Source organism: Cellulomonas sp. ACRRI (assembly GCF_022346185.1).
Lineage (GTDB): Bacteria > Actinomycetota > Actinomycetes > Actinomycetales > Cellulomonadaceae > Cellulomonas.
This window is the reverse complement of sequence record NZ_JAKRMS010000016.1, coordinates 1-47,375: the sequence shown is the minus strand read 5'-3', so window position 1 is coordinate 47,375 and position 47,375 is coordinate 1. Positions and strand designations below refer to the sequence as shown.

34 protein-coding genes are annotated in these 47,375 nt (G+C 75.5%); 17 read left to right on the top strand and 17 right to left on the bottom strand.

Annotation, left to right across the window (positions count from 1 at the left end; translation table 11 throughout):
* Positions 1 to 153: 153 nt before the first annotated feature.
* The 3 genes from MHY85_RS05565 to rfbB form a co-directional block, all read right to left on the bottom strand.
* Positions 154 to 1,515 (bottom strand): LCP family protein, encoded by a 1,362-nt coding sequence (locus MHY85_RS05565; RefSeq protein WP_239193974.1) that lies wholly within the window; start codon positions 1,513 to 1,515, stop codon positions 154 to 156.
* A 94-nt stretch (positions 1,516 to 1,609) separates the two neighbouring features.
* The gene (locus MHY85_RS05560) at positions 1,610 to 3,685 is read right to left on the bottom strand and encodes a hypothetical protein (protein WP_239193972.1); all 2,076 of its coding nucleotides are present in this window, start codon (positions 3,683 to 3,685) and stop codon (positions 1,610 to 1,612) included.
* Between the two features lie 7 nt (positions 3,686 to 3,692).
* Positions 3,693 to 4,688 carry a dTDP-glucose 4,6-dehydratase gene (gene rfbB / locus MHY85_RS05555; protein ID WP_239193970.1) on the bottom strand — a complete coding sequence of 332 codons (996 nt, stop codon included), beginning with the start codon at positions 4,686 to 4,688 and terminating at the stop codon, positions 3,693 to 3,695.
* A gap of 203 nt (positions 4,689 to 4,891) precedes the next feature.
* Here rfbB and MHY85_RS05550 point away from each other — a divergent pair, with 203 nt between their 5' ends.
* The 5 genes from MHY85_RS05550 (at position 4,892) to MHY85_RS05530 (ending at position 10,802) form a co-directional block, all read left to right on the top strand.
* On the top strand, positions 4,892 to 6,928 hold the full coding sequence (locus MHY85_RS05550) for a DUF4214 domain-containing protein (protein ID WP_239193968.1): 2,037 nt from the start codon (positions 4,892 to 4,894) through the stop codon (positions 6,926 to 6,928).
* Positions 6,929 to 7,010: 82 nt separating this feature from the next.
* Positions 7,011 to 7,517: a phosphatase PAP2 family protein gene (locus tag MHY85_RS05545; protein ID WP_239193966.1), complete on the top strand. Its 507-nt coding sequence runs from the start codon at positions 7,011 to 7,013 to the stop codon at positions 7,515 to 7,517.
* Positions 7,514 to 8,383 (top strand): decaprenyl-phosphate phosphoribosyltransferase, encoded by an 870-nt coding sequence (locus MHY85_RS05540; protein WP_239193955.1) that lies wholly within the window; start codon positions 7,514 to 7,516, stop codon positions 8,381 to 8,383. The genes MHY85_RS05545 and MHY85_RS05540 overlap by 4 nt, the downstream gene beginning before the upstream one ends.
* Positions 8,380 to 9,678, top strand: a complete 1,299-nt coding sequence (locus MHY85_RS05535) for a lipopolysaccharide biosynthesis protein (RefSeq protein WP_239193953.1) — start codon at positions 8,380 to 8,382, stop codon at positions 9,676 to 9,678. The genes MHY85_RS05540 and MHY85_RS05535 overlap by 4 nt, the downstream gene beginning before the upstream one ends.
* Complete coding sequence (locus MHY85_RS05530; RefSeq protein ID WP_239193951.1) at positions 9,675 to 10,802, top strand: glycosyltransferase family 4 protein; 1,128 nt, start codon at positions 9,675 to 9,677, stop codon at positions 10,800 to 10,802. The genes MHY85_RS05535 and MHY85_RS05530 overlap by 4 nt, the downstream gene beginning before the upstream one ends.
* Positions 10,803 to 10,820: 18 nt before the next feature.
* Here the strand turns inward: MHY85_RS05530 and MHY85_RS05525 are convergent, their stop codons facing one another.
* Positions 10,821 to 12,560 (bottom strand): hypothetical protein, encoded by a 1,740-nt coding sequence (locus tag MHY85_RS05525; protein ID WP_239193949.1) that lies wholly within the window; start codon positions 12,558 to 12,560, stop codon positions 10,821 to 10,823.
* 118 nt (positions 12,561 to 12,678) lie between these two features.
* Positions 12,679 to 13,377 carry a bifunctional 2-polyprenyl-6-hydroxyphenol methylase/3-demethylubiquinol 3-O-methyltransferase UbiG gene (locus tag MHY85_RS05520; RefSeq protein ID WP_239193947.1) on the bottom strand — a complete coding sequence of 233 codons (699 nt, stop codon included), beginning with the start codon at positions 13,375 to 13,377 and terminating at the stop codon, positions 12,679 to 12,681.
* A 122-nt stretch (positions 13,378 to 13,499) separates the two neighbouring features.
* Here MHY85_RS05520 and MHY85_RS05515 point away from each other — a divergent pair, with 122 nt between their 5' ends.
* The gene (locus MHY85_RS05515) at positions 13,500 to 15,368 is read left to right on the top strand and encodes a DUF4214 domain-containing protein (protein ID WP_239193945.1); all 1,869 of its coding nucleotides are present in this window, start codon (positions 13,500 to 13,502) and stop codon (positions 15,366 to 15,368) included.
* Between the two features lie 62 nt (positions 15,369 to 15,430).
* Here MHY85_RS05515 and MHY85_RS05510 read toward each other — a convergent pair whose 3' ends face one another.
* The 5 genes from MHY85_RS05510 to MHY85_RS05490 are packed head-to-tail and all read right to left on the bottom strand — an operon-like array spanning position 15,431 to position 21,643.
* Positions 15,431 to 16,636, bottom strand: a complete 1,206-nt coding sequence (locus tag MHY85_RS05510; RefSeq protein WP_239193943.1) for an ABC transporter ATP-binding protein — start codon at positions 16,634 to 16,636, stop codon at positions 15,431 to 15,433.
* Complete coding sequence (locus MHY85_RS05505; protein ID WP_239193941.1) at positions 16,636 to 17,541, bottom strand: ABC transporter permease; 906 nt, start codon at positions 17,539 to 17,541, stop codon at positions 16,636 to 16,638. The genes MHY85_RS05510 and MHY85_RS05505 overlap by 1 nt, the downstream gene beginning before the upstream one ends.
* Positions 17,542 to 17,592: 51 nt before the next feature.
* The gene (locus MHY85_RS05500) at positions 17,593 to 19,149 is read right to left on the bottom strand and encodes a glycosyltransferase (RefSeq protein WP_239193939.1); all 1,557 of its coding nucleotides are present in this window, start codon (positions 19,147 to 19,149) and stop codon (positions 17,593 to 17,595) included.
* The gene (locus MHY85_RS05495) at positions 19,146 to 20,672 is read right to left on the bottom strand and encodes a glycosyltransferase (RefSeq protein WP_239193937.1); all 1,527 of its coding nucleotides are present in this window, start codon (positions 20,670 to 20,672) and stop codon (positions 19,146 to 19,148) included. The genes MHY85_RS05500 and MHY85_RS05495 overlap by 4 nt, the downstream gene beginning before the upstream one ends.
* The gene (locus MHY85_RS05490; protein WP_239193935.1) at positions 20,669 to 21,643 is read right to left on the bottom strand and encodes an FkbM family methyltransferase; all 975 of its coding nucleotides are present in this window, start codon (positions 21,641 to 21,643) and stop codon (positions 20,669 to 20,671) included. Before MHY85_RS05490 ends, MHY85_RS05495 begins: the two co-directional genes overlap by 4 nt.
* 115 nt (positions 21,644 to 21,758) lie before the next feature.
* Between MHY85_RS05490 and MHY85_RS05485 the strand changes: the two genes are divergently transcribed.
* The 3 genes from MHY85_RS05485 to MHY85_RS05475 are packed head-to-tail and all read left to right on the top strand — an operon-like array spanning position 21,759 to position 26,252.
* Positions 21,759 to 22,745 carry a GDP-mannose 4,6-dehydratase gene (locus MHY85_RS05485; protein ID WP_239193933.1) on the top strand — a complete coding sequence of 329 codons (987 nt, stop codon included), beginning with the start codon at positions 21,759 to 21,761 and terminating at the stop codon, positions 22,743 to 22,745.
* 4 nt (positions 22,746 to 22,749) lie between these two features.
* Entirely contained in the window at positions 22,750 to 23,721 is a 972-nt protein-coding gene (locus MHY85_RS05480; protein ID WP_239193931.1) for a GDP-mannose 4,6-dehydratase, read from the top strand.
* A gap of 8 nt (positions 23,722 to 23,729) precedes the next feature.
* Complete coding sequence (locus MHY85_RS05475) at positions 23,730 to 26,252, top strand: glycosyltransferase (RefSeq protein ID WP_239193929.1); 2,523 nt, start codon at positions 23,730 to 23,732, stop codon at positions 26,250 to 26,252.
* A 90-nt stretch (positions 26,253 to 26,342) separates the two neighbouring features.
* On the opposite strand, the gene MHY85_RS05470 is transcribed toward MHY85_RS05475, so the two are convergent.
* Positions 26,343 to 28,709, bottom strand: coding sequence for a glycosyltransferase (locus MHY85_RS05470; RefSeq protein WP_239193976.1), 2,367 nt, complete (start codon positions 28,707 to 28,709; stop codon positions 26,343 to 26,345).
* 85 nt (positions 28,710 to 28,794) lie between these two features.
* Positions 28,795 to 29,766 (bottom strand): glycosyltransferase, encoded by a 972-nt coding sequence (locus tag MHY85_RS05465; protein WP_239193927.1) that lies wholly within the window; start codon positions 29,764 to 29,766, stop codon positions 28,795 to 28,797.
* A 23-nt stretch (positions 29,767 to 29,789) separates the two neighbouring features.
* On the opposite strand from MHY85_RS05465, the gene MHY85_RS05460 reads away from it, so the two are divergent.
* A complete protein-coding gene (locus tag MHY85_RS05460; protein WP_239193916.1) occupies positions 29,790 to 30,878 on the top strand; it encodes a glycosyltransferase family 1 protein in 1,089 nt (362 codons plus the stop codon).
* Here the strand turns inward: MHY85_RS05460 and MHY85_RS05455 are convergent.
* The 3 genes from MHY85_RS05455 to MHY85_RS05445 all read right to left on the bottom strand — a co-directional run bounded on the left by MHY85_RS05455 (position 30,875) and on the right by MHY85_RS05445 (position 33,822).
* Positions 30,875 to 31,711: an RES domain-containing protein gene (locus MHY85_RS05455; protein ID WP_239193914.1), complete on the bottom strand. Its 837-nt coding sequence runs from the start codon at positions 31,709 to 31,711 to the stop codon at positions 30,875 to 30,877. The genes MHY85_RS05460 and MHY85_RS05455 overlap by 4 nt on opposite strands.
* Positions 31,708 to 32,079 carry a hypothetical protein gene (locus MHY85_RS05450; RefSeq protein WP_239193912.1) on the bottom strand — a complete coding sequence of 124 codons (372 nt, stop codon included), beginning with the start codon at positions 32,077 to 32,079 and terminating at the stop codon, positions 31,708 to 31,710. The genes MHY85_RS05455 and MHY85_RS05450 overlap by 4 nt, the downstream gene beginning before the upstream one ends.
* Before the next feature lie 81 nt (positions 32,080 to 32,160).
* A complete protein-coding gene (locus MHY85_RS05445; protein ID WP_239193910.1) occupies positions 32,161 to 33,822 on the bottom strand; it encodes a DUF2142 domain-containing protein in 1,662 nt (553 codons plus the stop codon).
* A gap of 91 nt (positions 33,823 to 33,913) precedes the next feature.
* On the opposite strand from MHY85_RS05445, the gene MHY85_RS05440 reads away from it, so the two are divergent.
* The 6 genes from MHY85_RS05440 (at position 33,914) to MHY85_RS05415 (ending at position 41,099) form a co-directional block, all read left to right on the top strand.
* A complete protein-coding gene (locus MHY85_RS05440; protein ID WP_239193908.1) occupies positions 33,914 to 35,065 on the top strand; it encodes a glycosyltransferase family 4 protein in 1,152 nt (383 codons plus the stop codon).
* Positions 35,066 to 35,148: 83 nt separating this feature from the next.
* Positions 35,149 to 36,444 (top strand): glycosyltransferase family 2 protein, encoded by a 1,296-nt coding sequence (locus tag MHY85_RS05435; RefSeq protein ID WP_239193906.1) that lies wholly within the window; start codon positions 35,149 to 35,151, stop codon positions 36,442 to 36,444.
* Positions 36,441 to 37,580, top strand: a complete 1,140-nt coding sequence (locus MHY85_RS05430; RefSeq protein WP_239193904.1) for a glycosyltransferase family 1 protein — start codon at positions 36,441 to 36,443, stop codon at positions 37,578 to 37,580. Before MHY85_RS05435 ends, MHY85_RS05430 begins: the two co-directional genes overlap by 4 nt.
* Positions 37,577 to 38,827, top strand: coding sequence for a lipopolysaccharide biosynthesis protein (locus MHY85_RS05425; protein WP_239193902.1), 1,251 nt, complete (start codon positions 37,577 to 37,579; stop codon positions 38,825 to 38,827). The genes MHY85_RS05430 and MHY85_RS05425 overlap by 4 nt, the downstream gene beginning before the upstream one ends.
* Complete coding sequence (locus tag MHY85_RS05420) at positions 38,824 to 39,969, top strand: glycosyltransferase family 1 protein (protein ID WP_239193900.1); 1,146 nt, start codon at positions 38,824 to 38,826, stop codon at positions 39,967 to 39,969. Before MHY85_RS05425 ends, MHY85_RS05420 begins: the two co-directional genes overlap by 4 nt.
* Positions 39,966 to 41,099, top strand: a complete 1,134-nt coding sequence (locus MHY85_RS05415; protein WP_239193898.1) for a glycosyltransferase family 1 protein — start codon at positions 39,966 to 39,968, stop codon at positions 41,097 to 41,099. Before MHY85_RS05420 ends, MHY85_RS05415 begins: the two co-directional genes overlap by 4 nt.
* A 21-nt stretch (positions 41,100 to 41,120) precedes the next feature.
* On the opposite strand, the gene MHY85_RS05410 is transcribed toward MHY85_RS05415, so the two are convergent.
* On the bottom strand, positions 41,121 to 41,732 hold the full coding sequence (locus tag MHY85_RS05410; RefSeq protein WP_239193896.1) for a dTDP-4-dehydrorhamnose 3,5-epimerase family protein: 612 nt from the start codon (positions 41,730 to 41,732) through the stop codon (positions 41,121 to 41,123).
* An 82-nt stretch (positions 41,733 to 41,814) separates the two neighbouring features.
* Between MHY85_RS05410 and rfbD the strand changes: the two genes are divergently transcribed.
* The gene (gene rfbD / locus MHY85_RS05405; protein ID WP_239193894.1) at positions 41,815 to 42,660 is read left to right on the top strand and encodes a dTDP-4-dehydrorhamnose reductase; all 846 of its coding nucleotides are present in this window, start codon (positions 41,815 to 41,817) and stop codon (positions 42,658 to 42,660) included.
* 51 nt (positions 42,661 to 42,711) lie between these two features.
* Here the strand turns inward: rfbD and MHY85_RS05400 are convergent, their stop codons facing one another.
* Complete coding sequence (locus MHY85_RS05400; RefSeq protein WP_239193892.1) at positions 42,712 to 47,334, bottom strand: rhamnan synthesis F family protein; 4,623 nt, start codon at positions 47,332 to 47,334, stop codon at positions 42,712 to 42,714.
* Positions 47,335 to 47,375 lie beyond the last annotated feature (41 nt).

Genomic DNA, 47,375 nt, shown 5'->3' with positions numbered 1-47,375 from the left:
GGGCCGGCCCCCGCGCCGGGCGCGCCTCGCGCGCGGGGGCCGGCCCGACGGGCTGGGCGCCGTCGGCGGACGGACGGCGGGCGCCGGTGCCGGGCGCGAAGCTGGGCGGCGTCCTGCGGGCGTCGCGGTCGCGGTCGTCGGGGCGGGCCACGGTCAGCCGCAGACCGCGGTGACGTCGCCGGCGGAGAACGCCTCCTTGCCCGCCTCGCGGGTCTGGGCGGTCTCGGGGGTGGCGGGGGCGGCCGGCGTGCCGGCGCCCGCGCCGGCGTCGGTCCCTGCGCCGGTGTCGGTGCCGGGGTCCGTGCCGGTCCCGGCCTCGGTCCCGGTGCCGGCGTCCGTGCCCGTCCCGGCCTCGGTCCCGGTGCCGGCGTCCGTGCCCGTCCCGGTCCCGCCCGCCGTGGTGTCCTGGCTCGTGCCGGACAGCATCGGCCGGTCGCCGGCGACGTTGGCCCAGATGGCGTCGGCCTCGGAGGTCCACACCACCCGGTTCGGGTCGCTCGGCGCCGCGGCGAACGGGATCGTCATGAAGGAGATGTTGTCAGCCGAGGCGCCCCGCAGGCTGTAGGCGAGCCCGGCCATGTCGGAGATCGAGCTGAAGCCCGAGTCGATCGACAGGGACTCGGTGGCCGAGTCGAGGAACCGGATCAGCTGGGTGATGTCGGTGAGCATGTTCTTGTTCAGCAGCTCCCGCACCACCGCGGCCAGCAGCTCCTGCTGCCGGCCGAGCCGGTTCGTGTCGGAGCCGTCGCCGACGCCCTGGCCGGTGCGCGCGCGGGCGAACGCGAGCGCCTGCGTGCCGTTCAGCGTCTGCTGCCCGGCGGTGAGGTAGAGCCCGGCCTTGGGGGCGTTCATGTCGTTCGGCACGCAGATCGGCACGCCGCCGATCGCGTCGACCATCTTGGTGAACCCGGCGAAGTCGACCACGACGAAGTGGTCGATCCGCACGCCGGTGTTCTGCTGCACGGTGTTGACGGCGCACGCCGCCGCGGAGGCGATGTCCCCGCCGTTGTCGGCGCCGATCGCGAACGCGGAGTTGAACATCGCGTTGCGCTGGGCCGAGGTGGTCGCGCCGTTCGACATGGTGCAGGACGGGATGTCGACCAGGGAGTCGCGCGGGATCGAGATGAGCTCGACCCGGGTCCGGTCGGCGGAGATGTGCGCGACGATCGTCGTGTCGGACCGCATGCCGTCCACGTGGCCGCCGATGGCCTCGTTCTCGCCGTCCCGCTCGTCCGACCCCATCAGCAGGATGTTGACGTCGCGGCCGGCGTTCGGGTCGTCCGGGTCGGCCGGGCCGGTGGCGGTCGGCTCCGGCATCGCCTGGATCAGGTCGCTCGCGTCGATGGTGTTGATGTTGCCGTTGAGCTGGACGTACAGCGCCGCCGCTCCGGACGTCCCGAAGCACAGCACGGCGACGACGGCGAGGGCGGCGCCCCGCAGCACGCCGTGGCTGCGCCGGGTCCGGCCGTGGCGGACGGCGCGGGGGCGTGCAGGAGCGGCGTGGCGGGAGGTCACGAGAGAGGAGCATAGGAGCCGGGGCCCACCCCCGGGCGGACCGTCGGGGGGTGCGCCGTAAAGGATTCGTGCAGATCACCCGCCCGGCGGCGCGTCACCCGGGCGCCGGGACGACGCTCCCGTCGGGGCGCACCGACCCCACCCAGACCGTCGACCCGCCGACGGCGTAGCCGTCCGGGACGCGCGTGAGCGTGCTCTCCCAGGACGTGGTGGTGGTCACCAGCAGCGGGGCGGGCGTCGTGCCGCCGGCCCACGGCACCGCCCAGTCCGCGAACGTCACCACGTCGAAGTCGCCGCCCCAGTCGTCGCGCAGGTCCGCGAGGCGGTCCGCGTCGGGGACCGAGCTGATCTCGAGGCCCTCCACGTCGCACACGCTGCGCAGGGTGGCGAGGTACGGCGGCCCGCCGGCGCGGACGTAGAGCACGCGGTCGGTGCCGAGCGCGGCGCACACCGCCTGCGCCTCGGCCAGGCGGCCGTCCTGCTCGACGACGCGGAACAGACCGTGCCACGTGGTCAGGGGCACGACGGCGACGGCCACCGCCGCGAGCACCGCGGCCGCGCGGGTCCACCAGCGGCGGGCGGACCACAGGGCGGACACGGCGACCGCCGCCATGACCGCGAAGCCGGGCAGCGTCACCGGGAGCAGGCGGCGCATCGCCCACACCTGGTCCGGGGTGATGCTGACCTGCCAGAGGTAGAGCACCGACGGCGCGGCGACCACGGCGAGCGCCGTCCACCACCGCGGGTCCCGGTGCCGCACGGCCCGCCACGCGGACACGGCGAGCCCGAGCACGGCGAGCACGACGAACGGCCAGCCGTGGTACCAGGACACCCAGGTCAGCGACATCTCGTCGTAGGTGCGGGTGCCGTCCAGTGGCAGCCCTTCGCCGTCCTGCAGCCACTCGACGGCCTGCGCGTACGCCGACTCGGGGTGGAACCCGTGGCCCTCGTACCACCACGGGCGGGAGGCCAGCACCGCGCCCGCGGCCACGACGAGGGCGGCGGCGGTCCAGGACGCCGCGCGGCGGTGCGCGAGCAGCCCCGCGCGCAGGCCCTGCCAGGGCAGCCGCGGCGAGAGCGCGAGGACCAGCAGCAGCGCGGCCAGCAGCGCCGCGGTGAGCTGCGTGAACTGGCCGCCCAGGTTCTCGAGGTACTGCGGGCTGTTCACCCGCAGGTCCAGCCAGCCCAGCCCCACCATCGCCAGCGCACCGGCGGCCTGCAGGCCCAGCGCGGCGCGGAGCCGGGCGCGCCGCCGGGGGGCGAGGGCCGCCGCCGTGGCGAGGCCGACGCCGAGCACCAGCCCGACCACCACCGCCGCGCCGTCGATGCGCGCCAGCGCGGCCGCGCCGACGAGCGCGCCGGCCAGGAGGTGGGGGAGCAGCCGCCGGCCCGCGAGTGCGGCCCAGGCCACGCTCAGCCCGCCGAACACGAACGCCATCGCCACCGGCTCGGTGTAGGCGGCGCGGGAGAACACCGTCATCGGCACCGACGCGCCGAGCGCCACCACGGGCAGCAGGGCCCACCACGGGCCGACGAGGCGGCGGGCGAGGGAGTACACCGCGAGGAGGGCGACGGCGCCGATCAGCAGGTTCCCGGCGAGCACGCCCGGCGTGCCGGCGACCCAGCCGACCGACCCGATGAGCGCGGGGAGCAGCGTCGCCCCCTGGACGTGCAGCAGGCCCTCGGCCTCCGCGTACGCCGCGGGCACGGCCGTGATGTCGGGGTTGAGCGCGCCGACGTACCGCGTCGCCTCGGACAGCGGCAGGTTCGGGTCGGCGTGCTCCGAGAGCCAGATGCCCCGGAGGGTCAGGAACCCGGGGTCCCGCAGCACGACGAGGTAGCGCGAGGCGAAGGGCGCGTTGACCGCCGCCCAGGTCGCCGCGAGGGCCACCGCCACGACGGCGCCGCCGGCCGCCGGGCCCGCCCGCCCGGGCGCCGCGGGGACGAGGCGCCAGGTGAGGGCCGCGAGGACGGCGGTGGCCGGCAGGACGACCGCCGGGCGGAACTGGTCGGTCAGCGTGCCGGCGGTCGAGGCGAGCGCCAGGCAGAGCAGCAGGACGACGAGCCGGTCCGGCACCGAGGCGAGCAGCCGCAGCGGCCACGGGCCGGGCGGTGCGGCGCCGGGCGGCGGCGCACCGGCCCGCGCACCACCGCGCTGGCGCGTCCGCATGGTCGGCTCAGCGCCCGAGCTGCGCGTACTTCGCCTCGGTCGCGTCCTTCTGGGGCCGCCACCACGCCTCGTTCGCCCGGTACCAGTCGATCGTCGCGGCCAGGCCGTCCCGGAACGTGGTGTACCGCGGCTCCCAGCCGAGCTCGGTGCGGAGCTTCGTGGCGTCGATCGCGTACCGCAGGTCGTGGCCGGGGCGGTCGCTCACCAGGTCGTACGCGTCGGGCGCCTGCCCGGTGAGCTCGAGGATCAGCTCGACGACGGTCTTGTTGTCCACCTCGCCGTCCGCGCCGATCAGGTAGGTCTCGCCGAGGCGGCCCCTGGTGATGATGTCCCACACCGCCGAGTTGTGGTCCTCGACGTGGATCCAGTCGCGCACGTTCTCGCCCGTGCCGTACAGCTTCGGCCGCACGCCGTCGATCACGTTCGTGACCTGGCGCGGGATGAACTTCTCGACGTGCTGGTACGGGCCGTAGTTGTTCGAGCAGTTCGAGATCGTGGCGCGCACGCCGAACGACCGCGCCCAGGCGCGCACCAGCAGGTCCGAGGACGCCTTGGTGGACGAGTACGGGCTCGACGGGTTGTACGGGGTGTCCGGCGTGAACTTGGCCGGGTCGTCCAGCTCCAGGTCGCCGTAGACCTCGTCGGTGGAGATGTGGTGGTACCGCACGTCGTACCGGCGCACCGCCTCCAGCAGCGTGTACGTGCCGATGACGTTGGTGTGCACGAACGGCCACGGGTCGTGCAGCGAGTTGTCGTTGTGCGACTCGGCCGCGAAGTGCACGACCACGTCGCTGTTCTTCACGAGGTCGTCCACGATGTCGTGGTCCGTGATGCTGCCCTTGGCGAAGGTCACCCGGTCCCACACCGGTGCGAGGCTCTTCTCGTCGCCCGCGTAGGTCAGCGCGTCGAGGACGGTGACCTGGACCTCGGGGTGCTCGCGCACGACCTGGTGCACGAAGTTGGAGCCGATGAAACCGGCTCCGCCGGTGACGAGCATGCGCACGGGTGGATCCTCCGGGGCGTGGGGGCGTGAGGGCTCAGCGTAGCCAGTCCGCCACCGGGCGACGCAGCCCGGCGGGCGGGCCGCGATCTCGGGGCAAATGCGACATCCAGCGCGGCGGTCCTTGACTGGCTGTCACGGTCGGCTGACCCTGGGCCCGTCCGCTCGATCGAGAGGGCGACCCCGATCTTCCGTCAGGACCCGTCATGCGCACACTCCTCGCCCTGTCGATCGCGCTCGGCGTCGGCGTGGCACCGTCCGCGCTCGCCGGCGCCGCGCCCGCGGGCGTCGCGCCCGCCACCGGCGCGACGGCCGTCGCGGCGGTGCCCGCGTCGGCCGACGTCGACGTCACCGTCGAGCAGACCCCGCTCGTCGTCGTCCCGGAGGCCGAGGCGGCGCCGGAGCCGTCCGCCGCCTCCTCCGCGAGCCCTTCGGCCGCCCCCTCCGCGAGCCCGTCGGCCGCTCCCTCCGCCGGCCCGTCGGCCGGTGCCGAGCCGTCGGCGGACGCGGCCGAGGAGCCCGCCGCGGAGCCGAGCCCGGCGCCGGCCGAGAGCGTCGACCCCGCCGCCGGCACCGTCGTCGCCGACGTCCTGGAGGCCGGCCGGGTCCTGACCCCGGCGGTCGAGACCACCGAGGCGCAGACCGTCGGCGTGACCTGGCCGGAGGGCGCGGACGCCACGGGGCTCGAGCCGCAGGTGCGGTCGCTGACCGACGGCGAGTGGTCCGACTGGGTCGTGCTCGGCATGAGCGACGCCGAGCCCGACGCCGGCACCGCGGACGCGGCGAACGCGGCGCGCGGCGGCACCGACTCGTACTGGGTCGGCGAGGCCGAGGCGGTGCAGCTGTCGTTCGCGGCCACGGCCAACGGCGGGCCCGCCGACCTGTCGCTCGCGCTCGTGGCGTCCGACGAGGACCTCGGGGCGACCGGGACCACCGGGACCGGCGCGGCGGCCGCCGAGGGCGCGGCGAGCGCCGGCGAGGCGGTGGTCCGCACGGCGGCGTACCGCACGTCCGCCGCTGCGGCGGTCGTCCCGGCGGCGGCGTCGCAGCCGGCCGTCGTCACGCGCGCCCAGTGGGGCGCGCGCAACCAGGTCTGCGCGCCCGACGTCGCGAGCCGGCTCGAGGGGGCCGTCGTGCACCACACGGCGGGCAGCAACTCCTACACGACGCAGGCCCAGGCCATCCAGCAGATCCGGAACGACCAGGCGTACCACATCGACGCCCGCCGCTGGTGCGACATCGGCTACAACTTCATCGTCGACAAGTGGGGCACGATCTACGAGGGCCGGGCCAACAGCCTGACCCAGGCGGTCATCGGCGTCCACGCGACCAACGCGAACACCGGCACCGTCGGCGTCTCGATGCTGGGCAACTACGACACGGTGCCCACCACGCCGGCGATGATCGACTCCGTGGGCCGGATCATCGGCTGGCGCCTCGCGGCCTACGGGGTGAACCCGCTCGGTGCCGGCACCTACCCGTCCGGCCTGTACCTCCCGCGGGTGATCGGGCACCGCGACGTGGCGCAGACGGCGTGCCCCGGCCGGTACGGCTACGCCCAGCTCGGCACGATCCGGAACATCGCCTCGGTCTCGGGGCCGGCGATGCCGCTGTCGGACGCGCGGGCGATCACGAGCAAGCTCTACCAGGACATGCTCGGGCGGCCGGTCGACCAGGGCGGGCTGACCTCGTGGAGCGCGGCGATGGTCGGCGGCATGGCCCCGGCCCAGGTCGCCACCGGCCTCGCGACGAGCGCCGAGTACGCGTACGCGGCCGTCGACCGCGCCTACCGGGACGTGCTCGGCCGCGCGCCGGACCCGACCGGCATCGCGACCTGGACCGCCGCGATCATGGACGGGCGGATGCGGTCGGAGGACCTGCGCATCTGGCTGTTCGGCAGCGTCGAGTACTTCAACATCTCCGGCCAGACCAACGACCGCTACGTCGCCGCGCTCTACAGCAAGATGCTCGGGCGCACCGCGTCGGCGTCCGACATCGCCTTCTGGTCGCCGCTGGTCGCGAGCAAGGGCAAGGACGCGGTGGTCCGCGGGTTCTGGCAGTCCATGGAGAGCGCGAACATCCGCGTCCAGGCGTTCTACCAGCAGTACCTGGGCCGGGGGGCCGACGCCGCGGGCATGGCCACGTGGCCGCCGGTGCTGCTCGCGCGGGGCGAGGGCGAGCTGCGCAGCCAGATCGTCGGCAGCCTGGAGTACCGTAACCAGGCGGTCGCGAAGTACGTGTGAGCGGGTCCTGGGTGGCCCGGCCGGGCGGGCAGCAGCCCCCGGCCCGACCGGCAGCCGACGATTCCCGGGGTGAGCGAGACAGGTGACGAGCGCGGAGATCCGCCTGATGGGGCGTGTCCAGCAGGTGGCGTCGCGGGTGCCGGCCGTCCCGGCCGCCGCGCGCGCCTACTCCACCTGGGGGGAGCACGCCGCGGGCTGGCTGGCGCTCGGCCTGGCCGGGGCGGTCGTGGACCGGCGCCGGCGCGCCGAGTGGCTCGGCGTGACCGCGGCGGCCTTCGGCGCGCACGCGGCGGCCGTGGTCCTCAAGCGCGTGGTGCGCCGCCCGCGGCCGGACGACCCGGCGGTGCAGGTGCTGGTGCGCACGCCGTCCGACCTGAGCTTCCCGAGCGCGCACGCGGCCTCCACCACCGCGGCCTGCGTCGCCCTCGGCGGGATCGTCGGCCCCGTGCCGGCCGCCGCCCTGGCCGGCGGGATGGCGGTGTCGCGCGTCGTCGTCGGGGTGCACTACCCCTCGGACGTCGCGGCGGGCGCCGCGATCGGGGCGGTCACCGGCGCGCTGGTGCGGCGGCGCGTGCGGGCCGCCCGGTGAGGACCGTCCGCGCCGCGGTCCGGGCCGCGCGCCCGCGCCAGTGGGTCAAGAACGTCCTGGTCGCCGCCGGACCGATCGCCGCGGGGACGGTGCTCACGCCGCACGGCCTGCGGGGGGTTCTGCTCGCGTTCGTCGCGTTCTCCCTGGTGGCGTCGGGGGTCTACCTGCTGAACGACGTCCTCGACCGCGAGGCCGACCGGCAGCACCCGGTGAAGCGGCTGCGCCCCATCGCCTCCGGCGAGCTGCCCGTCCCGGTGGCGTCCGTGCTCGCCGCCGTGCTCGGGGTCGGGGTGCCGGTCGCGCTCGTGCTGGTCGGGGAGGGCCCGCTCGCGGCGGTGCTCGCCGTCTACGCGGCCGTGCAGACCGCGTACTGCCTGTGGCTGAAGCACCAGGTGGTCATCGACCTGGCGATCGTGTCGTCCGGGTTCCTGCTGCGCGCGGTCGCCGGCGGCGTGGCGGCCGACGTGCCGCTGTCGCCGTGGTTCCTGCTCGTGGCCACCTTCGGCTCCCTGTTCATGGTGGCGGGCAAGCGCTACTCCGAGGTGCACCTGGTCGGCGAGGGCCGGTCGGCGACCCGCCGCACGCTGGAGGCGTACTCCGCGAGCTACCTGCGGTTCGTCTGGGGCATCGCGGCGTCCGCGACGGTCGTCTTCTACTCGCTGTGGGCGTTCTCCCTCCCGGGGCACCAGGCGCTGCTCACCCAGCTGTCGATCGCGCCGTTCGTGGTGGCGATCCTGCGGTACGCGCTGGACATCGACCGGGGTGCCGCCGGGGAGCCCGAGAGCGTCGTCCTGGGCGACCGGACGCTGCAGGTGCTCGGCGTCCTGTGGCTGGGGCTGTTCGGCGCGGCGGTCGTCCTGGGATGAGGGTGCCCGACCCGCGGTCGCCGGTGTGGGTGCTCGGCGGGGCCGTCGTGTCGGGGGCCGCGACCTACGCGCTCCTCGTCGTCGTCGGCCGCGCCGTCGGGCCCGCCGGCTACTCCGCCTTCTCGCTGTTCTGGTCGGCGGCGATCATCGCCTCGCTCGGGGCCTTCCTGCCGGTCGAGCAGGTCCTCGCGACCCGCACGGCCACCGGGGCGTGGCGCGGGGCGACCGCGTTCGCCCGGGGCGCCCGGATCGCGCTGCCGCTCGCCGCCGCGGCGGTCGTCGTGCACCTGCTCGTGTGGCTGCTGCGCGACGGGGGGTCGCCGGACGCCGTCGCGTGGGCGGCCGTGCTGCTGCTCGTCCCCACGGCGGCGGGCTTCGTCTGGCAGTTCCCCGCGCGCGGGGTGCTCGCGGGGGAGGGCCGGCGCCTGGCGTACGCGAGCGTGGTCCTGGTCGACGCGGGCCTGCGCGCCGCCGTGGCCGTCGCGCTGTGGCTGTCGGGCACGACCGCGGTCGAGCCCTACCTGGCGGCCGTCGCCTGCTCCTCGGTCGCCTGCGCACTCGTCGGGCGGGCGCTGGTGCGCCGCGGCGGGCCGGCACCCCACCCCGGGCCCGAGGTCGCCGACGCGGCCGCCGACGGCGGCGACCTGCGGGGCGCCCGCCGCGCGGTGCTGCCGCTGGTGGTCGCCATGCTGGGGATGCAGGGCCTGCTCAACAGCGGCCCGGTCGTCGCCGGGCTGGTGGCCGGCACCCCGGCGCTCGCCGCCACCGCGGGCCACCTGCTCGCGGCCCTCACCCTCGCGCGGCTCCCGGTCTTCGTGACCCAGGCGGCGCAGGCGGTGTACGTCGCGCCGATCGCGGGCATGGTGCACCGCGGCGAGGGCGACCGGGCGCGGCGGCTCGTGACCCGCCTGGCCGTCCTCGTCGTCGCGACCGCCGCGCTGACGGTGGTCGTCGGGACGCTGCTCGGACCGGCGCTGGTCCCGGTGCTGTTCGGGCCCGAGTACCAGGTCGCCCGCGGCGACGTCGTGCTCGTCGTGCTCGGGGTCGCCGCCTACCTCGTCGCCTCCGTCGCCAACGACCTCGCCGTCGCCCTCGGCCGGCACCGCCGCACCGGCCCCGCCTGGGTCGCCGGGGTGGTGGCGGCCGTCGTCGTCGCCCTCCTCGTCCCGGACCTCGCCGCCCGCGTGACGCTCCCGCTGCTCGTGGGGTGCGTCGTCGCCGGGGCGGTGCTGGTCCCCGTCGTCGCGCTCTCGGTGGCGCGGCTGCCGCGCCTGCCGGAAGGATCACGCCCATGACCGCTCGCCCCGCCTACGACGTCGTCGTCGCGCTGAACTACTACGCCCCCTACGTGTCGGGCGTCACCGAGGCCGCCCGGGTCACCGCGGAGGGCCTCGCGGCCCGGGGCTGGCGGGTCCTCGTCGTCGCCGGCCACCACGACCCCTCGGTGCCGGCGCGCGAGACGATCAACGGGGTGCGCGTGCTCCGCACCCCGGTGGTCGCGCGCATCGGGAAGGGGATCGTCAGCCCCGCGTTCGCGCCGACGGTCGCGCGCTGGGCCCGCCGGGCGCGGCTGCTGCACCTGCACCTGCCGATGCTCGAGGCGGGCGCGATCACCACCCTCGCGCGCGGCGTCCCCACCGTCGTGACCTACCAGTGCGACGTGACGCTGCCGCCCGGCGCGCTGAACGCGGTCCAGGTCCGGGCGCTCGACCTGTCGCACGGCATCGCGCTGCGGCACGCCGACGTGGTCGCGGTGACGAGCGAGGACTACGCCGAGCACAGCCGGCTGCACGCGGCCATGGCCGGGCGCACGCGCGCGCTGCCCGCCCCGGCGCTCGACCGGTCCGGCGGCACGCCGCGGTTCCGGGACGGCGACGGCCTGCACGTGGGCTTCCTCGGTCGCATCGTCGAGGAGAAGGGCCTGGAGTACCTCGTCCGGGCGTTCCGGACCCTCGACGACGACGCCCGCCTGCTGATCGGCGGCGACTTCGCCAAGGTCGCCGGCGGCAGCGTCGTGGAGCGGGTGCGCGCCGCCGTCGGTGACGACCCCCGGGTGCGCCTCCTGGGCTTCGTGCCCGACGAGGACCTGCCCGACTTCTACGCGTCGCTCGACGTCTTCACGCTGCCGTCGGTCAACTCCCTCGAGGCGTACGGCATCGTCCAGGTGGAGGCGATGATGCTCGGCGTGCCGGTGGTCGCCAGCGACCTGCCCGGCGTGCGGATGCCGGTGCGGGACACCGGGTTCGGCCGCGTCGTGGCGCCCCGGGACGTCGACGGCCTGGCCCGCGCGCTCCGGGAGCTGGCGGCCGCGGACCTCGACCGGGACCGCGGGGCGGCCGAGGCGCGCTCCCGCTACTCCGCGGACCGGGTGGTCGACCAGCACGCGCGGCTCTTCGAGGAGCTCGCCCCTCGGGGATGAGCCCGCCCGGGGCGCCCGTCAGCCGAGGTCGAACACCCAGACGCCGTCGCGCTCGACGCCCGGCACGGGCAGGGACTCCTCGGCCACCGCCAGCCAGTCCGGGTAGCGCGCGTCGACGAGCACCAGGTCCACGCCGACCCGGTCGAGGTACGCCGGCAGCTCGGCGGCGTAGTCGTAGTCCAGGTCGGTCGCGAACAGCGCGGCGGCCACCGGGTCCTTCAGCCCCTCGGGCGTGGCCGCGCCGCCGCCGTTCCCGCTCGGCATCTCGAACGAGAAGTCCAGGTCGTCCATCCAGCGCATGCCGGGGCCCCACTGGCCGACGGGCATGACCAGCACGTTCTCCCCGGGCTCGACGACGTCGCGGACCACCTCGATGGTGTCGGGCTCGGGGTCGGCGGCGTTCGCCGGGAACAGCATCGTGCTGAAGTTGGGCAGCAGCAGGACCGCGGTCGCGGCCACCGCGCCGCCGACCAGCCAGCCCCACCGGCCGCGGTGCGCCCACGCGACGGCGACGAGGACGCACAGGGCCATGAACGCGAACTGCGAGAACCGGCCGGGCAGGGCGTGGTCCAGCCCCGGGATCCTCTCCAGGACCGCCCAGGGCAGCGGGACCGTGGCGTGCCCCGCGACCAGCAGGCGGGGGCCGAAGCTCGCGAGCAGCGCCAGGCCGGCGATCGCCCAGAGCGCCGCCTGCAGCCGGCTGCGCACGGCGACCGCGCTCGCGACCACCAGGACGACGAGGGTCGCCGGCAGGTAGGCGGTGTTCTCCGCCTCGTTGCCGTTCCAGCCCGCGCGCAGGTCGGCGAAGAACGAGTCGCCCAGCAGGGTCAGGTGGGTCGGCGCGAGCAGGTTGGTGAGGTCGCTGGAGTACAGGCCGGGGTCGTTCGCCACGTCGGCCGGGATGCCGGAGCGGAGCCCGGCGAGGATCACCGGGCTCGCCAGCACCACGCCGGCGAGCACGCCCAGCGCGAGCCAGCCGGCCGCCCGGAGCAGGCGGGCGCGCAGAGGCGCGGGCACGGCGACCCAGGCCACGACCAACCCGGCCGCGGCGAACAGGCTCTGCGTCACCAGCAGCTCGGTGGACGCGCCGATGGTGAACGCGACGACCAGGGCCACGTCCACCACGAACCACGCCGTGCGCAGGCGTCGGCGGTGCCAGCGGATCGTCAGCCAGGCCAGCAGCGGCAGCCCGAACGTCCACTGCAGGTTGAGGTGCCCCAGCGCGTGGCCCGTGACGTAGGGGCTGACCACCATGAGCGCCCCCGCCATCGTCGAGCCGACGACCGAGCCGGTCAGCTCCCGCGCGAGCAGGTACACCGCCACCGCCCCGGCCAGGACCGCGAGCAGGAACGCCGCGTTGTACCCGGCGGTGCCGCCGAACGCGGCCGTGATCGGCGCCACGAGCAGGGACACCGACGGCAGGGACAGGGCGTTGCCCAGGTCCATCCCCTGGGGCGCGTAGAGGTTGTCCAGGAAGAACGGGTTCTTGCCGTGCGTCAGCGCGTGCACGTTCCACGACAGGTACAGGGAGAACGACTCCGAGTCGCCCGGGTTCGACAGGCGCAGGCTCGCGGGGTCCCGCAGGATCGGCCGGCTCCACACGACGAGCGTCCAGAGCACGAGCGCCGGGACCGGCCACCGCGGCGCGAGCCGCGCGCCGAGGGCCCGGACGTCCGGGCGGCGCCGGCGGCGGGCGTCCGCCGGCGGCTCCTGCCGCCCGGGGACGTCGACGTCGTCGCGATCGGTGCGCGTGGTCATGCGGTGCCCAGCCCCTTGAGTCGGTCGGCACCGCCCCCGCGGCGCCCCCAGGAGCCTACTCGGCGGGCCCCGCCACCCTCCGGCCTCCGGGACGTGACGCCACCCACCGGGGGTGCGCTCAGGGTTGCGCGCGCCGGACGACCAGGATCGACGACTCGCCGGAGCCCGGGGGCAGCAGCAGCCGCCCCGCGAGGAACTGCGCCGCCATCGGCAGGCCGTGCCGCAGCGCGTCCAGCGGGACGGGCAGCGACGAGTAGGGGAAGTGCCACAGCCCGTCCGAGGCCGCCCGCTCGACCGGGAAGCCGTGCGCGGCGAGGAAGTCGACCCACGCCGCGTGCGGCTTCAGGTTCACGTGGGTCGGGTCGGTGAACCCCAGCCAGCCGTCGCCGTGCAGGGCGCGTGCCCGGCCGGCCGGGTCGGGCACCACCACGAGCCCGCGCGACCCGGGCCGGGTGGCGCGGTGCAGCGCGCCCAGGAGCGCGGACAGCGGCTCGTCCGGGATGTGCTCCAGCACGTGCACCGCGGTGAACCCGTCGAACCCGCCCGCGGGCAGCTCCTCGGCGTCGGCGTACACCGTGCTGCGCGGCGACCGCTCGCGGGCCAGCCGCGCCGAGTACGCGGAGACCTCCAGGCCGTCCGCCGGCGTCCTGCGCGCGAGACGGGCGAGCAGGTGCCCCGTGCCGCACCCGACGTCGAGCACCCGCGTCGGCCGGACGTACCGCCGCACCAGCCGGTCGTAGAGCCGCAGCGCCGGGCGGTCCCTGTCCTGCCCGTTCGCCTGGTAGTAGGCCTCGTCGTACGCGGTCCCCTCCGGCACGGCGCCCCCTTCGTGCGCTCGACGTGCTGCTGGACCACCAGCGTGGCATTGTTTCGGGGCAAATGGGACCGGTTCGCGCGGCCTGCTGACCGGACGCGACTTCCGGGGCCACAATCGGCGGCATGCCTCGCCCCGCCGCCGCCCTCGTCCGCGACGCCCCCGCGGCCCGCCGCGCGCTCGCCGCCCTCGTGGCGGCCGTGCTCGCGGCGTTCGCCGTCGCCGTGCCCGCCGCGCAGCCCGCCGCCGCCGCCGACCCGTCGTTCACGTTCGTCGGCCACGGCTACGGGCACGGGCGGGGGATGGGGCAGTACGGCGCCTACGGCTACGCGGTCGACCACGGCTGGTCCTACCAGCAGATCCTCGACCACTACTACGGCGGCACCTCGCTCGCGGGCGACGCCGGCAACCCGGTGGTCGGCGTCCAGCTGACCCGGCTGGACCGCGGCGACACGATCGTCACCGGTCCGGCGCTCGCGGTGAACGGCACGGCCGCCGGCACCACCGCGGTGCTGCTGCGCCGCGAGCCCTCGGGCACGTTCGCCGTGCTCCGCGGACCCGGCTGCGCCGGCCCGTGGACGCCCTGGTACGGCGGCGCCCCGTCCGGCACCGCCGTGACCACCTCCGCGAACCCCGCGGACCCGAACAACCTGATCCGCACCTGCGAGGTCGGGAAGACCACCGCGTACCGCGGCTCGCTCACGGCGGTGAACACGGGGTCGTCGCAGATCACCGTGAACCGCGTGACCATCGACGACTACCTGCGCAGCGTCGTGCCGAGCGAGTCCCCGTCGTCGTGGGGAAACGCCGGCGGCGGCCGCGGCATGCACGCCCTGCGCGCCCAGGCCGTGGCGGCCCGCTCGTACGCGCTGTCGGGCGGCACCGCCGCGACGATCTGCGACACGACCACCTGCCAGGTCTACAACGGCGCCTTCCGGCAGACCGACGCGGGCGTGGTCACCACCGTGGAGCAGGCGACCACCTCGCAGGCGGTCGCCGAGACCAGCGGCCAGGTGCGGCGCTCCGGCAACGGGGCGATCGCCCGGACCGAGTTCAGCTCCTCGACCGGCGGCTGGACCGCGGGCGGCGCCTTCCCGGCCGTGCAGGACCTCGGCGACGCGACCGCCGCCAACCCGAACCACACCTGGACGGTGACGCTCAGCCAGTCCGCGGTCGCGGCGGCGCTGGGCACGGGGGCCATCGGGTCGATCGGGGTGACCGCCCGCAACGGCCTGGGCGAGGACGGCGGCCGCGCGACCACCGTGACGGTCCGCGCCACCTCCGGCGCGGTGACCACCTTCACGGGGGCGCAGGTCCGCAGCCGGCTGGGCCTCAAGAGCGACTGGTTCGGCGTGTCCGGCATGTCGAGCGACCAGGCCACGAAGCTCGTCAACGCGCTCTACCAGGACATCCTCGGCCGCGCGCCCGACCCCACCGGCCTCGCCACCTGGACCCAGCACCTGCTGGTCACGGGGGACTCGCGCCCGGTGGCGCAGGGCATCGTGCGGTCCAACGAGCGCATCTACACCTTCGTGCAGCGCCAGTACCGCACGGCGCTCGGCCGCGAGCCCGACGCCACCGGCACGCAGACCTGGGTCAACCTCATGCTGCAGGGCATGACCGTGCCCGAGCTGCAGGTGCAGGTGTACGCCAGCGCCGAGGGCTTCGACGTCATCGGCCGCAAGGACCTGCGGACGTGGGTGGACGGCGTCTACCAGCGCATCCTCGGGCGGTCGGCCTCGGCGGCCGAGCGCGACTCGTGGGCCGCGACCGCGCAGCGCACCGGCCTGCACGCGGTCGTCCGGGCGATCGTGCTGTCCGACGAGGCCGCGCTGATCCGGCTGAACGAGTACTACAACCTCATGCTCGGCCGGAACGCGGACGCCGCGGGCATCGCGACCTACAAGCCGATGATGGCGGGGCAGGGCGACTTCGTGCTGCCGATCGAGATCGGCCGGAGCCAGGAGTACTTCAACCGCGCGCAGACCCGCTGACCCGGCAGACGGACGGCCCGGCCCCCCGAGGGGAGCCGGGCCGTCCGCGCGTCCGGGACCGGTCAGCGGGCGGGCACGATCCGGGTGTCCAGCCGCACGAAGCCCTGCTCGCGGCCGTCGGCCGCCACGGTGAGCCGCGCGCCCTCGCGCAGGCGGTGCAGCTCGGCGCCGGTCGGGCCGGCGATCGCGCCGTGCACCGTGTACGACCCCTCGCCGAGGTGCGTCGCCGGGATCGCGAAGTCGTACGACGCGCGGCCGCGGAGCGGGGGCATCGGGGTCTCCAGCAGCTTGCTGTTGGTGCCGAAGACGCCCTGGCCGATCGAGGAGTCGAAGCCGAAGCCGAGGATCCACGAGTCGAGGTGCTCGGCGGCGTCCACGGTCACGCGGACGGACAGCGGGGCGCCGGTGGTGACCTCCTGGACGGGGCGGCCGTCCTGCAGCAGCTCGACGGACACGATCTCGGCCCGCGGCCGCTCCTCGGGCGCGGCCGAGGCGGACGCCTGCTGCTTCTCGATCTCCGCGGCGCGCATCTGGTCGAACTCCGAGCGCAGCACGCGCAGCGCGTCCCGGGGCTCGCCGTCGGCCTTGACCACGCCGTGCTCGAGCACGACCGCGCGGTCGCACACCTCGGCCACCTGGTCCAGCCCGTGCGTCACGAGGACGATCGTGCGCCCCTCGTGCTGGAACGTCCGGATGCGGTCCATGCACTTGCGCTGGAACGGCTCGTCGCCCACCGCCAGCACCTCGTCCACCAGCAGCACGTCCGGGTCCACGTGCACCGCCACCGCGAAGGCCAGGCGGACGTACATGCCCGAGGAGTAGAACTTCACCTGGGTGTCGATGAACTGCTCGATGCCGGAGAAGTCGACGATCGCGTCGAAGTACTTCTCCGTCTCCTGGGTGGACAGGCCGAGGATCGAGGCGTTGAGGAAGACGTTCTCGCGGCCGGTCAGGTCCGGGTGGAACCCGGCGCCGAGCTCGAGCAGCGCCGCCATGCGGCCGCGGGTCCGCACGGTGCCGGACGTCGGCTGCAGGATGCCGCCGATCGTCTTCAGCAGCGTGCTCTTCCCGGAGCCGTTGGGGCCGATCAGGCCGACGGAGGTGCCGGTCTCGATGTCGAGGTCGATGTTCCGGAGCGCCCAGAAGTCCTCCTTGTGGAGGTTCGAGCGGCCGAAGTTGACGATCCGCTCCTTGAGGGACTTCTCCTTGCGGATCACGAACCGCTTCGAGACGTCGTGCACCTCGACGACGGTGGCCTTGCTGCCCATCAGAGCTCCTGCGCGAAGTTGCCCTGCAGCCGCGCGAACACGCGCTGGCCGATCAGGGTGAAGAGGACGCCGACGCCGAGCCAGATCCACAGCCGGGTGTCGAGGTCGGGCGGGTACGGCTGGTCGCTGCCCGCGACCCAGAACGTCTGCTGGAACCCCATGATCGCGATCGTGATGGGGTTCGTGAGGTAGAGCTCGCGGAGCCAGCCGGCACCGATCTCGCCGCTCACCAGGGCCCACGAGTACGCGATCGGGGACGCCCAGAAGAAGATCATGATGGCGATCTCGACCAGGTACTGGATGTCACGCAGGTACACGTTCACCGCGGACAGCAGCAGGGCCCAGCCCAGCGCGGTGACGACGATGACCGCGAGCGACAGCGGCAGGTAGCCCCAGCGCGTGCCGGTCGGCACCTTGCCCACCGCGATGGTCGCGGCGAACAGGATCACCAGCTGGATCGCGAAGTTGAACAGCGCCGAGCCCAGCGCGGCGAGCGGGAAGATCTCGCGCGGCAGGTAGACCTTCTTGATCAGACCCGAGTTGCCGACGATCGACGCGGTGCCGGTGGACACCGCCTCCGAGAACAGCCCCCACGCGGTCAGGCCGGTGTAGATGTAGATCGCGAAGTCGGGGATCGACCGCGCCGCGCCGAGGAACTTGCCCAGCGCGATGTAGTAGATCAGCAGCATCGCGAGCGGGCGCATCAAGCTCCACACGAAGCCCAGCGCGCTGTCCTTGTACCGGGCCTTCAGCTCGCGCCGGATCAGCATGTCCAGCAGCTCGCGGTGCGCCCAGATGTCCTGGACCTGCCCGACCAGACCGCGGGCGAACCCGCGCTTCGGACCGGTCGTGCGCAGCGGCTCCTGCTCGAGGCGCGCGGCCCTGGCCTCACTGATGGTGGTCATGCGATCCAAGCTCCCGACGGTACGGCCGACCGCTGGATCGGCCCGGACAGACTACTCGCGCTCACCGGCGGACCCGGTCACGGCGGCCGCGGTGGCTCCGGTCAGCACGTCCCAGACCCGCTCCGCGTACTCCTCCCACGACGTCTCCGGCGCGGCCGCGGCGTCCGCCGTCAGCCGCGCGTGCAGCGCGTCGTCGGTGAGCAGCCGCTCGAGGCCGTCGGCCACGGCGTGGTCGTCCCGCGGGTCGACCAGGAGGACCCCGCCGCGGGCGGCGATCTCGCGCATGCTGCCGAAGTCGGACGCCAGCGCGGGGGTGCCGGCGGCGACCGACTCGGCCACCGGGAGGCCGAAGCCCTCGTTCAGCGAGGGGAACACCGTGCAGTGCGCCACCCGGTAGGCCGCCCACAGCAGGCGGTCGTCCAGCCGGCTGACGGACTCGACCGGGCGGCCGGCGCCCTGCAGCTCGCCGAGCCGCCGGGAGAAGGCCTCGCTGTTCCACGAGTTGCCGCCGACGAACGTCAGCGTGAACCGGTGCCCGCGCCGCCAGAGCAGCTCGGCCGCGTGCAGGACCGCCAGGTGGTTCTTGCGCGGCTCGTGGCTGCCGACGCACAGCACGAGCGGCTGCCCGCCGACCGTGAACCGGTCACGGGCCTCGGCCAGGTCGGCCTCGGTCGGCTCCGGGGCGTGCGCGGGCAGCCCGACGGCCTCGACGCGAGGGCCGGGCAGGCCCGCGCCGCCGAGCATCCGCCGCCACCCCTCGTACTCCGTCGCGGCCGCGTCGGAGATCGCCGCCACCGCGTCGAACTCCGCCACCGCCGCCAGGTTGAGCGCGAACACCGCCGCGAAGCCCTCGGCGGACGTCTCGGCGGAGGTGATCGGGACGAGGTCGAAGCCGATGACGCCGCACCGCGTGGGGGAGTGCGCGGCGAGCCCGTGCAGGGCGGCGCAGCGCCGCACCTGGATCGCGAGCTCCGGCAGCAGGTAGCGGCCGCCCCACGGGACGACGACGACCGGCGCCGCGTCGTCGGGCCGGGTCACGTCCACCACCACCGGCGCGTCGTCGCCGGCGAGCGCACGGTCCCGCTCGGCGGCCGTGAGCGCCCGCAGCGCGTCGAGCTCCGGCGTCCAGGCGACCGCCGTGACGTCGTGCCGGTCGCGCCAGACGCGGCCGACGTTCCGGGCGACGCGCTGGATGCCGGTGCCGAGGGGGAACAGGACCAGGTCGCCCATGTCGACGAGCGTGCGGTCGCGCAGGACCCGCACCTCGCGCCGCGCGCTCGCCTCGGTGGTGGCGTCGCGCGCGGCCCGCAGGATCGCGGCCGGGCCGGCGGTGCGGGCGGCGCGCCGCACGGTGACCACCTCGGCGGGGGCGGGCAGCCGGGCGGAGAGCACCGCCAGGGCCAGCCACACCTGGGCCTCGGAGGCGTCGGCGAGCAGGCGCAGCAGCCGGGCCTCCGGGTCGGCGCCCGGGCCCCCGCCGGCGCCGGCGTCCTGCGCGAGCACGTCCACCAGGGTGGCGACGCGCCGGTCCCAGGCCCCGTCGGGGACCTCGGGCTGCGGGTGCAGGGCGGAGCGCACGCGCCCCGTCACGCGTCGGACCAGGCTCACGCGGCACCTCCGAGCAGGGTGGCCCACAGCTCGCGGGCGTAGTGGTCCCAGGTCTGCGCGGGCCGGGCGGCGGCCTCCGCGCGCAGCCGGGCACGCAGGTCGGCGTCCGTGACCATCCGGCGCAGGCCGGCGAGCACGTCGTCGTCGTCCCGCGGGTCGACGGTCAGGCAGCCGCCCGCGGCGGCGATCTGGCCCTGGCTGCCGTAGCGCGTGGTCAGCACCGGCGTGCCGCAGGCGAGCGACTCCGCCACCGGCAGGCCGTAGCCCTCGTGCAGCGACACGAAGGCCGTGCAGGAGGCGGTGCGGATGAGGCGCCACATCTCCTGGTCGCCCACGCCGCGCCGCCACGTGACCGGGCGGCCGGCGCGCTCGAGCCGGCGGATCGTCGCGACCGCGGGGGAGTCGTCCAGGTCCCAGCCGGGGCCCCCGACCAGGCACAGCTCGAAGTCGGCGCCCTCGTCCCAGAGCCGCTCGGCGGCCTGCAGCAGCGCCGCGTGGTTCTTGTGCGGCTCCAGGCGCCCCACGCTGAGCACGAACGGCCGCGCGGGTTCGGTCCGCGGCTCGCCCGCGGGGGCGTCCGGGACGCTGGTCGGCAGCGTGACCTCGACGACGTCCGGCCCGGGCAGGCCCTGCGCCGCGAGGGCGTGCGCGAAGCCGCGGAACTCCTCGGCGGCCGAGGCGCTGATCCCCGCGACCCGGCGCGCGTGCTTGACCGCCGTGAGGTACGTGACGAACCCGTTCGGCTCGCCCAGGGGGCGGATGTCCGCGCTGATCAGCGGGATCGCGTCGTAGCCGATGCCGTCCAGGGTCGACCCCGACAGCTCCGCGAGGGCGGCGAGCCGGGAGCACCGGACGTCGGGGAGCGGGACCTCGAGCAGCACGACCCGCGCGCGCCAGGGCACGACGAGCGGCCGGGCCGCGGCGTCCGCGTCCTCCTCCTCGACCAGGCCGGTGGCGGCGCGGTCGGAGTCCCGCCAGCGCAGCGCACGGTCCGCCTCGCGATCCGTCAGGGTGCGCAGGGCCGCGGCGGTCTCGGTCCACGCCACGAACGTGACCTCGCGGTCCACGGCCCAGCGGCGCGCGACCTCCCGGGCCACGCGCTGAATGCCGTTGTGGAAGTCGAACCGCGCGCACATGTCGACGTCGACGACGACGCCGGAGGTGACGACCGCCTCGCGGTCGTGCCCGCGGCGGGCGGTCGCGAGGTCGTGCGCCCGGTCCAGCAGCCGCAGCGTGACCCCCTGGACGTCCTCCAGGTCGAGCGCGCGCCGCACGTCCCGGACGTCGTCGGCCGACGGGTAGGCGCCCGCGAGCAGCGTCAGCAGGAGCCAGATCAGCTCGGCGCCGGGCTCCCGGACGAGCTCGGCCACCAGCGCCGTGAGGCAGGCGTCGGCGTCGCGCGCGGGATCGGGGTCGGGGGCCGGGGCGTCCGCCAGCACGGCCTCCGCGCCCGCGCGCAGTCGCTGCGCGAGCAGGGCGCGGGTCCGGGCCTCGGCGACCGCCTCGGTCGTCGGGGCGGTCACCGGGCCGCCCGGCCGCCGCGGCGCACGGCGCGCAGCGGTGCCGTGACGCGCCAGGACAGGGTGGCGCGGGTCGCGGCCAGCTCCGACTCGAGGTGCGCCGCGCGCGCCGCCTCGTGCGCCGCGCGGTCCGGGGCCGCCCCGGCGCCCACGGCCCAGCGGGTCAGGGCGGCGGTGCGCCAGCGCACCGTCTCGGCGGTCGCGCGGTGCAGGCGCTCGTCCCGCTCCGCCAGCTCGCGCTGCTGGCGCTCGATCGTCTCGCGCCGCTGCCGGTCCGCGTCCGTGTCGAACTCGTCCAGCGGGCACGCCGGGTACGACAGCAGCTCGACGAGCTCGGGGTGGTCCGGCGAGGCGTAGTAGCGGGACAGACCGTCGAACAGGCACGGCACCCAGCCGGCCTCCAGCACCCCCGGCTCCCACTCGTGGTGCGTCTGCTCGGTGCTGCGCGGCGCGGTGGACTCCACCACCAGGATCCACGGCCGCCACCGGCGCAGGTCGAACGAGCGCAGCACCTCGGGCTCGGCGCCCTCGACGTCGACCGAGACGAAGTGGATGTCGCGGCCCTCCCAGCCTGCCTCCTCGAGGACCCGGTCGAGCGACTTGGCGGGGACCGTGACGTCGCGGCTCTCCCAGCCGTCGCGGGCGTGCCGCTCGCTCACGTCGTCCACCAGCGTCGACAGGCCGGTGTCGCCGATGACGTGCAGCGTGATGCTCTCGATGTCCCGGTCCGTGACCGCCGCCTCGACGAGCGTGTCGCGCGGGCGCTCGCGGCGGTGCGCCTCGGCGAACGCCGGCACGGGCTCGACGGTGATGCCGCTCCAGCCCTGGTCGTAGAACCCGCGGGTCAGCGAGTACAGCCGCGGGTCGTTCGCGCCGACGTCCACGTAGGAGCCCGTCGCCACGTCCCGCAGCGCGCGCCGGAGCACGACGTCCTCGCGGTTCTGGCCGTACGACACGAAGGTCTGCGCAGTCACCCGGGCATCCTAGGTGACGGGCCTGCGCGCATCCGGGGCCCGGCGTCCGCGCGGTCGGGGACGGCCCGATATGCTCGTGCACCGCCACCCGACCGTCGACAGGAATCCGAGAGCCATGCCCCGCGCACTCATCACCGGCATCACCGGCCAGGACGGCCTCTACCTGAGCGAGCTGCTGCTCTCGAAGGGCTACGAGGTCTACGGCCTGATCCGCGGCCAGAACAACCCGAAGCTCGACCTCGTGCGGCGCACCGTGCCCGGCGTCCAGCTCCTCACGGGCGACCTGACCGACATGTCGAGCCTGATCCGCGCGCTCAACACCTCGCAGCCCGACGAGGTCTACAACCTCGGCGCCATCTCGTTCGTCGCGTACTCGTGGGAGAACGCGCAGCTGACGAGCGACGTGACCGGCAAGGGCGTGCTCAACATCCTCGAGGCCGTGCGCCTGTACGCCGGCGACGACGCGAGCAAGGTGCGGTTCTACCAGGCGTCCTCCTCCGAGATGTTCGGCAAGGTGCAGGAGGTCCCGCAGCGCGAGTCGACGCTGCTGTGGCCCCGCTCGCCGTACGGCGTGGCCAAGGTGTTCGGCCACTACATGACGATCAACTACCGCGAGTCCTACGGGATGCACGCGTCCTCCGGCATCCTGTTCAACCACGAGTCGCCCCGCCGCGGCCCGGAGTTCGTCACCCGCAAGGTGTCGCAGGCCGTCGCGCGCATCTCGCTGGGCCTGCAGGACCACGTGACCCTGGGCAACCTGGACGCCAAGCGCGACTGGGGCTTCGCCGGGGACTACGTCGAGGCGATGTGGCGGATGCTGCAGCAGGACCAGGCCGACGACTACGTCGTGGCGACGGGCGAGACCCACTCGATCGGCGAGCTGCTCGACGCCGCGTTCGCGCACGTCGGCATCACCGACTGGGCCCCCTACGTCAAGCAGGACCCGGCGTTCATGCGCCCGGCGGAGGTCGACCTGCTCATCGGCGACCCGGCCAAGGCCAAGGACGTGCTCGGCTGGGAGCCGCAGGTCGGCTTCGCCCAGCTCGTCGGCATGATGGTGGAGAACGACCTGGCGGAGCAGCGCGCCCTCAACGGGCGGTGAGCCGGTGACCACGACGTTCGTCACCGGGATCACCGGGCAGGACGGCACGTACCTGGTCGACCGGCTGCTGGCCGACGGCGCCCAGGTGCACGGGCTCGTCCGGGCCGGTGACGACGGCGTGGCCGCGCTCGCGCAGCGGCACCCCGGCGTGGTGCTGCACACGGGCGACCTCGGCGACCTCGACCACCTCGCGGGGCTGGTCGCCGAGGTCGCGCCGGACGAGGTCGTGAACCTCGCGGGCATCAGCTCGGTCGCGGTCTCCTGGGCCGAGCCGGTGCTGACCGCGCGGCTCAGCGGCCTCGCGGTCACCGCGCTGCTCGAGGCCGCGCACGGCGTGCAGGAGGCCACGGGCCGGCCCGTGCGCTTCCTGCAGGCGTCGAGCGCGGAGATCTTCGGGCAGCCCGAGGTGGAGCCGCAGGACGAGCGCACCGCGATCCGGCCGGTCAACCCGTACGGGGCGGCCAAGGCGTTCGCGCACCACCAGACCGCGGTCTACCGCGGCCGGGGGCTGCACGCCGCCACGGCGATCCTGTTCAACCACGAGTCGCCGCTGCGGCCGACCACCTTCGTCACCCGCAAGATCACGGCCGCCGCGGCCGCGATCGGGCGCACGGGCGAGGGCGTCATCGCGCTCGGCAACCTCGACGCCCGCCGCGACTGGGGCTGGGCGCCGGACTACGTCGACGCGATGCTGCGCGCGCTCCGGCACGACGTGCCGGACGACTTCGTGGTCGCGACCGGGCGCACGCACTCGGTGCGCGACTTCGCGGAGGCCGCGCTGCGCCGCGCCGGCGTCGGCGACGACTGGGAGCGGCACGTGACCGTCGACCCGCGGTTCGTCCGCCCGGCCGACGCGTCCACGCTGGTCGGGGACCCGTCCAAGGCCGAGCGCGAGCTCGGCTGGCGGCGCACGGTGGAGTTCGAGGAGGTCGTGGCGCGCATGGTCGACCACGACCTGGAGCTGGTAGAGGGCTGATCGAGAGCATGAAGCGTTTCGCAGGGGGCGAGCCCGTGGTCCGTCCGGGCGTCGTGTCGGTGATCCTCGTGAACTACCGCGGGGCCGACGACACCATCACGTGCCTGGGGCACCTCGCCGAGATGGACTGGCCGGCCGACCAGCTCGAGCTGATCGTGGTCGACAACGACTCCGGGGACGGCAGCGCGGAGCGGATCCGCGCCGCCGTGCCCGGGGCCACGGTGGTCGAGGCCGGGTCCAACACCGGCTTCGCCGGGGGCTGCAACCTCGGCGTCGACCACGCCACCGGCGAGTACGTCGCGTTCCTCAACAACGACGCCCGGCCGCACCCGCAGTGGGTGTCCGCCGCCGTGGCGGCGCTCGCCGAGGACCCGTGGATCGGGGCGGTCGCGAGCAAGGTGCTCGACTGGGACGGCCAGGCGATCGACTACGTCGACGGCTCGCTGACCTGGTTCGGCATGGGCTACAAGCGCGAGGTGGGCCGGGCGGACTCCCCGGAGTTCGACGTGCCCAAGGACGTGCTGTTCGCGACCGGTGCCGCGACCGTCATGCCGGCCGCCGTGTTCCGCGAGGTCGGCGGGTTCGACGAGCGGTTCTTCATGTTCTACGAGGACGTCGACCTCGGCTGGCGGCTCAACCTGCTGGGGTACCGCGTGCGGTACGTGCCGACCTCGATCGCGTACCACAAGCACCACGTGACCATGAAGAAGTTCGGGAACTACCGCGAGAGCTACCTGCTCGAGCGCAACGCCCTGCTGTCGATGTACAAGAACTTCGACGACGAGTCGCTGGCCAAGGCGCTGCCCGCCGCGATGGCGCTGGCCGTCCGCCGCTCGCTCGCGCGGACCGACACCGACGCCACGGTCCTCGACCTGCAGCGCTCGCCCGGCAACGACGACGTCGGCACGGTCGAGGTGCAGAAGATGGCCCTCACCGGGCCGTACGCGATCGACTACTTCACGGACAACCTGCCGACGCTCATGGAGAGCCGCGCGCAGATCCAGGGCCGGCGCCGCCGCAGCGACCGGGACCTGTTCCCGCTGTTCCGGCACGCGATCGAGCCGGCGTACGGCTTCCCGTCCTACCTGGCGGCGCACCAGTCGCTCGTCGAGGCCTTCGGCATCGCCGAGCACTTCGTCTCCCGGCAGCGGGTCCTCGTCGTCACCGGTGAGCCCCTGCTCGAGCGCATGGCCGGGCCGGCGATCCGGGCCTGGGAGATCGCCCGCGCGCTGGCACCGGAGCACGACGTGCGCCTCGTCTCCACGGGCGGCTGCCAGGTCACCTCCGACACGTTCGAGGTCGGCCACGTCTCCGGGCGCAGCCTGCAGGAGGCCTCGGAGTGGGCCGACGTCATCGTGTTCCAGGGGTTCCTGCTCGAGGCCGCGCCGTGGCTCAAGAAGAGCAGCAAGGTGATCGTCGCGGACGTCTACGACCCGATGCACCTGGAGCAGCTGGAGCAGGCCCGCGACCTCGGCCCCGGGGGCCGTGCCCTCGCCGTCCGGGAGACCACCCGCGCGCTCAACGAGCAGCTGCGCCGCGCCGACTACCTGCTCTGCGCGTCGGACAAGCAGCGCGACTTCTGGCTCGGTCAGCTCGCCGGGCAGGGCCGCATCAACCCGGCGGTCTACGACGAGGACGCCAGCCTCGACGCGCTCATCAGCGTGGTCCCGTTCGGCATCCCGGACGAGCCGCCCGTGCAGCGCCGGTCCGCCATCCGCGGCCAGGTCGACGGGATCGGCCCGGACGACAGGGTCATCATCTGGGGCGGCGGCGTCTACAACTGGTTCGACCCGCTGACCCTGCTGCGGGCGGTCGACCGGCTGCGCGACGCGCACCCGGACATCCGGCTGTACTTCATGGGCCTCAAGCACCCGAACCCCGGCGTGCCGGACATGAAGATGGCCTGGGAGACGCAGCAGCTCGCCGAGCAGCTGGGGCTCACGGGCAAGCACGTGTTCTTCAACCACGGGTGGGTGCCGTACGCCGAGCGCGCGGACTACCTGATGGACGCGGACGTCGGCGTCTCGACCCACTTCCTGCACATCGAGACGGCCTACTCGTTCCGCACCCGCATCCTCGACTACCTGTGGGCGTCGCTGCCGATCGTGGCGACCGGCGGCGACACGTTCGGCGAGCTCATCCGGGACCACGGCCTGGGCCGGGTCGTCCCGGAGCGCGACGTCGAGGCGCTCGCCGCGGCGCTCGAGGAGATGCTGTACGACGCCGACGCGGCCGAGGTGGCGCGGTCGAACGTGCGGCGGTTCGCGACCCGGTACACCTGGAGCACGGCGCTCAAGCCGCTGGTCGACTTCTGCCGCACGCCGCGGCGGGCGACCGACCTGGCGCAGGCGCTCGGCACCCCGAGCACGACGGCCCGGGCGTTCCAGCGCAAGCGGCCGACCGTGCGGGACGACCTCCTGCTGGCGAAGCAGTACCTGTCGGCCGGCGGGCCGCGGGAGGTCGTGCGGCGCGCGACCGGCCGGGTGCGGCGCGTCCTGGGCGGCGGCCCGGCGCCGGCCACCGAGGACTGAGGCACGCACGAGGGCGGCGCCACCCCGGCAGGGGCGGCGTCGCCCTCGCCATGTGCGCGCCCCCTCGGCCGCCGCGCCCGGCGCGGTGGGTCAGCGGCCCAGGGCGCGGGCGGCCAGCGAGCGGGCGCGGCGGACGCGCGAGCGCCACACCAGCCGCGGCAGCTCGGCGCGGATCCGGGTCAGGCGCGCCGCGATCCGCTCGCCCGCGACGGCCGGCGCGTGGTGCTCCCGGATGTCGTACGCGGCGCGCTGGCCGCGCGCGGTGGCGAGCGCCGGGTCGTCGACGATCGTGCGCAGCGCCGCGGCGGCGGCGTCGAGGTCGGGGTCGGCCCACCGGGTGCCCACCGGGTACGGCTCGCAGTGCTCGGGCACGGTCGTCGCGGTCCACGGCACGAGGAACGAGTTCTCGGCCGTCATGAACTGCAGGTTGCCGCTGTACCCCGTGGCGACGACCGGCTTGCCGTAGGCCATGGCCTCGGCGATGGTCAGGCCGAGGCCCTCGGAGCGGTGCAGCGACAGGTACGCGTCGCAGTGCTGGACCAGGGCGTCCCGCGCGGCGGCGCTCAGGTACTCGTCCATCAGGACGACGTCCGGCTCGCCGGCGACACGCAGCCGCAGCCGCTCGGCGTCGCCCACGCGCTTGTCGGAGTTGATCGACTTGATGACGAGCACGGGCCCCTCGTCCGGGGCGAACGCGCGCCGGAACGCCTCGACGGCGCCGAGGGGGTTCTTGCGCTCGGCGGTGCTGAGGTAGTCGAACGAGAACAGCACCACCGGCCGGTCCTCGGGCAGCCCGAGGTCGGCGCGGGTCAGCGTGGTGGGCGCGGCGGCCTGCGGCAGCGGCGGCGGCACGGTGACCACCGGCAGCGCGGTGTGCCGGGCGATCGCGTCCCGGACGAAGTCGGAGGCGACCCACACCTCGTCCACGTGGCCGAAGCCGCCGTGCATGGTCGCGGGGAAGTCCTCGACCTCCCAGTACCACATGCCGATGCGGTACGTGGACGCGGCGAGGTCGGGCTCCGCGGCGAGGGCGGCGCCCGTCTGGTCGGCGTTGACGCACAGCAGGGTGAGGTCGAACCGCTCGGCCTCGCCCGCGAGGCGGCCGAGGCGGGTGGCCTGCCGCGACTGCAGGTGCCGGCCCACCGAGAGGGTCGAGTACGGGACCGACGTGGTCGACAGGGCCTGCAGCATGAGCCGTGCGGACTCGCCGATGCCGAGCTCGCCGTGCAGGTAGCCCGCGACGTTGAGCCCGCGCGGGCGGCGGCCGTGGCGGGTCGTCGCGGCGGCGGCGCGCGCCGTGCGGGAGCCGGACTCCAGCAGCGGGACGGCGTAGTCGTTCTCGTGCCGGGCGTGCAGGTCCAGCCAGTCCACGAACCGGCCGGAGTCGGCGCCGGGCACCCGGGGGAACTCGCGCCGCAGGTCGGGCCGGTCCTCGTACAGGGCGAGCAGGTACCGGGTCAGCGGCACGCCGTCGGTCACGACCTCGTCGAGCCAGGTGGTGAACGCGCCCGGGTCCGCGGCGTCGTACGGGTCGGGCACGCCGACGACGGCCTCCGGCTCGCCCAGGACGGCGTCGGCGTACGCCCGGCGCATCGCGGCGTCGACCGTGAGGCCGTCGGCGGTGCGCTCGTACGGCGAGGGCGGGACCGGGCCCGCGCCGGCCGCGGCGAGCTCGGCGGCGTGCCGCTCGGTCACCGCGCGCACGACGGGGTGGTCGGTCAGGCGCGCGCGGGCGGTGTCCGCCCCGGCGGTGGCGAGCAACCAGGGCCGCTCGGGGTCGAACGCGGCGAGGTCGACGGCGAGGACGGGCACGCCGTCGGCCGTGACGGCGTCGCCCTCGGCGCGGACCACGGTGCCCGGGTCGAGCGTCCACCGGGACAGCAGCGTCGCCGCGGGCAGCACGGCGACGTCGGACACGGCGGCGAGGGACTGCCACGCGCGCGGGCGCCCGAGGTCGGCCTCGGCGGCCCACCGGTCCAGGCGCGGCAGGGCGGCGGACGTCGCCGCGACGAGCGACTCCCGGTACGGGCCCGCGTCCACGACGTCCGCGGAGGACGGGCTGAGCCGGTCGTGCGGCGGCAGGGTGTCGCGCCGGGCGACGAGCGCCATCCCCCGCTCCCGGGCGGCGTCGACCAGGGGGGTCAGCGGCGCGAGGACGCGCACCCCCGCGGAGACGTGCACGGCGACGACGTCGCGCCGGGCGACGTGCGCGAGCAGGCGGGGGAGCAGCCAGGAGCGCAGCTCGTCCGGGTCGGCCAGCAGGCCCGCCGCGTGCAGCATGGGCTCGGGGACGCCCAGCGCGGCGGGCGTGAGGACCTCGGCCTCGTCCCAGCCGGCGCACCCGCCGTCCACGTCGAGGACCACCGCGTGCGTACCGGGGTGCAGCCGCAGGGCGTCGCCGATCGTGAGACGCAGGGCGGCCGGGTCGACCCCGGCCGCGATGCTGCAGAACTGCACCAAGTGAGACGCCTTCCCCGTGGTCGAGAACCGAGGGCAGAGCCTACCGGGACCGGCTGGGTGGGGCGCGCGCCGCGCGCGGCGCTCAGTCCCGTCCCAGGTAGCGGGCGACCTCGGCTCGGGGCACTGCGGCGCCCGCCCACGTGCGGCGCCGTTCGGACACGGTGCGGGGCAGCCGGAGGGCCCAGTCCCGCAGGCCGCGCCACCGTGCGCGGACGAGCGCGTCGCGGGGCCCGGAGCGGGCGGCGGCGCGCAGCAGCCCCGCCAGCTGGCGGGCCGCCGACCCGGCCACGACCCCCACCGGGGCGTGCCGGGTGAAGACCGTGAGCGAGTTGCGGGTGTTGTGGTACCGGAACAGCGGCGAGCCGGTGCCCGACGAGGCGGCGTGCCGGTGCACGGCGACCGCGTCGGCCGCGTAGACCACGCGGTGCCCCGCGGCGCGCAGCCGCCAGGAGACGTCGGTGTCCTCGTAGTAGAGGAACAGGTCGCCGTCGAACCCGCCGACGGCGTCGAGGGCGGCGCGCCGGAGCAGCGCGGCACCCCCGCAGAACCCGAAGACGTCCGGGTCCGTGGACTCGGCGCCGACCGGCGCGAGGTAGTCGCGGTCGGTCCCGGTGCCGGCGCGGGTGATGACGTTGCCCGTCGAGTTGACGCGGCGCGGCGCGGCGCCGTCGGGCTCGGCCAGCAGGATGCGCGCGGTGACGGCGGCGACGTCCGCGGCGCCCGGGGCGGTCGCGACGGCGCGCAGCCGCTCCACCGCGTCGGGGGCGAACGTGGCGTCGTTGTTCAGCAGGACGTACCACTCGCCGGCGAAGTCCCGGGTGCCGAGGGCGACCCCGCCCGCGAACCCGAGGTTGCGCGGCGCGCGGAGCACGCGCACCGAGGGGTAGCGCTCCGCGAGCAGCTCGGTGGTGCCGTCGGTCGAGGCGTTGTCGACGACCAGCACCTCGAGGTCGTCGCCGACCGTCTGCGCGAGCAGGGAGTCCAGGCAGTCGGGCAGCAGGTGCGCCCCGTTCCAGGTGACGACGACGGCGCGGACGGACGCGGGGGCGGGCACCCGGGCAGTCTAGGCTCGCGGCCGTGGACGTCGCCCTGACCGTGGAGCAGCTGTGGCAGCCCGTGCCCGGTGGCTCGGGCTCGTACATCCGGGAGCTGGTCGCGGCGCTGCCCGGCGCCGGGGTCCTGCCGCGCGGCGTGGCGGCCCGCGGCGAGGGCGACGCGGGCCTGGGCATCCCGGTGGCGCACGCGCCCCTGCCGCGCCCGGCGCTGTACGAGGCGTGGTCCCGGCTGCGCCGGCCGCGCGCGGACCCGCGCGGCGACGTGGCCGTCGTGCACGCGACGACCTGGGCCGTCCCCGGCCACCGGGCACCGCTCGTGGTCACCGTGCACGACCTGGCGTTCCTGCGGGACCCGGGGCACTTCACGCCGCGCGGGAACCAGTTCTTCCGCCGGGCGCTCGAGATCACCCGGGGCGAGGCGGCGCGCGTCGTCGTCCCGTCGGCCGCGACCCGGGACGACTGCGTGGCGGCGGGCATCGAGGCCGGCCGGGTCGACGTGGTGCCGCACGGCGTCCGGGCCCTGCCCGTCACGGACGCCGACCGCGCGGCGTGGCGCGACCGGCACGGCGTGCACCGTCCCTACGTGCTGTGGTGCGGCACGCTCGAGCCACGCAAGAACCTGCCCGGCCTGGTCGAGGCCTACGCCCGCGCGGCCGCGGCCACGCCCGGCTTCCCCGACCTGGTGCTCGTCGGGCCCACCGGCTGGGGCGACGCCGCCCGGGCGGTGGACCGCGCCCTCGCCGCGCTGCCCGCCGGGGCGGTGCACCTGCTGGGCCGGGTCTCCGAGGCCGACCTGCACGCGGCGTACGCCGGGGCGACCGCCTTCGCGTTCCCCTCGCTGTGGGAGGGCTTCGGCATGCCGGTGCTCGAGGCGATGGCGCACGGCGTGCCCGTGGTGACCTCGGCGGGGTCGTCGATGGCCGAGTTCACCGGGGAGGCCGCGGTGCTCGCGGACCCGGCGGACCCCGACGCGCTCGCCGCGGCGCTCACCGCGGTCGTGACGCAGGACCCGGCGGCGCGCGCGGCCGCCGGCCGGCGCATCGCGGCGGGCACGACGTGGGCGGCGTCCGCCGCGGGGCACGCGGCCGCCTACGCGGCGGCGGCGCGCTAGTACTTCCGCCGTCCAGGCAGGACCGGCAGGTGGTAGTGGTCGGCCACCTCGCGGAGTTCCGGTGTGTCGACGTTGGTGGACCCGAGTGAGGCGGGATCGTTGTCCGACGGCGTCAGCCCGTCATCGGCGCGTCGGTCCCAGAACGCCCAGCACCGCCCGTACTCGGTCTTCGAGCGGAAGTTCAGGCCCAGCGGCAGCGAGCCGTCGTCCAGCACGGCGTCGCGGACGTGCTGCGCGACCCGGGTGGTCACCGCCCGGTCGTCGCCGGTCACGACGCCGGTGTGCACCGGTCCGTAGCCCAGTGCGGTGAGGTCGACGGCCAGGCGGCGGGTGAGCGCATGGTGCGTCGCAGGGCTGTCGACCACCACCCACCACCCCGATCGCGGCATCGCCACGGTGTGGATCGAGCGCGCCCACTGCCAGTCGCCGGAGATGGCCCACGGCCGGTCGACGTCGTTGTCGTCGGCGTCGTGGAGGACGGCGGCGACGTACTCGTCGACGGAGAGCCCCGCTGCCGCGGCGTCGGGGGCGAGCGCCGTCAGGTTCATCGCGAACCCCTGGAGCACCTCGGCGAACGCGGTCTGCGGAGCGTCTGCGAAGTACACCGTGCGGCCCACCGTGTCGAACCGGCCTCGTTTGTCCGGGGTGCCGTCCGTGATCGGACCCACGTGCCTGTTGTGCGGCGCGGAGTTGACGCCCGCGCGCCGGACGTAGCGGTCCTGGGCGACCCGGTAGGCGATCTCCCCCGCGGCAGGCACCAGGTGCAGGCCGGTCTGGGTGCAGACGCGGCCGGGCGCGGTGGCCGCGGGTGTGGAGACCGCCGTCGAGCTCATGCGGGCAGGTCGTCGACGAACGCCCGGGCTGCGCCGATGACGTCCTTGCTGTTCAGCTCACGGATCCGCGTGACCGGCGTCGCCTCGCCCAGCAGCGGGTTCGCGCCCGTCAGCCACGCGAGGGTGACGTTGCGGCCCTCCGAATCGCTCAGCGTGCGCCACACCCGGTAGGCGAGCCGCAGGCGCTCCTGCGTCTCCGGGCGCGGCTCGGTGGTCGACGCCCACTTGTACGGCAGCGTGCGGCTGCCCGCACCGGTCATCGCCGCCACCACGGCCGCGCCCACGTTCTCGTTGAGGACGCGGGTCAGGTCGTGAATGTCGAGCTTGATCGACTCGGTGTAGGGGTCGACGCGGGTCGTACTGTCCATGCGGCCATGCTCGCACGGTGAGTGCGAGGGAACAACGGCTGAGAGTCCCGGGAGATACAGGAATGAGACGTCGCGAGGCGGTCAGCGCGCCGGCGTCGGGGGCGTGCTCCGGTCGCCGAGCAGCACGCTCGGCGCCGCCGGCGGCAGCGCGTCCTCGGGCACGGCGGGCTCCGCGGGCTCGGGCGACCGCACCAGGCGGTCGAGGAGCCACACGCCGGTGCCGAGCGCGGCGAGCACCAGCAGGGTCAGCACCAGCCCCGGCACGGGCGGCTGCCACTCGCCGGAGAAGATCTGCCGCCAGGACCCGCCGTCGCCGACGACGTAGCGGCGCAGGTTGGTGAGGAACGCGATGACCATGCCGATCGACGCCAGCACCGCGACCGACCCGGCGATGCGGTCGCCCACCCACCGGGGCAGCGGCCGCAGCAGGTCCCGGCACAGGAAGCCGGCGGTCACCGAGACCCCGACGAACAGCGGCATCGAGTAGCGCGCGGTCCAGATGTAGCCGACGTTGCGGGCCTGCCAGGCGTGCACGAGCACAGGCAGCAGCACCGCGACGCCGAGCACCCCGAGCATCGCGACCCGGGTCCGGCGGTCGCCGACGCACAGCGCGAGCAGGATGGGGAAGCCGGCCAGGGCGGCGTACACCAGGTACGCGAGCATCGGGAGGTGGGTGTCGGTCCAGCCGAACCGCCCGATGCTCGCGATCAGGAAGTCGCCGGTGTCGAAGAACGTGCGGTTGGCGGTCGACAGGAAGCCGAGCTCCGGGTGGTCGGCACCGCCGGCCTCCAGGGTGCCGGCGTTCATGCTCCACCACAGCGAGGCGAGGTTGCCGACCACGACCACGCCGAGCCACGGCCACGTGCGCCGGTCGAGCATCGCGGTCGCGAAGTTCCGCCACGGCCCGACGAGCACGGCGACCGCGACCGCGATCACCGCCACGTAGAGCGGGGAGGTGCCGCGCGCGTTGCCCAGCAGCACGGCCAGCACCGCGATGCCCGCGGCCCGCGGGACCAGCCGCGCGGGGTCGGGGGCGCGCACCAGCGCGAGCATCGCCACCCACAGGGCGAGTGCGGCGCTGATCTCCAGCGCCGAGGGGTTCACCGTGCTGTTGAGGAACACCACCATCGGCGTCACGGCGGTGACCAGCCCGGCGATCACCAGCGGCCGGCGGGTGATCTCCGCGAGCGAGCGGAACGCCCACGCGAGCACGGCGGAGCACAGCGCGGCGCTGACCAGCCGCATGAGGTAGAGCGTGTACTCCCCGGCGGGGAGCAGCGTGGGCAGGCCGGTGATCGCGTAGTAGAGCGGGTTGTTCCGGATGACCCACGTCTCGGCCTGCGTCGGCGCCTCGGCCGCCTCGCCGGACGGCAGGTCGGGCTGGCAGTCGGCCGGCACGTCGCCGCGGAAGACGAAGCAGGTCGGGTAGCCCATCATCATCCCGTAGATCGTCGGGACGGTGACGACGCCCGAGCCCGGGCTCGCGGCCAGGATGTCGCCGTGCAGGTCGCCGCGGACCACGGCCGCCGACTTGACCATGTGCGCGTTCTCGTCCGGGCCGGCGGCCAGGGGCGACGCCAGGGACCACGCCGAGGTCAGCACCATGAGCACGGCGAACGCGAGCCAGAAGACCTTCCGCGGCGACGGCGGGGTCCTCCCGGCCGCGCCGTGGCGGCCGGGTCCTGCCGGGTCGAGCGTGGTGCGCGCGCCGTCCTCGGCGCGCTCGGGCTGCGGCAGGGTCATCCTCGGTCCTCGGTCGGTGGGGTCGCGGGTCACGCGGCAGCGAGCCTACCGACCCGCGCACCGCACCGGGCGCGGTCGGTAGGCTCGGCCGGTGCGCATCGCCGTGGCCTACGACTGCCTGTTCCCGCTGACCACGGGCGGGGGCGAGCGCCAGTACGGGCAGTTCGCCGACGCCTGGGCCCGCGCCGGGCACGACGTCACCTACCTGACCCGCCGGCAGTGGGACGACGTGCCGCCCGCGCGGGCGGGCGTCGACGTCGTCGCGGTGAGCGGGGCGTTCGAGCTGTACGACGACGCCGGCGGGCGCCGCCCGGCCGGCGCCCTGCGGTTCGCCGCAGGCCTGTTCCGGCACCTGGTGACGCACCGCCGGTCCTACGACGCGCTCGTGGTGAGCGCGCTGCCGGTGCTGAACGTGCTCGCCGCGCGGCTGGCGCTGCTCGGCACGCGCACCCGGATCTGCTCCGACTTCCTCGAGGTGTGGCGGCCGGACCAGTGGCTCGCGTACTCCGGGCCGGTCACGGGGCGGGTGGCGGCGGCGCTCCAGCGGGTGGCCGTGCGGATCAGCCCCCTGGTGTCCTGCCACTCCCGGATGAACGGCCGCCGGCTGGCCGCGGAGGGCGCGCGCCGCGATCCCGTGGTCAGCCCCGGCCTGATCGCGGGCACGGTGCTCGAGGCTCCCGGGCCGCGCCCCGCCGACCTGCCGCCGACCGTGCTGTACGTCGGGCGGCACATCGCCGACAAGCGGGTGGAGGCGATCCCCGGCGCCCTGGCCTGGGCGCGCGAGCGGGTGCCCGGCCTGCGCGCGGTCGTGCTGGGCGAGGGCCCGCAGCGCGAGGTCGTCCGCCGGGAGGTCGACCGGCTCGGCCTGCACGACGCCGTGGACCTGCCCGGCTTCGTGCCCGAGGAGGAGCTCGACGCGCGGCTGCGCGAGGCCGCGGTGCTGGTGAACCCGTCGCGGCGGGAGGGCTACGGGCTCGTCGTCGTGGAGGCGTGCGCGGTGGGCACCCCCGTGGTGCTGGTCGACGCGGAGGACAACGCGTCGGTGGAGCTGGTCGAGGACGGCGTCAACGGGTACGTGGCGGCGTCCGCCGAGCCGGCGGTGCTCGGCGCGGCGATCGTGCGGGCCGTCGAGGCGGGGGAGCCGCTGCGCCGGTCCGCGCGCGCCTGGTACGAGGAGGCGGCGACCGAGAAGACGGCGGAGCGCGCGGCCCTCGGGATCCTCGCGGCGCTCGCGCGGCTCTGAGGTCCCGGGACGAACGGGCCCCGGCGGCGGCGCCCGCGTTGGTAGAGTGTCGCGGCCCTGACAACCCCCCGGACGGACGACCCATGGCTCCCCCTTCGACGCCGCCTGGCCTCGAGCTCACCATCCTCATGCCGTGCCTGAACGAGGCGGAGACCATCGAGGTCTGCATCCGCAAGGCGCTCGGCTACCTCGAGCGCTCCGGCGTCGCCGGCGAGGTCCTGATCGCCGACAACGGCAGCACGGACGGATCGCAGGCGATCGCGGAGGGGCTCGGCGCGCGGGTCGTGCCGATCCCGGAGAAGGGGTACGGCAGCGCGCTGATCGGCGGCATCGCGGCCGCCCGCGGGCGCTACGTCATCATGGGCGACGCGGACGACTCCTACGACTTCTCCGCGCTGGACCCGTTCGTCGCGAAGCTGCGCGAGGGCTACCAGCTCGTCATGGGCAACCGGTTCCGCGGGGGCATCGCGCCCGGCGCCATGCCGCCGCTGCACCGGTACCTCGGCAACCCCGTGCTCTCGGGCATCGGCGCCCTGTTCTTCAAGCCGGGCGTGCGGGACTTCCACTGCGGCCTGCGCGGGTTCGACCGCGAGGCGATCCTCGGCCTCGGCCTGCGCACCGCGGGCATGGAGTTCGCGTCCGAGATGGTGGTCAAGGCCTGCCTGCAGCGCCTGCGCATCGTCGAGGTCCCCACCACGCTGAGCAAGGACGGGCGCTCGCGCCCGCCGCACCTGCGCTCGTGGCACGACGGCTGGCGCCACCTGCGGTTCCTGCTCATCTTCTCGCCCAAGTGGCTGTTCCTGTACCCCGGCGTCGTGCTGCTGGGCGTCGGTCTGCTCGCCAGCCTGGTGCTGCTGTTCGGCCCGGTCGAGATCGGCTCGGTCGGGTTCGACGTGTCGACGATGATCTACGCCGCCGCGGCGTCGGTGGTCGGGTTCCAGGCGGTGCTGTTCGCGCTGCTCACCAAGACGTACGCGGAGCACGAGGGCTTCCTGCCGGCGGGCCCGCGGTTCCGCGCGATCTCGGACAAGCTCACGCTGGAGCGCGGCCTGCTCACCGGCCTCGGGATCTTCCTGCTCGGCCTGGTCGTCGCGGTGGTCCAGGTGATCCGGTGGCGCGACGTGGGCTTCGGCGGCCTGGACGCGCGCCAGGCGGTGCGCGTGGCCGTGCCGGCGGCGCTGGGCCTGATGATCGGGTTCCAGACGATGATGTCGAGCATGTTCGTCGGCATCCTGTCGATCCCGACCCGCGCGGGCTCCAACCCGGTCGCGCCGCAGGCCGACCCGGCCGACGAGGCGGTGCTGGTCGCGCCGGGCACCGTCGCGGCCCCGGACGCCGACGCCGTCGCGGCCCCGACCGAGCCGGCCGCGCGCCCGTGAGCGACACCCGCGTCGCCGTCGACCTGCTCTACCTGACGGGCAAGCGCGGCGGCACCGAGACGTACGCGCGCCAGCTGCTGCCGCGGATGGCCGCGCTGCTCCCCGAGGTCGAGCTCGTCGGCCTCACCAACACGCTGGGCCGCGAGGCCGTCGAGCGGTGGTTCCCCGGCCCGCTGCACACCCTGCGGCTGTCCGGCGACAACCGCCCGGTCTGGGCGGCCGCGGAGACGTTCGTCGTCGACCGGCTCGCCGCCCGCGGCGGCGCGGACCTGATGTGGTGCCCCGCCAACTTCGGCCCGCGCGCCCGCCGGACGCCGACCCTGGTCACGGTGCACGACGTCATCGCGTGGGACTTCCCGAACCCCGAGGTCAGCCGGGTCACCCAGGCGGTGACGTCCGGCATCATCGGCCGCGCGGCGCGCTCCGCCACCCGGCTGCTCACCGGCAGCGAGGACGCCCGGGACGCGATCACCCGGGTGCTCGGCGTCCCCGCGTCCCGGATCACGGTCGTCCCGCACGGCTCCGCGGACCCGCGCCCCGGCGTCGACGTCGCCGCGGAGATGGCCGGGCTCGGCCTCGCCGACGGCCGGCCGACGGTGCTGTCCACCGGCAACCGGATGCCGCACAAGAACTACGACGGGCTGCTCCGCGCGCTCGCGCTGATCCCGGCCGAGCGGCGGCCGCGGCTGGTCGTCACCGGCAGCCACGGCGAGGACCCGCTCGCGCCGGTGGTCGCCGAGCTGGGCCTGGAGGCCGACGTCGTGCTGCTCGGCTGGGTGACCGCCGACCAGCTCGAGGCGCTCTACCAGTCGGCGACCCTGTACGCGTGCCCGTCGCTCGCCGAGGGCTTCGGCCTGCCGGTGATCGACGCGATGAAGCGCGGCACGCCGGTGCTGGTCGCCGACATCGGCGCGCTGCGCGAGGTGGGCGGCGACGCGGCCCGGTACGCGAGCCCGACCGACCCGGCCGCGATGGCGGCGGGGATCGAGGCGCTGCTCGCCGACCCGGCCGAGCGCGACCGGCTGCGGCAGGCCGGGCTCGCGCGGTCGGCGCAGTTCACCTGGGACCGGTCGGCGGAGCTCACGGCCGACGCGGTGCGCCGGACCCTCGAGGACGTGGCGGCGGCGCGCCGGTGAGCTCGCTGTGGCGGCGGCTGGCCGGGTTCGCCGGCCTGCCGATGATCTCCATGATCACGCCGCTGCTGGTGCTGCCCGTGCTCGGCCGCGCGGCGGGCCAGTCCGGCTGGGCGAGCGTCGCGACCGGCGAGTCGATCGGCACGTTCGCCGCCATCGTCGTCGCCTACGGCTGGAACACCGCCGGCCCGCCGCGGGTCGCGCTCGACCCCGACCCGGTCGCGCGCGCCCGGCTGTACCGGGAGAGCCTGCTGGTCCGCGGCGCGCTGGCGCTGCTCGCCGTGCCGGTCGTCGTCGTGCTGTGCCTGCTGCTCGCGGCGGACGGGTACGCGCTGCCGACGGTGCTCATGGGCCTGTCCGGCGGCGTCGTGGGCCTGTCGTTCGCCTGGTACGCGGTGGGCACCGGCGACCCGCGCTCGATCGCCGTGTACGAGGCGGTGCCCCGGGTCGTGGCAGCGGCGGTCTCCGCCGGCCTCATCGTGCTCACCGGGCAGCTCGTCATCTACCCGCTGCTCGCGCTGACCGTGTCCGTCACCGGCATCGTGCTGTTCAGCCGCGGCGTGCTGCGGCAGGGCGGCCCGGCGCACGTCGGCGTGCGGGACCTGCGGCGGCTGCTGTGGCGGGACCGCGCCGTCGCGGCCATCGACACCGCGGGCGGCGCGTACGCGACCGTGCCCGTGCCCGTGGTCAGCGCCCTGTCCCCGGTCGCCGAGGCGAGCGCGTTCGCGTCGGCCGACAAGCTGTACAAGTTCGGCCAGTACGTGCCCATCACCCTGGGCAACGCCTTCCAGTCCTGGACCGTCGAGGGCGGCCTGGCGGAGCGCGGCCGCCGCCTGCGGGTCGCCCTGTCCGCGCACGTCCTGCTCGGCGCCGTCGGGTGGGCGTTCCTCACCGCCGTCGGGCCGTGGTTCTCCGGGGTGATGTTCGGCGCGGACGTCGCCGCCTCCCGGGCCGTCTGCTTCTGGCTCGGCGCGACGTTCCTGCTGGTGTCCACCCGCATCTCGATGACCCGGCACGTCCTGATCCCCGTCGGCGCCGTCCGGGTCGTGTTCGTGTCCACGGTGACGTCGGCCGTCGTCGGCGTCCCGCTGATCGCCGCGCTGTGCTGGGCGATCGGCCCGGTCGGCGCCGCGATCGGGCTCTGCCTGAGCGAGGTCGTCGCCACGGGCATCCTCACCGCCCCCGCGCTGCACCACCTGCGCGCGTGGGACCGCCAGCTCAGCACGACCACCGAGGAGGACCCGGCATGAGCCCGACCCTGGTCGTCGGCGTCGACGGCACCCCGCTGTTCCGGCGGGTGGACGGCATCGGCCGCTACACGGCGAACCTGCTGCGGGCGACCGCCGAGGCCCGGCCGGACTGGCGGTTCGTCGTCATCGGCTTCCGGGACGACGCGGGGCGGCCCTCGCTGGTGCCGGACCTGCCGAACGTCGAGGTCGTGCTGCTGCCGGCGCCGCGCCGCGCCTACCAGGCGGTGTTCTCCTACCTGGCGCGCGTCCCCGTGGGCCGGCTGCTGCCCCGGTTCGACGTGCACCTGGCGACGAACTACGTCGCGTTCCCGCACCTGCCCGGGGTGCCGGCGGTCAGCGTGGTCTACGACCTGACCTACGTCGACCTGCCCGAGGTCGTGGAGGCCCGGAACCTCGGCTACCTGCGCCGGCACGTGCCCCGCACCGTCCGGGAGTCCGCCGCGGTGGCCGCGATCTCGCCGTTCACCGCCGCGCGGGTCGACGAGGAGTTCCCGGGGCACCCGCCGGTGCACGTGGTCGACTGCGCGCTGGACCCGACGTTCCTGGCGCCGGCCCCGGCACCGGGTGGGGAGGTGCCGGGACTGCCGGACGGCTACGTGCTCGCGGTCGGCACGCTGGAGCCGCGCAAGAACCTCGTGACCCTGCTGCGCGCGTACGCGCTGCTGGACCCGGCGGTGCGGGACGCGCACCCGCTGGTCGTCGTCGGCAAGCAGGGCTGGGGCCCGGGCGACGTCCCCGCGGACGTGCCCGCCGACGTGGTCGCCGGCGTGCGGTTCACCGGCTACGTGCCGGACGCCGACCTGCCGTCGGTGTACCGGGGCGCTCGGCTCTTCGTGTTCCCGAGCCGCTACGAGGGCTTCGGGCTGCCGCTGCTCGAGGCGATGGCGTGCGGCGTCCCCGCGATCGCCTCCGACATCCCGCCGTTCCGGACCATCGGGCAGGACCTGGTCGACTACGCGGACCCCGGCGATCCCGCGGCGTTCGCCGCGGCGATCACCGCGGCGCTGACGGCCCCGCAGGACGACCCGGCCCGCGCCGCGCGCACGGCCCGCGCCGCGGACGCCGCCGGCGCCTGGACCTGGGACCGCAGCGCCCGGCAGCTGGTCGCCGCCGTCACCGACGCCCTGGACGGCCGGCGGTGAGCGCCACCCGCGTCCTGGTGGACGCCACCGCCATCCCCGCCGACCGCGGCGGGGTCGGCCGCTACGTCGACGACCTGCTGCCCGCGCTGGCCCGGCTGGACGTCCGGCTCGCAGTCGCCGCGCAGCCCCGCGACGTCGAGCGGTTCGCGACGGCGCTGCCCGACGCCGAGGTGCTCGCCGCCCCCGCGGCCGCCGAGCGCCGCCCCGTGCGGCTCGCGTGGGAGCAGGCCGGCCTGCCGCGGCTGGTCCGCCGGTGGCGCGCCGACGTCCTGCACAGCCCCCACTACACGGCGCCGCTGCGCCCGGGCGCGCCCGTGGTGGTCACGCTGCACGACGCCACGTTCTTCAGCCACCCCGAGCTGCACTCGCCGGTGAAGGCCCGGTTCTTCCGCTGGTGGATCCGGCGGGCGGTGCGCTCCGGCGCCCAGCTGGTCGTGCCGTCCGCGGCCACCGGCGCGGAGGTGCGCCGGTACGCGGGTGGCGACGAGAACCGGTTCCACGTCGCCTACCACGGGGTGGACACCGGGACCTTCCACCCGGTGCCCGACGCGGAGCGCGCCCGCGTCGCCGCGTCGTTGGGCCTCGAGGGCGAGCCGTACGTCGCGTTCCTCGGCACCCTGGAGCCGCGCAAGAACGTGCCCGCCCTGGTCCGGGCCTGGACCCGGGTCGCGCAGGACCGGCCGGACTCCGCGCCGGCGCTGGTGCTCGCCGGGGGCCGCGGCTGGGACACCGGGGTGGACCCGGCGCTGGCCGCCGTCCCCCCGGGGCTGCGGGCGCTGCGCCCCGGCTACCTGCCGTTCGAGGACCTGCCGGGCTTCCTGTCGGGCGCGGCCGTCGTCGCCTACCCGAGCCTCGGCGAGGGCTTCGGCCTGCCGGTCCTGGAGGCGATGGCCTGCGGCGCCGCGGTGCTCACCACCCGCGAGCTGTCGCTGCCCGAGGTCGGCGGGGACGCCGTGGCCTACTGCGGGACCGACGAGGCGTCGATCGCCGCAGGGCTGGCGGACCTGCTCGCGGACCCTGCGCGCCGCGCCGAGCTGGGCGCGGCCGCGCGGGAGCGGGCGGCGACGTTCACGTGGGACGCCGCGGCCGAGGTGCACCTCGCGGCGTACCGGGCAGCGGCGCGGGGCTGACCGGGCCGCCGTCCGCCGGCGTCAGAGGGACGCGACGTACTCCGCGACGGCCGCGTGGTCGGGCAGCAGCCCCTGGGCGCGTGCCTCGGCCAGCGTCGGCGCCGCCGTGTCCTTCGCGGACAGCTGCGGCGTCACGGGGTTGCCGTGCCGGTCGGTCGTCGGCCACTCGATGCCGATCTCCGGGTCCAGCGGGTGGATGCCGTGCTCGCGCCCGGGTGAGTAGCCCGTCGAGCACAGGTACATCACGGTCGAGTCGTCCTCCAGCGAGAAGAACGCGTGGCCGAGGCCCTCGCCCAGGTAGATCGCGCGCCGGTCGACGTCGTCCAGCAGCACGGTGTCCCACTGCCCGAACGTCGGCGAGCCCACTCGGATGTCGACGACCACGTCGAGCACCGCGCCCTTGGGGCACGTGACGTACTTGGCCTGGCCGGGAGGCACGTCGGCGAAGTGGATGCCCCGCAGCACGCCCGCCGCGGACACGGACAGGTTGGCCTGCTGGAGGTCGAACCGGTGCCCGGTGGCCTCGGCGAACGGCCCGCCCTGGAACGCCTCGAGGAACACGCCGCGGGGGTCGCCGTGCTGCACCGGGGTGATCTCCCAGGCGCCGGGGACGGACAGCTCGCGGTAGGTCATGGGGGTCCTCTCGTCGGAAGTGGCCGGAGGAAGCCTAGCCGCGCCGGTAGGCTTCGGGCGTTTGCCGACAAGAGGAGAAGACGTGCGCTGGCTGGTGACGGGTGCCCACGGGATGCTCGGTCAGGACCTCGTCGCGCTGCTGCGCGAGCGGGGCCACGACGTGACGGGGCTCGACCGGGGCGACCTGGACATCACCGACGCCGCGGCGACCGCCGGCGCGGCGGACGGGTACGACGTGGTCGCGAACGTCGCCGCGTACACCGCGGTCGATGCCGCGGAGGCCGACGAGTCCACCGCCTTCACGGTCAACGCCGCGGGCCCGGCCCTGCTCGCCCGGGCGGCGCGCGCCGCCGGCGCGCGGATCGTGCAGATCTCCACCGACTACGTGTTCGACGGCCACGCCGCGCAGCCGTACGCCGAGGACGCGCCGATCCTGCCGCGCTCCGCCTATGGCCGCACGAAGGCGGCCGGGGAGTGGGCCGTGCGCGCCGAGGCGCCGGACCACCTGGTCGTGCGGACCGCCTGGCTGTACGGCGCGCACGGCAGCTGCTTCCCGAAGACCATCGCGCGGGTCGCCGCCGAGAGGGGCGGGCTCGACGTCGTCGCCGACCAGGTCGGCCAGCCCACCTGGACCGTCGACCTCGCGGACCTCGTCGAGCGGCTCGTCGCCGCGGGCGCGCCCGCCGGGACGTACCACGGCACGTCCCAGGGGGAGACGTCCTGGCACGGGTTCGCGCAGGCGGCCGTCGCCGCGGCGGGGATGGACCCGGCGATCGTGCGCGAGACGACCTCGGAGAAGTTCGAGCGGCCGGCGCCGCGGCCGGCGTACTCGGTGCTCGGGCACGAGGCGCTGCGGGCCGCGGGCTTGGAGCCGATCGGAGACTGGGCCGGACGGTGGGATGCCGCGGCGGCGGCCGTGCTCGGCTGAGACGGCGGGACCACCCGGGCACCCCCGCGAGACCGCGGGGGTGCCCGGCGGTCAGCGCGTGACGCCCGGGACGGCCGTCTTCGCGTAGGAGAAGCCGCCGTCCTGCACGACGAACGGGATCACCCTCTCCAGGGCGTGCAGCATCGTCCCGTCGATCGGCAGCGGTTCCGCAGGGTAGTCCTCCCAGGCGAAGCCGGTGCCGACGAGCGGCGCCAGCGCCCGCGTGCGTGCCCAGAACATCGCCCCGAGCGGGAAGTCGAAGTGGGTCGTGAGCGGCGTGCGCAGGCCCAGCCGGCGCGCCAGCTTTTCGCCCGCCCCGCGGTTGAGGTCCCAGTCGTTCAGGTGCGGGTCCTCAGGGGAGACGAGGCCGAGGGTGGGGTCGTCGGCGAAGGCCGCGCAGATCCGGTCGAGCATGGGCTCCTCGCCGCCCACCAGGTTCTCCCACAGGAACGTGCGCCACCGGTCCGCGGTGTCGCCGGAGACGTGCGGGCTGCGCTTCCCGTGCACGTGCAGCACGAGGTCGTGGTCCGCCAGGGCGGCGGCGACCGGTCCCGTCAGCAGGGGGGCGAGGTCCCGGCCTCGGTTCGGGACGATGTCGACGGACCAGCCGGCGAACCCGGAGGCCGTCATGCGCCGCTCGATCTCGGCGGCGCCGTCCGCCGACGTGGCGGTGAGTCGCAGGTCGACCGGCTGCCGGTTCATCGCCAGCCGGGCCACCAGGTCGTCCACGAGCTCCGGGTAGTGGAAGTGTCCGTGCACCAGCACCCGCAGGTCCCGCGGCCCGGGTGCGAGGTCGCGGACCGGGCGGAGCACCTGGCGCTGCCACGGCCCCTCCGGGCGGCCACGGCGGAGGTAGTCGGCGAACGGGTCGCCGTCCCGGTCCTCGCGGTAGTCGGGGTGCTGCTCGGCGTAGACGAGCGGGTGGAACCCCTCGGTGGGCCGGCGCACCAGCAGCCCGGTCCGCGCCCGGGCCCGGGGCGCGGTGAGCCGGGACCGGTGGACGTACTCACCGACGAGCTCGGCGAGGTCCTGCTCGCGCCCGGGGCCCGCGTACAGCTCGGTGCTGAACGCGCCGGAGGCCGCGACCGCCGCGGCGTCCTCGGCGGCGCGGTCGGCGGCGGCGCGCGCCCGGTGCCCGAGCGTGGCGATCTGCTCCGCGTACCGGACCATGTCGAAGGCGCGGCCCGCGGCCGTCCGCAGCCGCTCCCCGTAGCGGCGACGCTCGTCGGGGTCCGTCATCCGGGCGATGGCGTCGGCGGCGGCCGCGGCATCCAGGTGCGGCACCACGAGCGACCGCAGGTCCTGGTCCTCCTCGAGCCACTCCGCGAACCCGCTGGCCCCCGCGAACGCGACGACCGGGACGCCGGCGAGCGCGGCGTCGATCGTCACGTTCGGCAGCGGGTCGAGGCGCGAGGACAGGAAGAAGACGCCGGCCCGCCGGTAGAGCGGCTCCAGGTCGGCGGTCGGGCCGAGGAACGTCACCGTGTCGGCGACGCCGCTCCGGCGGACCTGCTCGTGCAGCTCGTCCACGTACCACTGCAACGGCTCGATCCGGTGCCCGATCCACGCGAACGCCACCGGCGTGCCCGACGACGCCGCGCGGCGGAGATGGTCGGCGGCCTGGACGAAGAACTCGACGCCCTTGCGCGGGGAGAGGGTGCCGGCGCCCACGACCAGCAGCGTGCCCGGGTCGAGGTCCGCGAGGAAGTCGTCCACGGTGCGCTCGGGGAGGTCGGCCTCGACGCCGTCGGGGCCGAGCGGCGTCACCCGGGGGCGCATCTGCTCCGGCTCACCCGCGGGGAGCCGGGACTGCCCCTGGGCGATCACCTCGTGGCCGCGGGCCAGCAGGTCCGCGTACTCGCCGCGCATGGACTCGGCGACGATCGGCGCGGGGAACACGACCTCCGAGACGCTCGCGTAGAACCCGGCCAGCACCCCGTTCGGCCGCATGCTGGACGCGAACTCGTGCACCAGCCCGACCACCGGCACCCCCACGCGCTCGAGGGCGGGCGCGACCGGGTGCGTCGCCGCCGAGTTCGCGATCGCGTAGGTCGGGGAGTAGCGCTGCACGAGCTCCTCGGCCAGCAGCAGCGCCTCCTGCGGGTGCCACGGCTCCGCGCCGACGAGCGCCACGGTCGCGTCCGCGGCCCGGGCGAGGTCCGCCTCGAGCTCGCCGCCGTGCATGAGGACCACGACGACGTCGGCGTGCTGCTGCAGCGCGGACACCAGGTTCCACCCCAGCACGGGCGCGCCGGTGCGCGTCGCCTCGTGCAGCAGCAGCAGGACCGTCTCGCGGGCCGGGTCCAGGGTGCCCCCGGAGATCCGCGCCTCGCTCAGCACCGAGCGGCCCCGGCGCCCTTCGCCGCGTCCGTGGTGGTGGTAGTGCTGCCGGAGCTCGTCGTCGGACATGTGGCCGAGGTCGTCGTTCCGGCGGCGGTAGTAGCGGACGTCGAAGTCGTCCTCCGGGTGGTCCGGGGAGCGGTCCGGCGTCGGCGAGGTCGGGGCGGCGGCGGGACCGGCGACCTCCGGTGCAGGGGCACCGCCGGCCGGGTCGCCCGCGCGCAGCCGGCGCACGGCGCGGCGCGCGCTGCCCGCCCGCCGTCGCGCGGCCCGCAGCGGGACGGTGACCCGCCAGGACAGCGTGCGGGAGTGCGCCGCGAGCTCCGCGCGCAGCGCGTCCACGGTGCCGCGCGCCTCGGCCGCCGCGGCGTCCAGGGCGGCGGCCGACGCGCGCGCGACATCGATCTCGTGGCGGTTCAGCTCGTTCTCGCGCTCGAGCCGGCCCAGGGCGATCCCGAGCTGTCGCTGCGCGGCCGCGCTGCGCTCGAGGTCCGCGAGCCGCGCCGACTCGGAGCCGGCGACGCGGCCGAGCTCGGCACGCAGGTCCGCCTCGACGCCGCGCAGGCGGTCGAGTTCCGCGCCGCGGCGCTCGATCTCCTCGCGCAGCGCCTCCTGCTCGGCCCGGAGCGCGGGAGCCCCCTCGGCGTCGGCGACGACCGCGTCCAGGTCGCGCACGACCGTCAGCGTCACGTCCAGGACGGCGTCCGCCTCCGCCGCGACCTCGGACCCCAGGACGAGCGACTGGAACTCCCGCTCCCGCGCCCAGTGCGCGCGGAGCGCCTCGTCGTCCAGGTCGACGCCCACCGCCGAGGCGACGCCCCGGACCAGCTCGCGGATGGTCAGGTCCGCGGCCTCGGCGGGGGCCACCGCGCGCAGGGACGCGAGCGAGTCGTAGAGCGCGCGGAACACGAGGTAGCCGAGCGGGATCGACTCGTGGGCGACCCACTCGAGGTCGATGAACTGCCGGTCGTCGGGGTGGTCGAGCAGGTTGCGCGGCAGGGCGTCGAGCAACGACCCCGGCACGTCGGCCCCCGGGTCCCGCTCGTCACCGGCGAGGCCCGCCCGGGCCCGGAGCGCGTCGAACCACACCGCGAACCAGCCGGCCAGGTCGTCGACCGTCCAGCCCGGCAGCCCGACGATCTCGTGGAGCGCCGCGGTCCACGGCGCGCCGGGCCGGTAGGGCTCGTCGTCCAGCCTGATGCTGATGGGACCGACCGAGTCCGCGAGGTCCGGCACGGCGCGCGAGCGGCGCACCACGATGCCGTCGTCCAGCGCCTCGAAGGTCGTGGACTTGCTGAACTCGGGCCGGCGCGCGCCGTTGCCGAAGTACCACGCCAGGGTCGGCTCCCCGGCGCGGGGCCGACGGGCGGCGCGCACCAGGAACGAGTTCGCGAGGTCCGGCACCAGGCGGTTGCGGTGGACCGGCTGCCACGCGCGCGCGGGGTCGAACGTGGTCGTCGCCGGCTCCTGGTGGTCGCCGTGACCGGTCCCCACGACCAGGGGGCCGGCGTCGAACCCGGCGGCGGGATCGAACGCCCGCTCCGAGAGCACGGTCGTGGGCAGCTTGTAGTCCGGGAACGGGAAGTACCAGTCCTGCTCCGCGAGCCCGGCGAGGCGCAGTCGCTCCGCGAGCTCCGTCCGGCCGAACGTGACCGCGGTGTCGGGTCCGTACCGGTCCTCCACGCCGACCATGCGGCGACCGAGGTGGTCCTCGGGGAAGCCGGCGAAGTACTTGAGCCCGAGCTGGTTCTCGATGGCGAGGACGAGCTCGCCGTCCGGTGCGACGAGGCCCGCGACGTGCTCGAGCATCACGTCGACCGGGTCACGCCCGTCGGACTCGAAGCCGAACATCCGCGAGTACTCGAGCACCCCGACGAGGACCACCGTCGCGAACCGGGTGTGCTGCCCGAAGCCCTGGACGGTGTCGGCGACGACCTGGACGTTCGGCAGGTCCCGGCAGCGGTCGGCGCACACCGCGGCGCGGCGCGGCGACCCCTCGACGGCGACGACCTCCAGGCCCTGCTCGCCGAGCGCGCGGGTGATCGCGCCGGTCCCGGCCCCGATCTCCAGTACGGGCCCGCGCAGCGAGCCGAGCAGCGGGCGGACCAGGTTCGCCCGCTGGTGGCTCAGGTGGTAGAGCGACGGCCAGTCGCGGATGCCCGCCTCGAGCTCGCGAGAGCGGCTGCTCGTGTCGGTCGCGCCGCGGATCGTCCGGGCGACCCAGGTCTCGTGCTCGTCGCCGTCGTTGTAGCCGAACGCGGGGGCGTCGGGGCGCACCCACAGCCCGGGCGTCCCGCCGGGGTGGTAGCCGAGGAGCGTCAGGTCAGGGGTCATCGAGCACTCCTGGAGCGTGGTGAGGCGGTGGCGGGGGGCGG

Excerpts from the sequence above, each read along its gene's own strand:
- MHY85_RS05475 (WP_239193929.1), top strand. The coding sequence starts at position 23,730 with ATGAAGCGTTTCGCAGGGGGCGAGCCCGTGGTCCGTCCGGGCGTCGTG.
- MHY85_RS05435 (WP_239193906.1), top strand. The coding sequence starts at position 35,149 with ATGGCTCCCCCTTCGACGCCGCCTGGCCTCGAGCTCACCATCCTCATG.
- MHY85_RS05535 (WP_239193953.1), top strand. The coding sequence starts at position 8,380 with ATGAGGGTGCCCGACCCGCGGTCGCCGGTGTGGGTGCTCGGCGGGGCC.
- MHY85_RS05510 (WP_239193943.1), bottom strand. The coding sequence starts at position 16,636 with ATGGGCAGCAAGGCCACCGTCGTCGAGGTGCACGACGTCTCGAAGCGG.
- MHY85_RS05445 (WP_239193910.1), bottom strand. The coding sequence starts at position 33,822 with ATGACCCTGCCGCAGCCCGAGCGCGCCGAGGACGGCGCGCGCACCACG.
- MHY85_RS05560 (WP_239193972.1), bottom strand. The coding sequence starts at position 3,685 with ATGCGGACGCGCCAGCGCGGTGGTGCGCGGGCCGGTGCGCCGCCGCCC.
- MHY85_RS05550 (WP_239193968.1), top strand. The coding sequence starts at position 4,892 with ATGCGCACACTCCTCGCCCTGTCGATCGCGCTCGGCGTCGGCGTGGCA.
- MHY85_RS05420 (WP_239193900.1), top strand. The coding sequence starts at position 38,824 with ATGAGCCCGACCCTGGTCGTCGGCGTCGACGGCACCCCGCTGTTCCGG.
- MHY85_RS05400 (WP_239193892.1), bottom strand. The coding sequence starts at position 47,334 with ATGACCCCTGACCTGACGCTCCTCGGCTACCACCCCGGCGGGACGCCC.
- MHY85_RS05410 (WP_239193896.1), bottom strand. The coding sequence starts at position 41,732 with ATGACCTACCGCGAGCTGTCCGTCCCCGGCGCCTGGGAGATCACCCCG.
- MHY85_RS05505 (WP_239193941.1), bottom strand. The coding sequence starts at position 17,541 with ATGACCACCATCAGTGAGGCCAGGGCCGCGCGCCTCGAGCAGGAGCCG.
- MHY85_RS05485 (WP_239193933.1), top strand. The coding sequence starts at position 21,759 with ATGCCCCGCGCACTCATCACCGGCATCACCGGCCAGGACGGCCTCTAC.
- MHY85_RS05515 (WP_239193945.1), top strand. The coding sequence starts at position 13,500 with ATGCCTCGCCCCGCCGCCGCCCTCGTCCGCGACGCCCCCGCGGCCCGC.
- MHY85_RS05455 (WP_239193914.1), bottom strand. The coding sequence starts at position 31,711 with ATGAGCTCGACGGCGGTCTCCACACCCGCGGCCACCGCGCCCGGCCGC.
- MHY85_RS05530 (WP_239193951.1), top strand. The coding sequence starts at position 9,675 with ATGACCGCTCGCCCCGCCTACGACGTCGTCGTCGCGCTGAACTACTAC.
- MHY85_RS05450 (WP_239193912.1), bottom strand. The coding sequence starts at position 32,079 with ATGGACAGTACGACCCGCGTCGACCCCTACACCGAGTCGATCAAGCTC.
- MHY85_RS05525 (WP_239193949.1), bottom strand. The coding sequence starts at position 12,560 with ATGACCACGCGCACCGATCGCGACGACGTCGACGTCCCCGGGCGGCAG.